Origin of the sequence: Kocuria rhizosphaerae (assembly GCF_044462265.1) — a bacterium.
In the GTDB taxonomy this organism is placed as follows: Bacteria; Actinomycetota; Actinomycetes; order Actinomycetales; family Micrococcaceae; genus Kocuria; species Kocuria rhizosphaerae.
On record NZ_JBISWL010000041.1, the window covers coordinates 1 to 54,684 of the forward strand.

At 74.0% G+C, this 54,684-nt stretch carries 54 protein-coding genes, 1 tRNA gene and 1 pseudogene (1 of these 56 only partly in view); 24 read left to right on the plus strand and 32 right to left on the minus strand.

The window, feature by feature from the left end:
• Window positions 1-22: 22 nt before the first annotated feature.
• The 3 genes from ACH9EU_RS04895 to fdxA all read right to left on the minus strand — a co-directional run bounded on the left by ACH9EU_RS04895 (window position 23) and on the right by fdxA (window position 2,954).
• Entirely contained in the window at window positions 23-1,321 is a 1,299-nt protein-coding gene (locus ACH9EU_RS04895) for a citrate synthase (protein ID WP_396412821.1), read from the minus strand.
• 164 nt (window positions 1,322-1,485) lie between these two features.
• Entirely contained in the window at window positions 1,486-2,625 is a 1,140-nt protein-coding gene (gene dapC / locus ACH9EU_RS04900; protein ID WP_396412822.1) for a succinyldiaminopimelate transaminase, read from the minus strand.
• Entirely contained in the window at window positions 2,622-2,954 is a 333-nt protein-coding gene (gene fdxA / locus ACH9EU_RS04905) for a ferredoxin (protein ID WP_396412881.1), read from the minus strand. Before fdxA ends, dapC begins: the two co-directional genes overlap by 4 nt.
• A 130-nt stretch (window positions 2,955-3,084) precedes the next feature.
• Between fdxA and ACH9EU_RS04910 the strand changes: the two genes are divergently transcribed.
• Window positions 3,085-3,309, plus strand: a complete 225-nt coding sequence (locus ACH9EU_RS04910) for a putative acetyltransferase (RefSeq protein WP_449555791.1) — start codon at window positions 3,085-3,087, stop codon at window positions 3,307-3,309.
• Between the two features lie 2 nt (window positions 3,310-3,311).
• On the opposite strand, the gene ACH9EU_RS04915 is transcribed toward ACH9EU_RS04910, so the two are convergent.
• Entirely contained in the window at window positions 3,312-4,646 is a 1,335-nt protein-coding gene (locus ACH9EU_RS04915) for a PIG-L family deacetylase (protein ID WP_396412824.1), read from the minus strand.
• 31 nt (window positions 4,647-4,677) lie between these two features.
• The gene (gene typA / locus ACH9EU_RS04920; protein WP_396412825.1) at window positions 4,678-6,591 is read right to left on the minus strand and encodes a translational GTPase TypA; all 1,914 of its coding nucleotides are present in this window, start codon (window positions 6,589-6,591) and stop codon (window positions 4,678-4,680) included.
• 249 nt (window positions 6,592-6,840) lie between these two features.
• Here typA and ACH9EU_RS04925 point away from each other — a divergent pair, with 249 nt between their 5' ends.
• The gene (locus tag ACH9EU_RS04925) at window positions 6,841-7,461 is read left to right on the plus strand and encodes a methyltransferase domain-containing protein (RefSeq protein ID WP_396412826.1); all 621 of its coding nucleotides are present in this window, start codon (window positions 6,841-6,843) and stop codon (window positions 7,459-7,461) included.
• Between the two features lie 77 nt (window positions 7,462-7,538).
• On the opposite strand, the gene ACH9EU_RS04930 is transcribed toward ACH9EU_RS04925, so the two are convergent.
• The 3 genes from ACH9EU_RS04930 to ACH9EU_RS04940 form a co-directional block, all read right to left on the minus strand.
• Window positions 7,539-8,237, minus strand: coding sequence for a maleylpyruvate isomerase family mycothiol-dependent enzyme (locus tag ACH9EU_RS04930; RefSeq protein WP_396412827.1), 699 nt, complete (start codon window positions 8,235-8,237; stop codon window positions 7,539-7,541).
• Window positions 8,238-8,338: 101 nt separating this feature from the next.
• Window positions 8,339-9,448 carry a DNA glycosylase AlkZ-like family protein gene (locus ACH9EU_RS04935; protein ID WP_396412828.1) on the minus strand — a complete coding sequence of 370 codons (1,110 nt, stop codon included), beginning with the start codon at window positions 9,446-9,448 and terminating at the stop codon, window positions 8,339-8,341.
• Entirely contained in the window at window positions 9,445-10,845 is a 1,401-nt protein-coding gene (locus ACH9EU_RS04940) for an MFS transporter (protein ID WP_396412829.1), read from the minus strand. Before ACH9EU_RS04940 ends, ACH9EU_RS04935 begins: the two co-directional genes overlap by 4 nt.
• A gap of 229 nt (window positions 10,846-11,074) precedes the next feature.
• Between ACH9EU_RS04940 and ACH9EU_RS04945 the strand changes: the two genes are divergently transcribed.
• Entirely contained in the window at window positions 11,075-12,727 is a 1,653-nt protein-coding gene (locus ACH9EU_RS04945; protein ID WP_396412830.1) for a cation:proton antiporter domain-containing protein, read from the plus strand.
• Between the two features lie 358 nt (window positions 12,728-13,085).
• Here the strand turns inward: ACH9EU_RS04945 and ACH9EU_RS04950 are convergent, their stop codons facing one another.
• Window positions 13,086-13,928 carry an aminoglycoside phosphotransferase family protein gene (locus tag ACH9EU_RS04950; RefSeq protein ID WP_396412831.1) on the minus strand — a complete coding sequence of 281 codons (843 nt, stop codon included), beginning with the start codon at window positions 13,926-13,928 and terminating at the stop codon, window positions 13,086-13,088.
• Between the two features lie 167 nt (window positions 13,929-14,095).
• On the opposite strand from ACH9EU_RS04950, the gene zupT reads away from it, so the two are divergent.
• Window positions 14,096-14,881 (plus strand): zinc transporter ZupT, encoded by a 786-nt coding sequence (gene zupT, locus ACH9EU_RS04955; RefSeq protein WP_396412832.1) that lies wholly within the window; start codon window positions 14,096-14,098, stop codon window positions 14,879-14,881.
• Window positions 14,882-14,935: 54 nt separating this feature from the next.
• Here zupT and ACH9EU_RS04960 read toward each other — a convergent pair whose 3' ends face one another.
• Window positions 14,936-15,556, minus strand: a complete 621-nt coding sequence (locus tag ACH9EU_RS04960) for a uracil-DNA glycosylase family protein (RefSeq protein ID WP_396412833.1) — start codon at window positions 15,554-15,556, stop codon at window positions 14,936-14,938.
• A gap of 78 nt (window positions 15,557-15,634) precedes the next feature.
• Between ACH9EU_RS04960 and ACH9EU_RS04965 the strand changes: the two genes are divergently transcribed.
• From ACH9EU_RS04965 to ACH9EU_RS04980, 4 genes are all read left to right on the plus strand, one after another.
• Window positions 15,635-16,303 (plus strand): alpha/beta hydrolase family protein, encoded by a 669-nt coding sequence (locus ACH9EU_RS04965; RefSeq protein ID WP_396412834.1) that lies wholly within the window; start codon window positions 15,635-15,637, stop codon window positions 16,301-16,303.
• 123 nt (window positions 16,304-16,426) lie between these two features.
• Window positions 16,427-16,900, plus strand: coding sequence for a lipopolysaccharide assembly protein LapA domain-containing protein (locus ACH9EU_RS04970; protein ID WP_396412835.1), 474 nt, complete (start codon window positions 16,427-16,429; stop codon window positions 16,898-16,900).
• A gap of 120 nt (window positions 16,901-17,020) precedes the next feature.
• Window positions 17,021-17,374, plus strand: a complete 354-nt coding sequence (locus tag ACH9EU_RS04975) for a hypothetical protein (RefSeq protein WP_396412836.1) — start codon at window positions 17,021-17,023, stop codon at window positions 17,372-17,374.
• 272 nt (window positions 17,375-17,646) lie between these two features.
• Window positions 17,647-18,000: a hypothetical protein gene (locus tag ACH9EU_RS04980; RefSeq protein WP_396412837.1), complete on the plus strand. Its 354-nt coding sequence runs from the start codon at window positions 17,647-17,649 to the stop codon at window positions 17,998-18,000.
• Between the two features lie 24 nt (window positions 18,001-18,024).
• Here ACH9EU_RS04980 and ACH9EU_RS04985 read toward each other — a convergent pair whose 3' ends face one another.
• Window positions 18,025-18,174: a hypothetical protein gene (locus ACH9EU_RS04985; RefSeq protein ID WP_396412838.1), complete on the minus strand. Its 150-nt coding sequence runs from the start codon at window positions 18,172-18,174 to the stop codon at window positions 18,025-18,027.
• Between the two features lie 219 nt (window positions 18,175-18,393).
• Here ACH9EU_RS04985 and ACH9EU_RS04990 point away from each other — a divergent pair, with 219 nt between their 5' ends.
• Together ACH9EU_RS04990 and arfB are read left to right on the plus strand one after the other, a co-directional pair.
• Window positions 18,394-19,086 carry a hypothetical protein gene (locus tag ACH9EU_RS04990; RefSeq protein ID WP_396412839.1) on the plus strand — a complete coding sequence of 231 codons (693 nt, stop codon included), beginning with the start codon at window positions 18,394-18,396 and terminating at the stop codon, window positions 19,084-19,086.
• A 371-nt stretch (window positions 19,087-19,457) separates the two neighbouring features.
• Complete coding sequence (gene arfB / locus ACH9EU_RS04995) at window positions 19,458-19,898, plus strand: alternative ribosome rescue aminoacyl-tRNA hydrolase ArfB (protein WP_396412840.1); 441 nt, start codon at window positions 19,458-19,460, stop codon at window positions 19,896-19,898.
• Between the two features lie 331 nt (window positions 19,899-20,229).
• On the opposite strand, the pseudogene ACH9EU_RS05000 reads toward arfB, so the two are convergent.
• The 4 genes and pseudogenes from ACH9EU_RS05000 to ychF all read right to left on the minus strand — a co-directional run.
• Window positions 20,230-20,292, minus strand: a pseudogene (locus ACH9EU_RS05000) (FitA-like ribbon-helix-helix domain-containing protein); the annotation flags it as partial.
• A gap of 213 nt (window positions 20,293-20,505) precedes the next feature.
• The gene (locus ACH9EU_RS05005) at window positions 20,506-21,114 is read right to left on the minus strand and encodes an AAA family ATPase (RefSeq protein WP_396412841.1); all 609 of its coding nucleotides are present in this window, start codon (window positions 21,112-21,114) and stop codon (window positions 20,506-20,508) included.
• A complete protein-coding gene (locus tag ACH9EU_RS05010) occupies window positions 21,114-21,473 on the minus strand; it encodes a TA system antitoxin ParD family protein (RefSeq protein ID WP_396412842.1) in 360 nt (119 codons plus the stop codon). The genes ACH9EU_RS05005 and ACH9EU_RS05010 overlap by 1 nt, the downstream gene beginning before the upstream one ends.
• A 383-nt stretch (window positions 21,474-21,856) precedes the next feature.
• Window positions 21,857-22,942, minus strand: a complete 1,086-nt coding sequence (ychF, locus tag ACH9EU_RS05015) for a redox-regulated ATPase YchF (RefSeq protein WP_396412843.1) — start codon at window positions 22,940-22,942, stop codon at window positions 21,857-21,859.
• Window positions 22,943-23,059: 117 nt separating this feature from the next.
• Between ychF and ACH9EU_RS05020 the strand changes: the two genes are divergently transcribed.
• Genes ACH9EU_RS05020 through ACH9EU_RS05045 form a run of 6 tightly spaced genes read left to right on the plus strand, consistent with a single transcriptional unit; the run spans window position 23,060 to window position 27,865 of the window.
• Window positions 23,060-23,989 carry an ATP-binding cassette domain-containing protein gene (locus ACH9EU_RS05020; RefSeq protein WP_396412844.1) on the plus strand — a complete coding sequence of 310 codons (930 nt, stop codon included), beginning with the start codon at window positions 23,060-23,062 and terminating at the stop codon, window positions 23,987-23,989.
• A gap of 22 nt (window positions 23,990-24,011) precedes the next feature.
• Window positions 24,012-24,266, plus strand: a complete 255-nt coding sequence (locus ACH9EU_RS05025) for a hypothetical protein (protein WP_396412845.1) — start codon at window positions 24,012-24,014, stop codon at window positions 24,264-24,266.
• Between the two features lie 33 nt (window positions 24,267-24,299).
• The gene (locus ACH9EU_RS05030; protein WP_396412846.1) at window positions 24,300-24,773 is read left to right on the plus strand and encodes a hypothetical protein; all 474 of its coding nucleotides are present in this window, start codon (window positions 24,300-24,302) and stop codon (window positions 24,771-24,773) included.
• Window positions 24,770-25,876, plus strand: a complete 1,107-nt coding sequence (locus ACH9EU_RS05035; RefSeq protein WP_396412847.1) for a histidine kinase — start codon at window positions 24,770-24,772, stop codon at window positions 25,874-25,876. The genes ACH9EU_RS05030 and ACH9EU_RS05035 overlap by 4 nt, the downstream gene beginning before the upstream one ends.
• Entirely contained in the window at window positions 25,873-26,487 is a 615-nt protein-coding gene (locus ACH9EU_RS05040; RefSeq protein ID WP_396412848.1) for a response regulator, read from the plus strand. Before ACH9EU_RS05035 ends, ACH9EU_RS05040 begins: the two co-directional genes overlap by 4 nt.
• Before the next feature lie 58 nt (window positions 26,488-26,545).
• On the plus strand, window positions 26,546-27,865 hold the full coding sequence (locus ACH9EU_RS05045; RefSeq protein WP_396412849.1) for a DNA recombination protein RmuC: 1,320 nt from the start codon (window positions 26,546-26,548) through the stop codon (window positions 27,863-27,865).
• Window positions 27,866-27,912: 47 nt separating this feature from the next.
• Here the strand turns inward: ACH9EU_RS05045 and ACH9EU_RS05050 are convergent, their stop codons facing one another.
• Together ACH9EU_RS05050 and ACH9EU_RS05055 are read right to left on the minus strand one after the other, a co-directional pair.
• Window positions 27,913-28,995 carry a 4-hydroxy-3-methylbut-2-enyl diphosphate reductase gene (locus ACH9EU_RS05050; protein WP_396412850.1) on the minus strand — a complete coding sequence of 361 codons (1,083 nt, stop codon included), beginning with the start codon at window positions 28,993-28,995 and terminating at the stop codon, window positions 27,913-27,915.
• A gap of 10 nt (window positions 28,996-29,005) precedes the next feature.
• On the minus strand, window positions 29,006-29,950 hold the full coding sequence (locus ACH9EU_RS05055; RefSeq protein ID WP_396412851.1) for a hypothetical protein: 945 nt from the start codon (window positions 29,948-29,950) through the stop codon (window positions 29,006-29,008).
• A gap of 63 nt (window positions 29,951-30,013) precedes the next feature.
• Here ACH9EU_RS05055 and xseA point away from each other — a divergent pair, with 63 nt between their 5' ends.
• Both xseA and ACH9EU_RS05065 read left to right on the plus strand, forming a co-directional pair.
• Entirely contained in the window at window positions 30,014-31,315 is a 1,302-nt protein-coding gene (xseA, locus tag ACH9EU_RS05060; RefSeq protein WP_396412852.1) for an exodeoxyribonuclease VII large subunit, read from the plus strand.
• 75 nt (window positions 31,316-31,390) lie between these two features.
• Window positions 31,391-31,657, plus strand: a complete 267-nt coding sequence (locus ACH9EU_RS05065) for an exodeoxyribonuclease VII small subunit (protein WP_396412853.1) — start codon at window positions 31,391-31,393, stop codon at window positions 31,655-31,657.
• Window positions 31,658-31,686: 29 nt separating this feature from the next.
• Here the strand turns inward: ACH9EU_RS05065 and ACH9EU_RS05070 are convergent, their stop codons facing one another.
• Genes ACH9EU_RS05070 through ACH9EU_RS05085 form a run of 4 tightly spaced genes read right to left on the minus strand, consistent with a single transcriptional unit; the run spans window position 31,687 to window position 35,364 of the window.
• The gene (locus tag ACH9EU_RS05070; RefSeq protein ID WP_396412854.1) at window positions 31,687-32,553 is read right to left on the minus strand and encodes a PPK2 family polyphosphate kinase; all 867 of its coding nucleotides are present in this window, start codon (window positions 32,551-32,553) and stop codon (window positions 31,687-31,689) included.
• Between the two features lie 43 nt (window positions 32,554-32,596).
• Window positions 32,597-33,814, minus strand: coding sequence for an aminotransferase class I/II-fold pyridoxal phosphate-dependent enzyme (locus ACH9EU_RS05075; RefSeq protein WP_396412855.1), 1,218 nt, complete (start codon window positions 33,812-33,814; stop codon window positions 32,597-32,599).
• A 60-nt stretch (window positions 33,815-33,874) separates the two neighbouring features.
• Complete coding sequence (locus ACH9EU_RS05080) at window positions 33,875-34,900, minus strand: glycine betaine ABC transporter substrate-binding protein (protein WP_396412856.1); 1,026 nt, start codon at window positions 34,898-34,900, stop codon at window positions 33,875-33,877.
• Window positions 34,897-35,364, minus strand: a complete 468-nt coding sequence (locus ACH9EU_RS05085) for an NUDIX domain-containing protein (protein WP_396412857.1) — start codon at window positions 35,362-35,364, stop codon at window positions 34,897-34,899. Before ACH9EU_RS05085 ends, ACH9EU_RS05080 begins: the two co-directional genes overlap by 4 nt.
• 45 nt (window positions 35,365-35,409) lie before the next feature.
• Here ACH9EU_RS05085 and ACH9EU_RS05090 point away from each other — a divergent pair, with 45 nt between their 5' ends.
• Window positions 35,410-36,450 carry a magnesium and cobalt transport protein CorA gene (locus ACH9EU_RS05090; protein ID WP_396412858.1) on the plus strand — a complete coding sequence of 347 codons (1,041 nt, stop codon included), beginning with the start codon at window positions 35,410-35,412 and terminating at the stop codon, window positions 36,448-36,450.
• 21 nt (window positions 36,451-36,471) lie between these two features.
• Here the strand turns inward: ACH9EU_RS05090 and ACH9EU_RS05095 are convergent, their stop codons facing one another.
• Complete coding sequence (locus ACH9EU_RS05095) at window positions 36,472-37,188, minus strand: VTT domain-containing protein (RefSeq protein WP_396412859.1); 717 nt, start codon at window positions 37,186-37,188, stop codon at window positions 36,472-36,474.
• 166 nt (window positions 37,189-37,354) lie between these two features.
• Here ACH9EU_RS05095 and ACH9EU_RS05100 point away from each other — a divergent pair, with 166 nt between their 5' ends.
• Window positions 37,355-38,329 carry a mechanosensitive ion channel domain-containing protein gene (locus tag ACH9EU_RS05100; RefSeq protein ID WP_396412860.1) on the plus strand — a complete coding sequence of 325 codons (975 nt, stop codon included), beginning with the start codon at window positions 37,355-37,357 and terminating at the stop codon, window positions 38,327-38,329.
• Window positions 38,330-38,341: 12 nt separating this feature from the next.
• Here the strand turns inward: ACH9EU_RS05100 and ACH9EU_RS05105 are convergent, their stop codons facing one another.
• A complete protein-coding gene (locus ACH9EU_RS05105; RefSeq protein ID WP_396412861.1) occupies window positions 38,342-39,412 on the minus strand; it encodes a LysR substrate-binding domain-containing protein in 1,071 nt (356 codons plus the stop codon).
• 115 nt (window positions 39,413-39,527) lie between these two features.
• Here ACH9EU_RS05105 and ACH9EU_RS05110 point away from each other — a divergent pair.
• A tRNA-Ala gene (locus tag ACH9EU_RS05110) sits at window positions 39,528-39,600 on the plus strand.
• Between the two features lie 130 nt (window positions 39,601-39,730).
• Here the strand turns inward: ACH9EU_RS05110 and ACH9EU_RS05115 are convergent.
• From ACH9EU_RS05115 to galU, 5 genes are all read right to left on the minus strand, one after another.
• On the minus strand, window positions 39,731-40,888 hold the full coding sequence (locus tag ACH9EU_RS05115) for an AI-2E family transporter (protein ID WP_396412862.1): 1,158 nt from the start codon (window positions 40,886-40,888) through the stop codon (window positions 39,731-39,733).
• A 179-nt stretch (window positions 40,889-41,067) separates the two neighbouring features.
• Complete coding sequence (locus tag ACH9EU_RS05120) at window positions 41,068-42,699, minus strand: CYTH and CHAD domain-containing protein (protein WP_396412863.1); 1,632 nt, start codon at window positions 42,697-42,699, stop codon at window positions 41,068-41,070.
• 136 nt (window positions 42,700-42,835) lie between these two features.
• The gene (locus tag ACH9EU_RS05125) at window positions 42,836-43,717 is read right to left on the minus strand and encodes a hypothetical protein (RefSeq protein ID WP_396412864.1); all 882 of its coding nucleotides are present in this window, start codon (window positions 43,715-43,717) and stop codon (window positions 42,836-42,838) included.
• Between the two features lie 154 nt (window positions 43,718-43,871).
• Entirely contained in the window at window positions 43,872-44,504 is a 633-nt protein-coding gene (locus ACH9EU_RS05130) for a GNAT family N-acetyltransferase (RefSeq protein WP_396412865.1), read from the minus strand.
• A gap of 11 nt (window positions 44,505-44,515) precedes the next feature.
• Window positions 44,516-45,430 carry a UTP--glucose-1-phosphate uridylyltransferase GalU gene (gene galU / locus ACH9EU_RS05135; protein WP_396412866.1) on the minus strand — a complete coding sequence of 305 codons (915 nt, stop codon included), beginning with the start codon at window positions 45,428-45,430 and terminating at the stop codon, window positions 44,516-44,518.
• A gap of 129 nt (window positions 45,431-45,559) precedes the next feature.
• On the opposite strand from galU, the gene ACH9EU_RS05140 reads away from it, so the two are divergent.
• The 3 genes from ACH9EU_RS05140 to ACH9EU_RS05150 all read left to right on the plus strand — a co-directional run bounded on the left by ACH9EU_RS05140 (window position 45,560) and on the right by ACH9EU_RS05150 (window position 47,478).
• Window positions 45,560-46,195, plus strand: a complete 636-nt coding sequence (locus tag ACH9EU_RS05140) for a 5-formyltetrahydrofolate cyclo-ligase (protein ID WP_396412867.1) — start codon at window positions 45,560-45,562, stop codon at window positions 46,193-46,195.
• Between the two features lie 62 nt (window positions 46,196-46,257).
• On the plus strand, window positions 46,258-46,614 hold the full coding sequence (locus ACH9EU_RS05145) for an FmdB family zinc ribbon protein (protein ID WP_396412868.1): 357 nt from the start codon (window positions 46,258-46,260) through the stop codon (window positions 46,612-46,614).
• Window positions 46,615-46,764: 150 nt separating this feature from the next.
• Window positions 46,765-47,478, plus strand: a complete 714-nt coding sequence (locus tag ACH9EU_RS05150; protein ID WP_396412869.1) for an SAF domain-containing protein — start codon at window positions 46,765-46,767, stop codon at window positions 47,476-47,478.
• Window positions 47,479-47,636: 158 nt separating this feature from the next.
• Here the strand turns inward: ACH9EU_RS05150 and ACH9EU_RS05155 are convergent, their stop codons facing one another.
• From ACH9EU_RS05155 to ACH9EU_RS05170, 4 genes are all read right to left on the minus strand, one after another.
• Window positions 47,637-51,425: a hypothetical protein gene (locus ACH9EU_RS05155; RefSeq protein WP_396412870.1), complete on the minus strand. Its 3,789-nt coding sequence runs from the start codon at window positions 51,423-51,425 to the stop codon at window positions 47,637-47,639.
• A 120-nt stretch (window positions 51,426-51,545) separates the two neighbouring features.
• Complete coding sequence (gene guaA, locus ACH9EU_RS05160) at window positions 51,546-53,153, minus strand: glutamine-hydrolyzing GMP synthase (protein WP_396412871.1); 1,608 nt, start codon at window positions 53,151-53,153, stop codon at window positions 51,546-51,548.
• A gap of 23 nt (window positions 53,154-53,176) precedes the next feature.
• Complete coding sequence (locus ACH9EU_RS05165; RefSeq protein ID WP_396412872.1) at window positions 53,177-53,788, minus strand: DUF3817 domain-containing protein; 612 nt, start codon at window positions 53,786-53,788, stop codon at window positions 53,177-53,179.
• Window positions 53,781-54,684, minus strand: partial view of an SURF1 family cytochrome oxidase biogenesis protein gene (locus tag ACH9EU_RS05170; protein WP_396412873.1) — the 3' portion only. Its footprint extends 74 nt past the window's final position; 904 of the gene's 978 nt are visible here — the last part of the coding sequence; its start codon lies off the right edge, out of view — the gene reads right to left on this strand; its stop codon occupies window positions 53,781-53,783. Before ACH9EU_RS05170 ends, ACH9EU_RS05165 begins: the two co-directional genes overlap by 8 nt.

Sequence of the window (54,684 nt, forward strand, 5' to 3'; positions counted from 1 at the left end):
CGGCCGTTCCCGGGCCGCCGGCTCAGCGCTGCGGGTAGTGCCGTTCGCCCGGCCCCACGTAGAGCTGGCGCGGGCGGCCGATCTTGGTCTCGGGGTCCTCGATCATCTCACGCCACTGGGCGATCCAGCCCGGCAGTCGGCCGATCGCGAAGAGCACCGTGAACATCTTCTCCGGAAAGCCCATCGCCTTGTAGATCAGGCCGGTGTAGAAGTCGACGTTCGGGTAGAGCTTGCGCTCCACGAAGTAGTCGTCGGCGAGGGCCTTCTCCTCGAGGCGCATGGCGATCTCGAGCTGCTCGTCGTTGCCGCCGAGCTTGTCCAGGATCTCGTGGGCGTAGCCCTTCACGATGCGCGCCCGCGGGTCGTAGTTCTTGTACACCCGGTGGCCGAAGCCCATGAGCCGGGCGCCCGACTCCTTGTTCTTGACCTGCTCCATGAACGCCTCGGGCGCGATGCCCTCCGTCTGGATCCGGTTCAGCATGGTCAGCACCGCCTCGTTCGCCCCGCCGTGCAGCGGGCCGTAGAGGGCGTTGATGCCCGCGGACACGGAGCCGAACATGTTGGCGTGCGAGGAGCCGACGAGCCGCACGGTGGAGGTCGAGCAGTTCTGCTCGTGGTCGGCGTGCAGCATCAGGAGGATGTCCAGCGCCTTGGCCATCGTCGGGTCGATCTCGTAGTCCTCGGCGGGCACGCCGAAGCACATGCGCAGGAAGTTCTCCGAGTAGTTGAGGTCGTTCTTGGGGTAGGGCAGCGGCTCGCCCTTGGACTTCTTGTACGCGTAGGCCGCCAGGGTCGGGACCTTGGCGAGCAGGCGGATCGTGGAGATCTCGACCTGCTCCTTGTCGAAGGGGTCCAGGGAGTCCGCGTAGAACGTCGACAGCGCCGAGACCGCGGAGGAGAGGACCGGCATCGGGTGCGCGTTGCGCGGGAAGCCGTTGAAGAAGCTCTTGAGGTCCTCGTGGACCATGGTGTGCCGCCGGATGCGCGTGTCGAAGTCCTCGAGCTGCTCCGGTGCGGGCAGCTCGCCGTAGATCAGCAGGTAGGCCGTCTCGATGAAGCTCGAGTGCTGGGCCAGCTCCTCGATCGGGTAGCCGCGGTAGCGCAGGATCCCGCTCTCGCCGTCGATGTAGGTGATCGACGAGCGCGCGTTGGCGGTGTTCATGAAGCCGGGGTCGAAGACGACGTTGCCCGTCTCCTTGAGCAGGTTGGAGATCGCGTACCCGCGGTTGCCCTCCGTGGCGTCCTGGACGGGCAGCTCCAGCGGGCTGCCGTCGCCGTAGTCCAGCTGGGCGGTCTCGGTCTTCTGTGCAGAATCGGTCATGTTCGTCCTCCGCGAGTGGATGTCGGTGTCCGGTGCCCGTGGTGGCCGTGCCGGGCGCCGCCGGTGGCGCGGCACGGGCGTGTCTCGGGACACAGCGATCGTCAGGGTCCAACCTACCTGCTCCGTCCGCGCCGGGACCAATCCCGTCCCGGGGACAGGACCGTTCAGGGACGGCTCAGGCGGTCCACGGCGGCGTCGATCCGCTCGTCCGGGGCGGTCAGCGCCAGGCGCACGTGCCCCTCCCCCGCGGTGCCGTAGAACGCCCCCGGGCCCACGACGACGCCGCGCTCCGCGAACCGCCGCACGGTGGTCCACGAGTCCTCCCCGGCCGTGGCCCACAGGTACAGCCCCGCCTCGGAGTGCTCGATCCGCAGCCCGAAGGCCTCCGCCGCGGGCACGAGACGCTCGCGGCGGGCCCGGTAGAGCGCCTTCTGCGCCTGGACGTGGGCGTCGTCGCCCAGGGCCGCCCGCATGGCCTCCTGGACCGGCGCGGGGACGATCATCCCGGCGTGCTTGCGGGAGTTGACCAGGCCGGCCATCAGCCGGGGGTCCCCGGCGAGGAACGCCGCGCGGTAGCCCGCGGCGTTCGACTGCTTGGACAACGAGTAGGCGGACAGCAGCAGGGACGGGTCGCCGCCGCTGACCCGCGGGTCGAGCACCGAGGGCACCGGTTCGCCGCCGTGCTGGACGTCCCACGCGCCCCAGCCGAGCTCGGCGTAGCACTCGTCGGAGGCCACCACCGCGCCCAGGGCCCGGGCCTGGTCCACGACCCGGCGCAGGGACGCGGCGTCGCGGACGATCCCGGTCGGGTTGCCCGGTGAGTTCAGCCACACCAGGCGCACCCTGGCGCGGACGTCCGGGTCGAGCTCGTCGAGGTCGTCGGCGGCCACGGCCTCCGCGCCCGCGAGCCGCGCGCCGATGTCGTAGGTGGGATAGGCGACCGAGGGGCGCACGAGCACGTCGCCCGGGCGCAGCCCCAGCAGCAGCGGCAGCCAGGCCACCAGCTCCTTGGAGCCGACCGTGGGCATGACCGCGGCCGGGTCGAGCCCCGGCACGCCGCGGCGCCGGGCGTACCAGGCCACGACCGCCTCCCGCAGGGCGGGCGTCCCGTGGGTGGTGGGATAGCCGTGCGCGTCGGCCGCGGCCGCCAGCGCGTCCTGGACCACCAGGGGCGTCGGGTCCACCGGCGTGCCGATCGACAGGTCCACGACCCCGTCCGGGTGCTCCGCGGCGACGGCCCGGTACGGGGCCATCGTGTCCCACGGATAGTCCGGCAGGTCGAGCCCGAAGACCCGGTCGGTCACAGGGCGACGTCCTGGTTCTGCGGGGGCAGCCCGGCGATCATGGGGTGGTCCGTGTGCGTGTTGCCGAGCTTCGCGGCGCCGCCGGGCGAGCCCAGGTCGTCGAAGAACTCGACGTTGGCCTTGTAGTAGTCGGCCCACTCCTCGGGGGTGTCGTCCTCGTAGTAGATGGCCTCGACGGGGCAGACGGGCTCGCAGGCGCCGCAGTCGACGCACTCGTCGGGGTGGATGTAGAGCGAACGCTCCCCCTCGTAGATGCAGTCGACGGGGCACTCCTCGACGCAGGCCTTGTCCTTCACGTCGACACAGGGCTGGGCGATGACGTAGGTCACGGCGTTGTTCACCTTTCTGCTGGGATGCTGGCTCCAGTCTATCCACGGCTCCCCCGCTACGATGACAGCCATGACCCCTCCGACATCCGGCTCAACGTCACCGTCCGGGGCGTCATCCGCCGCCCTGCGCTTGCTCCGGGGCCTGCCGTCGGGTACGCGCGTGAGCGTGCGCTACGCGCTGGACGACGACGACGCCTCGGGACTGCCGCTGACCGACGCGCTGGGCGAGCTGACCGCTGTGGACGCCGGGACGCTGACGGTCCGCACCCGCCGCGGGGACGTGGTGGTCGCCGCCCGCGACGTGCGGGCCGCGCGCGTGGTCCCCCCGGCGGCGCCCCGGCGCCGCCGGGGCTGAGCTCAGAGCGTCCGGACCCACCGGGCCGTCACGAGCACCGAGGCCAGCGTCACGGCGAAGACGGCCACGAACCACGCCAGCCCCACGACCCCCAGGAGCGTGCCCGGATCCGTCACCACGATCGTGGATCCGTCCCCGCCGTAGGCGAAGAGCCAGGACAGCAGGTACGTGACGAGCCCGGGCACGGCGGCGGCCCACACCCGCCGGGTCGCGGTGCCCGCCCACAGCGAGACGCTCAGCAGCAGGGCACTGGCGAAGACCAGGCCCCACGGCAGCCACCAGCCCGCGGGCGCGTGCCAGACGGCGCCGTGCAGGACGGCCGCCGTGCTGCCGCCCACGAGCCCGGCCGCCGCGGAGGTCACGAGGGCGGCGGGCACGGAGAACGGCCCTGCCGGGGCCCCCGCGCGCGGCTGCCCGGCCCCGTCCGCGGCGGCCTCCGGGTCCCCGGCCACCAGCCGGTAGGTCTCGAGGGAGCTCAACGGCTGCCACACGCCGTTGGAGAGGGCGAAGTGCGAGGCGTCCGCGGCCAGGACGATCTGGGTGGCGTGGGCGGCCATGGCCCCCCGCTTGCGCTCGGCGGATCCGCGCACCGCGGCCTGCGGACGCGGGTCCCCGGTCCGGGCCTCGCCCTCCACGGCCCACACGAGCGGGGTGTCCCAGGGGTCGGCGTTCCCGTCCGCGGTGCCCGCGGCCAGCCGGGCACCCAGCACCGCCGCCGCGGCGGTCCGGACGTGGTCCGGGTGGCCGTAGCCGCCGTCGTCGTCGTAGGTCACGAGCACGTGGGGGCGGACGGCGCGGATCGCGGCGGCCACGTGCGCGGCCGCCTCCTCCGTGGAGGCCGCCGTGAGGCTGCGGGGCGAGGAGTCCTCCGCCGGGGCCGCCCGGCCGTCCGGGCCCCAGGACATCCCCGAGTCGGCGTAGGAGCCGGTGCCGTTGGCGAACCCCGCGGCAGGGTCCAGGGCCGGGGGCTCGCCGGCGAAGAACCGGTCGGCCACCCCGAGGCGCGCCGCGGCGTCGTCGAGCTCTCCGACCCGGTACAGCCCCAGGGCCGTCCCGTCGTCGGTGCTGCCCGGGCGGCCGGCCTCGAGGTGGCGCAGGGCCTCGGGGATGACCTCCCCCCGCTCCCCGCGCGTCATGGTGAGCAGCACGACCCGGGCGCCGAGCCCGGCGTACCGTCCCATCGTGGCGCCCGTGGCGATGGACTCGTCGTCCGGGTGGGCGTGGACGAACAGCAGCCGGGCGTCCTCCGGGCGCAGACCCGGGGGCAGCAGGCCGGGCAGGGCGTCCTCGCGCACGAGGGCGCCCTGCTCGGGGTAGTGCGGGACGGGCTGGGTCACGGCCGGGCCTGCTGCGCTCGGGTGGGGCGGGTCAGGCGCGGGCCCGGGCCCGGTTCGCCTTGAGCCGCTCGTTGGCGTCGAGGACCACCTTGCGGATGCGGATGGTCTCCGGGGTGACCTCCACGCACTCGTCCTCGCGGGCGAACTCGAGGCACTCCTCGAGCGTGAGCTTGCGCGGGGGCGTGAGGTTCTCGAAGGTGTCGGAGGAGGCCGCTCGCATGTTGGTGAGCTTCTTCTCCTTCGTGATGTTGACGTCCATGTCGTCGGCGCGGGAGTTCTCGCCCACGATCATGCCCTCGTAGACCTCGGAGGTGGGCTCCACGAAGAACGTGCCGCGCTCCTGCAGGTTGATCATCGCGAAGGGCGTGACCACGCCCGCGCGGTCGGCGATCAGCGAGCCGTTGGTGCGGTACTCGATCTCGCCGGCCCAGGGCTCGTAGCCGTCGGCGTAGGAGGAGGCGATGCCCGCGCCGCGGGTGTCGGTGAGGAAACGGGTGCGGAAGCCGATGAGCCCGCGTGCGGGGACCTTGAACTCCATCCGCACCCAGCCGGTGCCGTGGTTGGTCATGGCGGTCATGCGGCCCTTGCGGGAGGCCATCAGCTGGGTCACCGCGCCCAGGTACTCCTCGGGCACGTCGATGATCATGTGCTCGACGGGCTCGTGCACCTTGCCGTCGACGGTCCTCGTGACGACCTGGGGCTTGCCGACGGTGAGCTCGAAGCCCTCGCGGCGCATCTGCTCGACCAGGATCGCCAGGGCGAGCTCGCCGCGGCCCTGGACCTCCCACGCGTCGGGGCGCTGGGTGGGCAGCACCTTGAGGGACACGTTGCCCACCAGCTCCTTGTCCAGCCGGTCCTTGACCTGGCGGGCCGTGACCTTGGCGCCCTTGACGCGGCCGGCCAGCGGGGAGGTGTTGATGCCGATGGTCATGGAGATCGCCGGGTCGTCCACGGTGATCAGGGGCAGGGGCCGCGGGTCCTCCGGGTCGGTGAGGGTCTCGCCGATCGTGATGTCCTCGATGCCGGCCACGGCCACGATCTCGCCCGGCCCGGCCTCCTCGGCGGGGACGCGGTCCAGGCCCTTGGTGGCCAGCAGCTCGGAGATGCGCACGTTCTTGAGCTGGCCGTCCGCCCGCGCCCACGCCACGGTCTGACCCTTCTTGAGGGTGCCGTTGAAGATGCGCAGCAGGGCCAGGCGGCCCAGGAACGGGGAGGCGTCCAGGTTCGTCACGTGCGCCTGGAGCACGCCCTCCGGGTCGTAGGACGGGGCGGGGACGTGCTCGATGATGGTCTTGAACAGCGGCTCGAGGTCCTCGTGGTCCGGGAGGGAGCCGTTGGCCGGCTGCTCGAGGGACGCACGGCCGGCACGTCCGGCGGCGTAGACGACGGGCACGTCGAGGACGGCGTCCAGGTCCATGTCCGGATCCTCCTCGGAGATGTCCGAGGCCAGGCCCAGCAGCAGGTCCATGGACTCGTGCACGACCTCCTCGATCCGGGCGTCGGGGCGGTCGACCTTGTTGACCACGAGGATCACGGGCAGCTTGGCCTCGAGCGCCTTGCGGAGCACGAACCGGGTCTGGGGCAGCGGGCCCTCGGAGGCGTCCACGAGCAGCACAACGCCGTCGACCATGGACAGGCCCCGCTCGACCTCGCCGCCGAAGTCGGCGTGCCCCGGGGTGTCGATGACGTTGATCGTGACGGTCTGCCCGCCGGCGGAGGGCCCGTCGTAGAACACCGTGGTGTTCTTCGCGAGGATCGTGATCCCCTTCTCGCGCTCCAGGTCACCGGAGTCCATGACGCGTTCCTCGACCTCGCCGTGGGCGGAGAACGCGTGCGTCTGCTGGAGCATGGCGTCCACGATGGTCGTCTTGCCGTGGTCGACGTGGGCCACGATGGCCACGTTGCGGAGGTCGGCGCGCTGGGCGGTGGTGGAGGTGACAGGCATACGCGGAGGTCTCTCTTCGGGTGGAGATGCGGGGGGAGGTGCAGCCCTCCCGATGGAAGCGGCCGGGGCGCCGCCGCGCGCCCGGAGGTGTCCGGACGGGGGCGCCCACGCACTGGGCCACCGACCAGTCTACCCCGGACGGGCGCTCGCCCGCTGTGATCCTCCCGACGCCGGCCGATCCCGCCGGCGCACCCCGGGCCGCGAGCCGGTCCCCGCGACCGGCGGACCGCAGGCCTGTAGCCTGGTCCGATGGTCGAGCAGAGCGCGTGGATGGACAAGGTGCGGGCCGATCCCGGGCACTCGTCGTGGTACGTCGAGCGGTTCCGGGCCCTGGCCGCCGCGGGCGAGGACGTCGCCGGGGAGGCGCGTCTGGTCGACGCCATGGTCCCGCGCCGCGCGCGCGTCCTCGACGCCGGCTGCGGGGGCGGGCGCAACGGCGGCCACCTGCACCGGGCCGGGCACACCGTCGTCGGCGTCGACGTCGATCCCACCCTCGTCGCGGCGGCCCGCGAGGACCACCCCGGCCCGGAGTGGATCGTGGGCGACCTGGCCGTGCTGGACCTCCCCGCGCGCGGACGGGCCGAACCGTTCGACGTCGTCCTGTGCGCGGGCAACGTCATGACCTTCCTGGCCCCCAGCACGCGCACCGAGGTCCTGCGGCGGTTCCGCCGGCACCTGGCCCCGGACGGGCGGGCGGTCGTCGGCTTCGGCGCCGGGCGCGGCTACCCCTTTCCCGAGTTCTTGCACGACGCACGGGAGGCCGGGCTCGTGCCCGACCTGCTCCTGTCCACGTGGGACCTGCGGCCGTTCCGGGAGGACAGCGACTTCCTCGTGGCCGTGCTCAGCGGCGCCCCTGCCCCGCGGGGCTGAGGGCCGGGAAGAAGGTCAGGGGGACTGCGCCGGGGCCGGTGCGCCGTCGCGCGGCCGCCGGCCCCACCGGCTCGGGGTCACCAGGAGGGCAGCTGCGGGAGCGGGCCGTCGGCCTCGACGTTCTCGGACTCGCCGCGGGCGAGCCACTCGAGCAGGCCCTCGCGGTCGGACTCCACCCGCAGGGCGCCGTCCCCGATCACCCACTCGTCGCGCTCCTCGGTCACGAGCGTCATCCCGGGGGCGCCCTTGAACCGCATCGTGCGCACCGCGGCCTCGAGGGCGTTGAGCAGCGAGTCCGGGTCCGCCTCCTCGATGGTCCAGGCGGTGTCGAGGTCGTGGTGGTGGACGACGATCTCGGCGATGCGCAGCGCCACGATCGAGGTGGCGGGGATCCGCTTGCCGTGCAGGTGCACCTCCTCGACCGCCAGGTCGCCGCCGAGCCGCTCCGCCTGCTCGGCGAAGTAGGCCGCCGAGTCGCGCAGCTCCCGCAGGAGCTCCTCGCGGGGCAGCGCCGCCAGCTCGGCGATCTCCTGGTTGCGGGCCTCCGCGGAGGCGTAGGGGGCCTGCTCCTCACCGCTGGTCGCCCAGTCGATGAGCTTCACCAGGGCGCGCCCGTTCGAGGCGATGTGCGCGACGACGTCGGCGCGCGTCCAGCCCCCGCACAGCGAGGGCTCGGCCAGCTCGCGCTCCGAGAGGGAGGCGGCGGTGGCCAGGAACATGTCGGTCTCACGGCCGAGGCGGGACAGGTCCGAGTGCAGGCGGGCGGCATTGATCATGCCCTCACCCTAACCACCGCGCCGATATCCCGACCACCGTGCGGGCCGCCGGATCCATACCGGAATCGTCCCAGTGACCGTCCGGGCGGGGCGGGCCGGGCTCAGAGGGCGGGCAGCCTCGCGAAGGCCCGCTCGGCGGCCCGGGTGCGCGCCGGCGAGAACGCCTCGAACGGGTCCAGCACGAGCTGCTGTCCCCCGGCCCGCCGGGCGCGCGCCCACGTGCCGACCACCCGGCCGCCGGCGACCACGGTGGGCTTGAACACCCCGTTGCCCCCGGGGACGATGCGCGCGGAGTGCTCCGCGGCCAGCACGTGGGAACGGTCGCCGTAGCCGAGGACGTACTCGTCGAAGGGCGGCAGCAGATACACCCCCGCCGCCCGGCGGTCCCGGCGCACCCGCTCCCCCAGGACCTCCGGCGCGCACCACAGCTCCCGGCCCGAACGGTCGCGCACCGCCACGACGTCGTCGAGCGCCGCGACCGCGGCGGCCACCACGGAACGCGGCAGGGCGGACCACCTGGCCGCGTCCGCCACGGAGACGGGACCGTGGCTGCGCACGTACCGGCCGATCCAGCGCACCACGACCGGCGGGACGCCGTCGCCGCCGGGACCCGGGCCTGGCTCATCGGCGCCGGGCCCGGCGGGGACCCAGTCCGCGACGGGCACCACGAGCTGGTCCCGGCCGTCGGCGCTCAGCGGCCCGAGGCACAGGGTCGCCTCGAGGTGCAGGGCGAACAGGAGGTGGTAGGCCCTGCCGGGCAGCCCGAGCAGCCCTGCCTCCTCCCACGCGGCGAGGACCGTCCCACGGGGCCGGGGTCCGTGGCGCAGGACGGACAGGGCCGTCTCCCTGGCCGCCGCCAGCCGGTCGTCCACGCCCAGGTCGCGGCGCCGGGCGGCCACCGAGGACACCGTGCGCGGCCCGAGGACCGCCAGCCACGCCCGCAGGTCCTCGGCGGGCACGAGGTGCAGGGTGCCGCGCATGGACCAGGTGCGCACGACGCGTCCCCGGTCGAAGGCGGCCCGGAGTCCGTCCGCGCCGGCGGCCCGCCGCAGTCCCACCGACACGAGGGCCCCCGGCAGGTCCTGTGCCTGCACCGCCCCGAGGGCCCGCACCACGTCCTCCGGCGCCACCGCGGCCGGCCGCACCAGCCCGTGCGCGGTCAGCCGCGCCAGGCCGATCTCGCGGTCCGTGAGGAACTCGGCGCCGCTCACCGCAGCGCCCGGCCCCGCTGCTCGGGGAGCACGAACGTGGCGGCCGCCGCGACGAGGAAGGCCGCGCCGAAGACGGCGAAGACCAGGACCAGGTCGTAGCGCTCGCCGCCGGCCGCCAGCAGGACCGGCACGAACAGGGGCGCCAGGATGGAGGCGATCCGGCCGAAGGCGGCGGCCGCCCCCGTTCCCGTGCCCCGCAGCGCCGTGGGGTAGAGCTCGGGACCGATGGCGTAGAGCGCGCCCCACGCGCCGAGGTTGAAGAAGGACAGGCCCATGCCCGAGGCGACGACCTGCCACGGGGCCACCACGGCGCCCAGGGACACGATGCCGAACAGGGCCGCGCTGAGGGCCGAGCCGCCCAGGAACACGGCCAGGGTGACGCGCCGTCCCCAGACCTCGATGAGCCAGGCGGCCGCCGCGTAGCCGGGCAGCTGGGCCAGCGTGATGACCAGCACGTAGCCGAAGGACGTGGTCAGCGTGAAGCCCTGCTGGAGCAGCAGCGTCGGCAACCACGTGAAGGCCCCGTAGTAGGAGAAGTTGATGCAGAACCAGATCGTCCACAGCCCGCCCGTGCGCCGGCGCAGGTCCGGGCTCCAGATGCTCCGGTCGGCCCGCGGCCCCGAGGGCGTCGCGTCCGGGGCGGCGTCCGCGGCGCGGGCCTCCTCCTCGGACTCCCTCCGCGACCGGCCCAGGGGCCGGGCCCGTTCGAAGGCCCGCACCGCGGACTCCGCCTCCTGCGTCCGCCCGCGGCTCTCGAGGAACCGGACGGACTCGGGCAGCGCACGGCGCACGACCACCGCGTAGACCGCCGGCACCACGCCCACCACGAGCGCCCAGCGCCAGCCCTCCGGCGAGGACGGCACCACGAAGTAGCCGACGAGCGCCGCGAGGATCCAGCCGACGGCCCAGAAGGACTCCAGGATCACGACCAGGCGGCCGCGGATGCGCCGCGGGGCGTACTCCGAGACGAGGGTGGAGGCCACGGGCAGCTCCGCGCCCAGGCCCAGTCCGACCACGAAGCGCAGCGCCACCAGCACGGCCACCGACCCGGCCAGCGACGACGCCCCCGTGGCGAGCCCGTAGACCAGCAGGGTCAGGGCGAAGACCTGGCGCCGGCCGATCCGGTCGGCGAGCAGCCCGCCCAGGCTCGCGCCCACGGCCATGCCCACGAAACCGATCGAGGCCAGCAGGGACAGCTCCCCCGAGCCCAGGCCCCACTCCTGGGCGAGCGCGGCCATCACGAAGGAGATGAGGCCCACGTCCATGGCGTCGAGCGCCCAGCCGACGCCGGAGCCCACCAGGAGCTTGCGGTGCTCCGTGGTGAACGGCAGGCCGTCCAGTCGCTGCGAGCGGGTGGGCGCCGGCCCGCCCTCCCCGGGCCGCGGGTTCTCGGGCATCCTCCGCTCCTTCCCGTGGGCCGCTCGCGCGGGGACCGTCCTCGGGGTCCGGTCGTGCGGGCCGGCCGCACGCTCCCGGCGGCCCGTGCCCGGTCTGCGACCACTGTAGGCGCTCGGCGGGCCGTGACACTCCGAGGGCACATCCAGCATGTCGACCCCGGACGAGCCTCGTCGTGCCCTGCCTCTAGACTGGGAGGGTCCCCACCGCCGGCCGCCGAGGGAGCCGCCTGTGACCACGGTCGCCGTCTACCTGGTCGTCGTCTTCTGCGCAGGCGCCCTCGCCGTTCTCATGCGCCTGCCCCCGCTCATCGGGTTCCTGGCCGCGGGCTTCGTGCTCAACGGCCTCGGCGTGGAGCGCCTGCCGGCGCTGGAGCACCTGGCCGACGTCGGCGTCACGCTCATGCTCTTCGGCATCGGTCTCAAGCTGGACGCCCGGTCGCTGCTGCGCAAGGAGATCTGGGGCACCGCCGGCATCCACATGGTGCTCAGCACCGCACTGGGTGCGGGCTTGCTCGGGCTGCTCATGCTGGTGGGCCTCCACCTGCCGGGCCAGGACGCGCGTGCGGTCGTGCTGGCAGGCTTCGCGCTGTCCTTCTCGAGCACGGTGCTCGTCTTCAAGGTGCTCGAGGAGCGCAGCGAGACGACCTCGCTCTACGGCCGCGTGGCCATCGGCATCCTCATCGTCCAGGACCTGGCGGCGGTGGCATTCATCACCGTGACGAGCGAGCACCCGCCGAGTCCCTGGGCGGCCGCCCTCCTCCTCCTCCTTCCCGCGGCGTGGGTCTTCCGCCGGATCTGGAGTCTGATCGGTCACGGCGAGATGCAGGCGCTCTTCGGCATCGTCATGGCGCTGGTGCCGGGCTACGCGGCGTTCACGGCAGTAGGCCTGAAGGGGGACCTGGGTGCCCTGGTGGTCGGAGCGCTCCTGGCCTCCCACGCGAACGCCGGCGAGCTGTCCCGCGTGCTGTTCACGCTGAAGGACCTCCTGCTCGTCGCCTTCTTCGTCTCCATCGGCTTCTACGGCATGCCGACCCCGGAGATGGTCGTGATGGGCGTGCTGCTGCTCGCACTGCTGCCCACGCAGTCGATGCTGTTCGTGGTGCTGCTGTGGGCCTTCGGCCTGCGCCGCCGGACGTCCCTGCGGACCGGTCTCGCCCTCGCCAACCACTCGGAGTTCGCGCTCATCGTGGGCGCCGTCGGAGTCTCCGCGGGGATCCTGGCGGACGCCTGGCTCGTGCTGCTCTCCGTGGCGGTGGCCGTGAGTTTCGTCGCCTCGTCCCTGATCAACCGGCGCGGGTCGTCCCTCATCAGCCTGCTGGCACGGCGGCTCCCGGAGCATCCGGAGCACCGGCTGCTCCCGGAGGACCAGCCGATCGACATCGGTCACGCCGAGGTCCTGGTGCTGGGCATGGGCCGGGTGGGACAGGCGGCCTACCGGGAGCTCTCGCAGGAGCACGGCTACTCCGTGGTCGGCATCGAGAACGCCACGGACCGCACCGATCGGCTTCGCGAGGAGGGCTACGACGTGCAGAACGCGGACGCGACGGACCAGGAGTTCTGGGAACGCGTGATCGCGACGGGCCACGTGCACATCGCGGTCCTGGCCATGCCCTTCCACGGGTCCAACCTGGTCGCGCTGCGCCAGCTCACGGAGTCCGGGTTCACGGGGTGGGTCGCGGCGGTGGCGCAGTACGACGACGAGGTCCAGGAGCTGCGCGACAACGGCGTGGGAACGGTGTTCAACCTCTACAGCGGGGCGGGCCTGGCGCTGGCCGTCGAGACGGTGGAGGCCCTCGGCGGGCGTGCCGACCGGCCGCCCCCGTGTGACAGTGATGATGTCCGTGGTGACGCCGTGGGCGGGCCTGACCCGCCGACTGACTGACCGCACGACCGACCGACGACAGTGCTCCGACCGCTCCATCGTGGGGTGGCGCCGGCGTGACCCTGCCGACGCCCGTCCCGACGCAGAGGAAGCAGCCGCCTTCGTCCCGGTGGGCAGGGCGTGCTCGGCGGACGAGCTCGGCCGGGGAGGTCCGCCCCGGCACCGCCGAGCCCTCGGGCCCGGCCCCGCCCGGGCGGCCGCGCACCACTGCACGGCCGTGGCCTGCGGGGTCCGCTCCAGCAGCGGCCCACCACGTGCCCCAGGAACCCGCCGCGCTCCCGAACCGATCCCCGGTGACCCACGACCAGGAGGAGGCATCCCCGCCGTCACGAGGACTCGGTGGTCCCGAGGAGGCCCTTCAAGCGCCCCGCTGCACGGCCTTGCAGAGCTGGACCAGCCGTCCCGTCTCCGGGGCGGGACGGTCCCCCGGCCCCCGGGACGCCCGACGGGCGGCGACCGTCCACCGCACGAGCGCCCACGCCCGCAGGCGCTCGGGATCGGCCTGCGCCGCGAGGGCCAGCGCCTCGATCCGGTCGGCGAGCGCCGCGGCCCGGGTCCCACCGTGCGCGGCCTCGGCCGCCGGGTGCCCCAGCGCGGGGACCAGGGCGAACTCCGGCGTTCCGAGCACGGGGACCGCTCCCGTCGCCAGCCACGGCGCACGCCGTGCGGCGTGGACCGCTCCGTGGTGCAGCTCGCGGTGCACGAGAGCGGCGTCGAGCTCGTCGCGCCGCAGCCGCGAGAGGTTCTTCGCCGCCTGGAGCCGGAACCTGCGGGGGAAGCGGGAGTCCAGCCCGGCGTCCGCCTCGAGCTCCTCCTGCCACCGGCCCGCGGCCTCCGACAGCCGGGCGAACGGCGGTCTCGGGGGCCGGGCGAGGGCCCGGACGAGCTCTCCCAGGACACGGCAGGACTCGAGCTCGGGCAGCTCGCGCAGGTCCCGGTCCTCCGTGCGTTCGAGCAGCAGGGCCCGGTCGGCCGGCTCGGCGCGCAGCAGCCGGACGGCCCCGCACCCGCCCCACAGCCGCAGGGCCAGGTGCTCGTGGTCGTTGCCGGACCGGGAGATGCGCAGCACGGCCGGCTCCCCGGAGCGGGTGCGCACCGGCAGCTCCAGGGCGCCGTCGTCGTCCCGCGGCGTGCCGTCGGGGCGCAGCCGCCACGCGGACAGGTACCGGGCGGCGGACCCGCCCGCGTCGTCTCCCGTCATCCCGCACCTCCCGGTCACCACGCTGCCGGACCATCATCGCTGCCGGACCGGCGTCCCGCACAGCCGCTCCCCGCCCGGGTCCGGCGCCGCGGGGCGCGCCCGTGACGGAGGCCGGGACGGCTAGACTTCGTGCGCCCACCCCGGATCCCAAGGGAGGTCCCGCGCCCGTGAACGACCTGCTGTTCGCCTTCGGCCTGACGCTGTTCGCGGGGCTGGCCACGGGTGCGGGCGCGTTCCTGGCGCTGGTGACGAGGCGCACCGACGCCAAGTTCCTGGCCGTGAGCCTCGGGTTCTCCGCCGGCGTGATGATCTACGTGTCCATGATCGAGATCTTCGTCAAGGCGAAGGTCGCCCTCGTGGCCGAGCTGGGCGAGCGCGGAGGGTCCTGGGCCACGGCGGGCGGGTTCTTCGGCGGGCTCGCGCTGATCGCCGTGATCGACCGGCTGGTGCCCTCGCGCGTGAATCCCCACGAGTACCCGCACGACGACGACGGACGGCACCGGCGGCTCATGCGGATGGGGACGATGACGGCGGTGGCCATCGCGATCCACAACTTCCCCGAGGGCTTCGCCACGTTCGTGGCGGCGATGCAGGAGCCCGCCGTGGCGATCCCGGTGGTCGTGGCCATCGCCCTGCACAACGTGCCCGAGGGGATCTCCGTGGCGGTGCCCATCCACCACGCGTCCGGCAGCCGCCGGAAGGCCTTCCGCTGGGCGTTCCTGTCCGGGCTGGCCGAGCCCGTCGGCGGCGTCCTGGGCTATCTGGCGCTGTCCACGGTGCTCGACGAGACCCTCTTCGGCGTCGTCTTCGCCGGCGTGGCGGGCATCATGGTCTTCATCTCCCTGGACAAGCTGCTGCCCACGGCCCAGGAGTACGGGGAGCACCACCTGTCCGTCTACGGGCTCGTGGCGGGGATGGCGGTCATGGCCGTCAGCCTGCTCCTGTTCGTCTGAGGGCGCGGCCCGGCCGCGACCGGGCCGTCTCCTCCTCCGGGGCCACGACCTCGGTCACGTCCCGCCGGCCGGGGACGGCCGGCGGATCGGCACCCCCGCGGCCCGGCCCGCGGCGCCGAAGGCCTCGGCCAGGCCCGCCCGGGAGGCGTGGGCGTTGAGCCCGCTGGGACTGGGCAACGCCCACAGCCGCGCTCCCGCCAGGTCCCGGGGCTGCGGCCCCAGGACGGCACGCGGGTCCTCGAAGGCGTGCCGGTAGGCCGTCACACCGGCCACCGCGACGACCGCGGGGCGCAGCCGTGCCACGAGCTCGGCCAGGCGCTCCCGGCCGGCCACGAACTCGGCGGGGTCCAGCTCGTCCGCCCGGGCCGTGGCACGCCCGACCAGGTTCGTGATGCCGATGCCCCGGTCCAGCACGTGCTCACGGTCCGCCGCCGTCATGCCCGCGGAGCAGTCGACGAGCCGGCCGGTCAGGCCGGCGTCGTGCAGCGCCGGCCAGAAGCGGTTGCCCGGCCGGGCGAAGTGCGCCTGCGTGGCGGCCGCCCACAGGCTCGGGTTGATGCCGCAGATCAGCAGGCGGAGGTCCGGACCGAGCAGGTCCGGGAGCGTGGTGTCCCGGGCCGACTCGAGGTCCGCCCGGCTCGGCCGGGTGCCGTGGGACGCCTGCGGTGGTGCCATGCCGCCATGGTAGGCCGGTCCCCGCCCGGCAGGCAGCACGGGACCGTGGCGCAGGACCGCCCCGGCTACCGTGGTGGCATGCTGCCCTCCTCCGAGCTCACCGTTCCCACCGACGCCGGGCCCTCGCGCCTGCTGGTCACCCCGTCGGCGGACCCGTCGGCGGTGCTGTGGCTGGGGCACGGCGCCGGCGGGGGCGCGGCCGCCCGAGACCTCGTGGCGCTCGCGGAGGAGCTGCCCCGGCACGGGATCACCGTGGTGCGCCACGAACAGCCGTGGGTGCTCGCCGGCAGGAAGATCGCTCCCCGCCCGGCCGTCCTGGACGCCGCATGGCTCGCCGCGGCACCGGCCGTCACCGGAATCGCGGAGGGCCGGCCCGTGGTCGCCGGAGGCCGCAGTGCCGGGGCGCGCGTCGCCTGCCGCACGGCCGCGGCGACGGGGGCGGCAGCCGTCCTGTGCCTGTCCTTCCCGCTGCACCCGCCGGGCCGGCCCGAGCGCTCGCGCGCCGGCGAGCTGGCCCTGCCGGAGGTGCCGGTGCTCGTGGCTCAGGGCACCCGGGACCGGTTCGGTTCGGCGGAGGAGGTCGAGCGCGCCACGGACGGCATGCCGGGCGTGGTCGTGGTGCCTGTCGAGGGCGCCGACCACGGCCTGCGGACGGCCCGGACCGCGCCCCTGGACCAGGACGGGACCCTCGCGGCGGTCGCCGCCGAGGTGCACCGGTTCCTCCGGCGCACCGGGGCGGTCACCTGACGCACGGGCCCGCTGAGCACGGATCCGCCGAACACGGATCTCCCGGGCAGGAACCACGTGCCGACGAGCCCGTACAGGGCTACCGTGAGGAGCGGAGCGACCGACGAGCAGGAGGACACTGCCATGGACACCACACCGGACAGGCCCGGCCCCGAGCCCGGCTCCCCCGGCACCGGGCGGCCGGCCCCGGAGACCCCGTCCGGGGACCGCACGCCCACCGGCAACGGCTCGGCCGACGGCCGGGACGGCGGCCGGGACGGCGGCCGGGACGGCGCCGCGCCACGGCCGACGGGCATCGACCCGCGCCTCGACGAGCGCCGTGCGCGGGGTGTCACGGGGGCGACGTGGACCGCTCTGCTGCTCGGCCTGGTGGTCCTCGTGCTGCTGCTGATCTTCATCCTGCAGAACGACGAACCCACACGGTTCGAGTACATGGGCTGGGACTTCTTCCTCCCCCTCGGTGTGGCGATGCTGCTGGCGGCGGTCGCGGGGGCCCTGGTCATGGGACTCGTCGGCTCCGTCCGCCTCTTCCGGCTCGGCCACCGCATCCGCCGCCTGGAGAAGGAGCGCGAGGACATCCGGCGCGCCCTGGGCTGAGCCCGCCCCGGGAAGCGGGGCCGGGGCCGGCGGACCGGCATGTCATCCGGGCCTGGAGATTGCGTTTCCCGGCTCCCTCAGTAAGCTGACCTCACCTTCGAGCACAGAGGACGGCCCCCCATGACACCGCCCGCAGCCCCGGACGACCGGCCCGACCCCGGCCACGATCCCGAGCCGGTCCCCGAGACCGGCAGCGAGTCCACACCCGGGACCACGGTCGAGGACGGCGACGCGATCGCCCCCGCGACCGTCGTCGACCTGACCTCCGGTCCCGCCCACATCACCCCCGTCGTCGTCGACGGCGAGGCGCGCTACGCCCTGGACCTGCCGGACCAGCCCCTCGACGAGGACGACGTCGCGAGCCTCGCCGTCGCACTCCAGGTCGCGCAGTCGGGTCCCGCGGTCCTGGTCGACCTCGAGGAGTACGGGGCGGCCGAGGATCCGCCCGAGGACGCCTCCGACTACCAGGTGTAGCCCCTCCCGGACGCACCCTCGGCCGGGTGCGGCCCCGGGTCCGTCCGGGCGCGGTGGTCCGTCCCGGGTCGACGGGCCGGATTGCGCAGTTTCCGCGCCCGTCCTGGTGGTCCTCTGCCATGGACCCCGACCATGGTGGAGGGCCCCCCGTCCGCGGCACCGCGCCGGAGGGCTGCTGCGCGATCCGGTCGGCCCCGCGTTCCGGCACAGCCGTCCGGGGACGAGTGCGTCGCCGCGCGGCCCGCCGCACGACGACGACGAGGAATGCGCGCATGAGGCACAAGCTCTCGGTTCTGGTCCGGATCGACCTGGACGGCAAGCACGTGGCCCTGGTCGTGACCGGTCACCTCACGGGCAGCAACCAGCAGGCCGTGGCTCCGCTCGTGCTGCGCACCCGGCGCATGTTCCCGGAGTCGGAGGTCTCCGTGGACCTGCAGCAGGCCCACGCGGAGGACCCCGAGGCGGTCGACCTCCTCCGGTGGAGCCTGGAGGACGCCCGGCCGGACACGGGTCCGGTCCGGATCACCAGTCCCGCACGACACCCCGGGCACCGGCCCTCCGGCCGTGACCGGACCGCGCACGCCGACCGGCGCGGCACCGGTCCGCACGACCGGCGACGGCCATGAGGCGCCTGATGGGCGCCGCGGAGCTCACTCGACCACGGTGACCGGCGCGTCCGTGAGGACGCGCTCCTCCCCGCGGTCGACCAGGTACTGAGCGGTCTCCTGGTCCGTGACCTCCTGCAGGGCGTCGAAGTCGTCGGTCGTGAGGACGTCGGTCTTCTCGACCGTGCCGGTCACCCGGACGTCGTCGCCCGGGCTCAGGCCCTCGGGCAGCTCGCCGGCCGTGACGACCGTGTCCTCCTCGCCGACGGTGATGATCCCGCCCGGCCCGGGGACGGCGCCGGCACGCGCACCGGCGCGCCCCGGCGCCGGGTCCGCTCCTCCCCGGTGCGGGCCCGACGGAAGCCTAGAGTGGAGACCCCCGCCCCCGTGGCCCCCCGAGCCGAGAGGTCCACCATGAAGCACAGCAGAACCCTCACCTGTCTCGCCGTCGCGACCGGCCTGGTCGTGGCCGGCTGCGCCCCCGACGCTCAGGAGGAGACCCCGTCCGCCGCGACGACGGCCACGCCGTCGGCCACGTCGACCCCCACGACCGACTCCGCCAGCGCCTCCGGGGAGCCGACCGGATCGGCTCCCGCGCCCGGGGACGCCGCCGAGGACCAGCCGGCGCCCGCTGCCCCCGCCGACCCCCTCGCCACGTTCCGGAGCACGCCTCAGGGCGCTCCGTACGCCGAGATCGTGACCCGCGTGCAGACCGTTGACGGGCAGGGCTCGGGGACCGTGGTGCACCGGATCACCGCGGACGTCAACGACCGCGCGGTCGCCGTGGAGGTCTGCGACGCCTACCGGACGGCCGTGCAGACCGGTCCGGACCGCGTCGAGGTCGTGGACACGGTCGAGCAGCTGCTGGCCTTCGCGCCGGGCGGATCCGAGCCGTGCCGCATCCAGCCGCCCGCGGACGTCGGCGCCGTGCCCTTCCCGCAGAAGTTCACCTACGACGAGGCCCTCGCGGCCTGGCGCAGCGGGATGCCGTACTACGACGCGTTCTGCATCAACTACGACCCTGTCACGGAGGCCGGCCTCTCACAGTGCCGGGGCATCGAGAACGGCACCGTGGACGCCGTCACGGGCGAGTACATCGGCGGCTGAGGACAGGGGTGTCCGCCCCGTGCACCGGGCGGACACCCCTGCCCGTGGGACGGCCGGGCGGTTCGATCATGTCCTGGTGGTCACTGGTGAGGATGTCGACGACGTCTGCGCCGGCCCCACCGGCACGGGTCTCCGTCACGGGTCCGCCCTCCTGGGGTTGTCAACAGCATGCTTAGTACACATGACTGTGCTGCTCACTCCAGCGCGACGGCCAGCACCTGCCGCGTCATGACGCCGCCCCACTGCCAGGACGTGACGGCGGGTCCGGGCCGGCGGCAGCACAGAGCGCCCGGCGGACGTGGCCGAGTTCCGGCTGCCCCCGACCGGCCCTGACCGCGGCGACCACGTCGCGGCTGCGACACAATCAGCGTGTGGACGATCTGCACGTGCCCCCGGGCCCCGGCGCGCCCCGCGGCCTCAGGGTGCCGGCGGGAGAGCTGGTCGAGCAGTTCTCCCATGCCTCGGGGCCCGGTGGCCAGGGCGTCAACACCGCGGACTCACGCGTGCAGCTCTCTCTGGACCTGGGCACGACGACCGCGCTCAGCGATGCCCAGCGCGAACTCGTCCTCGTCCGGCTCTCCGGGAGACTCACGGGGACCGTGCTCACCGTCAGCGCCGCGGAGCACCGTTCGCAGCGGCGCAACCGGATCGCGGCGAGACAACGCCTGGCCACCCTCCTGCGCGATGCCCTGGTTCCGACCCTCGTCCGCCGGCCCACCCGGCCCACACGCGGCTCGCAACGCAGGCGGCTCGAAGGAAAGCGCCGGCGCTCCGAGACCAAGCAGAACCGCAGGCGGCCCGGACCTGGATGACCTGCGCCTGCCCTCCGGGAGGCGGCGCACGCCTGTCAGCAGCTCGGCGAGCGTGACGGCCGTGATGGCGACGTCGCCGGTGAGGCCTTCCAGCCATGCGATGACGCGGCCCTCCGGCTGCGGCCGGAAGCTCTCGGAGACCACGTCCGTGTCGAGGACGATCACCCGAAGTCCACCGCACGGGCGGCGTCGGTGCGCTCGGGCACGGGGAGATCCTCGATCCCCCCGCCTCCTGCGCCGCACGCAGGAGCGCGAGGCCGATGTGGGGCCTCCGAGTGGCCGTCGTGAGAATGTCGCGGGCTTCGGCCTCCATGGAACGGCCGTGCTCCTTCGCCTGGGCGGCGAGCCGCTTCTTGACCGACTCGTCGAGCCCGCGGACCACGATGGATGCCATCAGGAGCACCCCCTCAGGATGACGTCGATGCTGATACCACTTGGTCGGGTGACGGAATACGGTCCCCGTGGGACCTCGAACAGCCGGATCACACGCCGCTCGCACGGTGAAGCGGAACTCCGTCGAGTGACGGCACAGATCAACCCTGGGCTGTCAGGCGACCCGGGCGCGGTGGTGACCCACTGCGTGCTCGACAACTTCGGGCACAGCAGGTCAGAGCTGCGGCTTCGACGGCCCTGGCTCGCCACCGTTCCCGCTTCCCCGCAGTGCGGGCGGTGTCCATGCCGGCCAGCTCGCGGGGCCGATGAGCGCGCCGTGTGCGTACGTGGCGCACAGACGGAACGGAGCGCGTGCGCTGCTGTTGTCGAACACCTCCGTCACATCGGCGATCCGGATCCCCGCGCCGACATGCTCCCACAGTCGATCGTAGCGGTCGCGGATCTTCTGCTCCGGCACCGCGTGGCCGCCGCGGCGTACACGCTCGAGTACACGCTGCACGGTGAGTTCGACGGGGACGATGATCACGTGAAGATGCACGAGGTAGCGGGCCTGCACGGCATCGGAGAGGAGCTCGATCTTGCTCCGGTGCGAGAACACCGTCTCCGAGATGAACGACGCCCCCTCGGCGATCCGGTCCCGGCGCTGCGCCTCGGCGATCCGCGCCGCCTCGTACGCGTGCTCGGCCTGGGCACCCGGCCATCGTTGAGCGGCGATCTCGTCGGCGTTGATGACAGGCAGGTGCGTGGCCGGCGTCAGGACATCGCGGACGTAGCTGGACTTCCCGGCACCGTTGGGCCCTGCGAGAAGATGCAGCAGCGGCATCAGCTGCGTGCCGGGTGCACGACGAGGTCGCCGTTCTCGTCGGCTTCCGAGTACGACTCGCCTGCGGCGGCGAACTCGGCCGCGTAGTTCAGCGCACTCCGGAGCGCGGCCGATCGGCCTGCCCACTCCTCGCGGACGATGGCCTGCTCGTGCTCGTCGAGTGAATCGTAGGAGCCCGCGCCGGCGAGGACCTGGGCGATCGCGCGGTGATTGACTCGCGGCGACATCTCCAGCTCGCGCCCGATGCGCGCCCAGTGCGCGATCTGCTGCGGGACCGTGCGGGAGGCGACCTGGGCCGCTGCGACGGCGGACTCGTACACATCCGCTGGAAGCCGGGTTGGCGGACTGCTCCTCGTCATGACATGACGGTAGCACGGTGCTACACGCTCGTCCACGGAACCAGTGGCTGGATCAGGCCACCTCACCGGTGGTCACCGGCACGTACGCCGATCCCCGGGCTGGACGGATCACGCTCGCGGCCTCCTGTGGTCGCGGCCTACGTCGGCGAGTCGTCGGGCCGCCCGGTCTGCGCACACAACAGCGTGCTCGCGATGTCGCCGGCAGCCAGATCAGTGCCCTTCACGGACAGGCCCACTGGTAGCACCGGGCCCCGAGGCGGGACTCCGGAACGGCCCGGTCGAGCCCATCCTGCTGTATTTCTTGCGGACCGTGTGCGGACTGACGGGAGTCCCACCCGGCCCACCTGCGACAACGCGCCGTCTCACACGTCGCAGCGGAACTGCTAAACGTTGAACCTGAACTCCACGACGTCGCCGTCGCGCATGACGTAGTCCTTGCCCTCGATGCGCACCTTGCCGGCGGCCTTGGCGTCGGCCATCGAGCCTGCGGCGTCGAGGTCGTCGAAGGAGACGATCTCCGCCTTGATGAACCCGCGCTCGAAGTCGGTGTGGATCACGCCCGCGGCCTGCGGGGCGGTGGCGCCCACGGGGATGGTCCAGGCGCGGGACTCCTTGGGGCCGGCGGTGAGGTAGGTCTGCAGCCCGAGGGTGTGGAAGCCGGTGCGGGCGAGCTTGTCGAGGCCGGCCTCGTCCTGTCCCGACATCTCCAGCATCTCGCGGGCCTCGTCCTCGTCGAGCTCCACGAGCTCGGCCTCGAGCTTGGCGTCCAGGAAGACGGCGTCCGCCGGGGCAACCAGGTCCCGCAGCTCCTGCTGCTTGGCGGGATCGGCCAGCACGCCGTCGTCGGCGTTGAAGACGTAGATGAAGGGCTTGGCCGTGAGCAGGCTCAGGTCCCGCAGCTGCTCGACCTCGAGCTTGTCCTTCTCGGCCGCGCCGAAGATCGTGTCCCCGCGCTCGAGGATCGTCCGGGCGTGCTCCATCGCGGCGAGCTTGGCGGGGTCGGCCTTCTTGATCCTGACCTGCTTCTCCAGCCGCGGGATCGCGTTCTCGAGCGTCTGCAGGTCGGCGAGGATCAGCTCGGTGTTGATGGTCTCCATGTCGGAGGCCGGGTCGATCTTGCCGTCCACGTGAATGACGTCCGGGTCGTCGAACGCGCGCACGACCTGGGCGATGGCCTGCGCCTCACGGATGTTGGCGAGGAACTGGTTGCCGAGCCCCTCCCCCTCGGAGGCACCCTTGACGATGCCGGCGATGTCCACGAAGGCGACGGTCGCGGGCAGGATCCGCTCGGAGCCGAAGATCTCGGCCAGCCGGTCCAGGCGCGGGTCCGGGAGATTGACCACGCCGATGTTCGGCTCGATGGTCGCGAACGGGTAGTTCGCCGCCAGGACGGTGTTGCGGGTCAGCGCGTTGAACAGGGTGGACTTGCCGACGTTGGGCAGTCCGACGATTCCGATAGTAAGAGCCACGGGAGACCATCCTACCGGCCGTTCTGGACGGCCGTGCCGCACCCATGACAGGTGTCATGGTGAAGACGTGACACCGGGAGGATCCGCCGGGGCCCCCGGTGCGGCACAGTGGACCCCATGGGTACCAGGACAACCGCCGCGCGGGCCGCACCCCCGGACGGATCGACGACGCCCGCGATCGAGCTTCTCGACGTCCACAAGGGCTTCGGTCACGGCGGGCGCCGGGTGCGGGCCGTCGACGGCGTGCGCCTGCGCGTCGAGCGCGGCGAGGTCATGGCCCTCCTGGGCCCCAACGGCGCCGGCAAGACCACCCTCCTCGACCTCGTGCTGGGCTTCACGGAGCCCGACGACGGCACCGTGCGCACCCTGGGCGGACCACCGCGTCGCAGCGTCCGGGACGGGCGGATCGGCGCCGTGCTGCAGAGCGGCGGCCTGCTCGACGACCTGTCCGTGCGCGAGACGGTCGCCATGGTGGCGACGCTGCACCGGAAGCACCTGCCCGTGGACGAGGCGATCGCCCGGGCAGGGGCCGCGGACTTCGCCCGGCGGAAGGTCTCGAAGTGCTCCGGCGGCGAGCAGCAGCGCCTGCGCTTCGCCCTGGCCCTGCTCCCGGAGCCGGACCTGCTCGTGCTGGACGAGCCGACCGCGGGGATGGACGTCAACGCCCGCCGGGCGTTCTGGGCCGCGATGCACGCCGAGGCCGAGCACGGGCGCACGGTCGTGTTCGCGACCCACTACCTCGACGAGGCCGAGGAGTTCGCCCGCCGCACGGTCGTGCTCAAGCACGGTCGTGTCGTCGCCGACGGGCCCACGGCGGAGATCGCCGCACTGGCCGGCGCCAGGGTCGTCAGCTTCCGGTGGAACGGCCCCGGCCCGGTCGTGGTCCCCGGGGCCACGCAGCTGCCGCCTGCGGGCGGGCGGCACCGGCTCACCGGCCCCGACACGGACGCCATCGCCCGCCACCTGCTCACGGCCTCCTCCGCGACATCCCTCGAGATCACCCACGCCGGCCTGGAGGAGGCCTTCGTGGGGCTCACCGCGGACTGACGGCACCGGAAGGACCCCTGCCATGAGCATCGCCTACGCCGCCCACGACCTGCGCCGCAACGTGCGCATGGTCTCGAACACCTTCTTCATCGTGGTCCTGCCCGCCGTCCTCTACGTGATGTTCACGGCGCTGCAGGACTACTCCGACCTCCCGGCCGGCAACGGCAACGTCGGTGGCCACAGCATGGTCGCGATGTCCGTCTACGGGGCGGTCACGGCCACCACGTCCATCGCCGGATCCGCGGCGGTCGAGCAGGCGCACGGTTGGGGCCGCTAGATCGGGCTGACCCCCGCTCCGCGGCACGGCTACGTGCTGGTCAAGGTCGCGGTGGCCCTGTGCGTGGCCGTGCTCCCGGTCGCCGTGGTCTTCGCCGTCGGCGCCCTCACCGGCGCCGAGCTCGGCGGGTGGCGCTGGCCGGTGACCGCCGCGCTCGTCGTCGCCGGCTCCTCGATGTTCGCCCTCTACGGGCTCGCGGCCGGGCTGCTGTTCCGCACCGAGTCCGCCGTGGGTGCCGCCTCGGGCCTGCTCGTCGTGCTCAGCTTCTTCGGCAACCTCTTCGTGCCCCTCAGCGGGGCGATGCTCGACATCGCCCGGTTCACACCCCTGTACGGCCTGGCGGCCCTGGCCCGCTACCCCCTGATGGAGGGCCAGATCCTCTCCACCACGGGCCCCGCGACGCAGTCGGATCCGCTGTGGGCGCTCGTGCTCAACGTGGCGGTGTGGACGGCGGTCTTCGCGGCCGTGGTGCTGGGCGCCGCCCGCCGGACGACGGTGCGCCGATGACCTCCGGGGCCGCGTCGCCCGGGGGCCGGAGGGCGGGGCGCCTGCCGGCGGAGGACCCCACGTGGTGGTTCGCCGCGATCTGGCTCGTCTTCCTGATCATGCCGGCGGGTGCGCTGCTGGACTCCCCGGCCGGTCCGGCGGCCCGGTCCGTCGCGGCCCTCGCCCTCCTCGCGTTCATGGGGGTCTACGTCCTGGCCTTCCGCAACCCCGGCCTGGTCCCGCCGCACCGTGCGCCGTGGTTGCCCGTGGTGTGGTGCCTGGCCCTGGCCGCCCTCGCCCTGCTGACGGTCCCGGCCGTCGGTCTCTGGGCGTTCGGCACGGTCCCCTACCTGCTGGCGCTGCTCGCCTTCCAGCTGCCGCTGCGGCCGGCCCTGGCCGTCCTGGCCGTGCTGCTGGTCGTCGTCGCCGCCGCCGTCCTGGCCGGGCTGCTCCCGCCCGGCGGGCAGTGGGTGCTCCCCATGCACCTGACCTCCACGGTGGTCATCGGCGGGATGCGGCTGGCGGCGCACCGCGACGAGCAGCACCTGGCGCTGAGCTCCGAACTGGCTCTGGTCCGCGAGCGCGAGCGCGTGGCCCGGGACGTCCACGACATCCTCGGCCACTCGCTCACGGTCATCACCCTCAAGGCCGAGCTGGCCCAGCGGCTCCTCGACCGGGAGCCGGACCGGGCCCGCGCCGAGCTCGACGACGTGCTCCGGCTCTCCCGGGACTCCCTCGCGGAGGTCCGCGCCACCGTGGGACGGCTGCGCGCTCCCGACTTCGCGGAGCAGCTGGCGGCCTCCCGCACCGCACTCGCGGCGGCGGGCATCGAGGCGGACCTCGACGGCACGGCAGAGGAGGTCACGGGGCCCCGCCGGCCGGTCTTCGCGTGGGCGCTGCGGGAGGCCGTCACGAACGTCGTGCGGCACAGCTGCGCGACCCGGTGCACCGTGCGCTGGAGCCCCACGCGGCTCACGGTCGCCGACGACGGGGACGGGCTGCTCGGGCCCGAGGGCAACGGGCTGCGGGGCCTGCGGGAGCGCGTCGCCCGGGCCGGCGGCACGGTGGCGGTGCGCCCCGGTCCGGAGGGCACGGGCACGGTCGTGGAGGTGGTCCTCCCGTGACCCGGCCCGTGCGCCTGCTGCTGGCCGACGACCAGCACCTGGTCCGCGGCGCGCTCGCCGCGCTGCTGGAGCTCGAGGACGATCTCGTGGTCGTCGCTCAGGTGGCCTCGGGGGACGAGGTGCTGCCGGCCGTGCGCGAGCACCGCCCGGACGTGGCCCTGCTCGACATCGAGATGCCCGGCCTGGACGGCATCGAGGCCGTGCGGCAGGTCGTGGCCGAGACCCCCGAGTGCCGGTGCCTGATCGTCACCACGTTCGGGCGCCCGGGCTACCTGCGCCGGGCCATGGAGGCGGGCGCGGCGGGATTCGTGGTCAAGGACACCCCGGCCGCGCATCTGGCCGAGGCGGTCCGGCGGGTGCACGCGGGGCTGCGCGTCGTGGACCCGGCCCTGGCGGAGGAGTCCCTGGTCAACGGGCCCAATCCGCTCACCGCGCGCGAGCAGGAGGTGCTGCGGGCCGCGGAGGACGGAGCGTCGGTCAAGCAAGTGGCGGCCGCCCTGCACCTGTCCCCCGGCACGGTGCGCAACCACCTCTCGGCCGCGATCGGCAAGACCCGCACCAGCAACCGCTCCGAGGCGTGCCGGGCCGCCCGCGGGAACGGATGGCTCTGAACGGCACGGCGGCACGGGCGTCCGTGCGGTGTCCGGGCGGCGTGCCACACTGCTGGGCATGACCGTGAGCCTCGTCGTCGTCCTCGTCCTCCTCGCCCTCCTCCTGGGAGCCCTCGCCGGCGTCCTCCTCGCCCGCGCCGGTCACGCCCGGGCGGCCCGGGCCTGGGGGGACGAGCGCCGGGGGCTGCAGGGCGAGCTCGCCGCCGTCCAGGACCGGCTCGTGGACCTCTCCGCCGAGCGGGCCGCGGCCGGGGAGGCGCGCGCCCAGCTCGAGGACCGGCTGCGCGACGCCGACGCCCGCTCGGTGCAGGACAACAACGTGCTGCGGGCGCTGGCCCCGGTGGCGCACCAGCTGCGCGCGGTCCAGGAGCACGTCGCGACCCTCGAGCGGGACCGGGCCGAGCAGTACGGGGGCATCGCCCAGGCGCTAGCGCACACCCGGGAGATGGGCGACCACCTGCGCACGGCCACCACGTCGCTGTCCTCCGCGCTGCGCTCGGGATCTGCGCGCGGCACGTGGGGCGAGGTGCAGCTGCGCCGGGTGGTCGAGGCGGCCGGGATGACCGCGCACGTCGACTTCCGGGAGCAGGTCGCCTCCGCCGGCACCACGGCCGACGGCGAGCGCAGCGCCGTGCGCCCCGACATGGTCGTGCACCTGCCCGGCGGCCGTGACATCGTGCTCGACGCGAAGGCACCCATGACGTCGTACCTGCGCGCCCAGGACGCCGGCGACGACGACGACGCCCGCCGCGCGCAGCTGGCCGCCCACGCCAAGGCCGTGCGCGGACACGTGGAGGCCCTGGCCTCGAAGAAGTACTGGGAGGCCCGCGGCGCCTCCCCCGAGCTCGTGCTGTGCTTCCTGCCGGCCGAGTCCGCGCTCTCGGCCGCCCTCGAGGCCGACCCCGCCCTGCTCGACCACGCGGCCGGGCGCAACGTGGCCCTCGTGGCCCCCGTCTCCCTGCTGGCCTCGCTCAAGGCCGTCGCGTTCACCTGGCGCCAGCACGGTCTCGCGGAGAACGCCAAGGAGCTCTTCGACCTCTCCCGCCAGCTCTACGAGCGGCTGGGCACCGTGGGCAAGCACCTGGACGACATGGGGCGCTCGCTGCAGCGGTCGGTCGAGTCCTACAACCGGCTCGCGGGCTCGGTGGAGACGCGGGTGTTCCCCACGGCCCGGCGGATCAACGACCTCGACCCCACCCTCGGGGAGGACGAGCGGATCGGCACCCGGCCGCTCGTGGTGGCCCCACGACCGCTCACCGCACCGGAGTTCACGGCCGCGGAGGGTGGCGCGGGGACGGCGGCGCCGTCGGAGGCCCTGCCGGAAGCCGCCGGGGACGGGGTCCCGCCGGCGCTCCGCGAGGAACGCGCGGCAGGCTGACGGGGCGGCCGGCCCGGCGAGCTAGCGGCTCGCCGGGTCGGACGGGCTCAGCGGGTCGGACGCGCTCCGCGACCGCCGAGGCGGTGGGTGGTGTCGCCGGCGGCGGTGAGCCGGGCCCGCAGCTCCTTGGGCAGGGAGAACAGGACGTCCTCCTCGGCGGTGACGACCTCCTCCACGTCGCCGTAGCCGTAGTCTGCCAGCAGTCGCAGCACGTCCCGGACGAGGACCTCGGGGACGGAGGCACCGCTCGTCACGCCGACGGTGGCCACGCCCTCGAACCAGGCCTCGTCGACCTGGTCGGCCATGTCCACGCGTTCGGCACGACGGGCGCCGTACTCGAGGGCGACCTCCTTGAGCCGCACGGAGTTGGAGGAGTTGGCGGAGCCCACGACGATCACGAGGTCGGCGTCGGGGGCGATCTTCTTGATCGCGGTCTGCCGGTTGGAGGTCGCGTAGCAGATGTCGTCGCTGGGCGGGTCCTGCAGGGACGGGAAGCGCTCCCGCAGCCGCTGCACGGTCTCGAGGGTCTCGTCCACGCTGAGGGTGGTCTGGGACAGCCACACCACCTTCGCCGGGTCGCGGACCACCACCCGGTCCACCTCGTCGGGGCTGTTCACCACCTGGATGTGCTCGGGGGCCTCGCCCGCGGTGCCCTCGACCTCCTCGTGGCCGTCGTGGCCGATGAGCAGGATGTCGTAGTCGTTCTTCGCGAACCGCACGGCCTCCCGGTGCACCTTCGTGACCAGCGGGCAGGTCGCGTCGATGGTCTGCAGCCCGCGGTCCTCGGCGGAGCGCACCACGGCCGGGGACACCCCGTGCGCGGAGAAGATCAGCAGGGAGCCCTCGGGCACCTCGTCGGTCTCCTCGACGAACACGGCGCCCTGCTGCTCGAGGGTGCCCACCACGTACTTGTTGTGCACGATCTCCTTGCGCACGTACACCGGGGGCCCGTAGTGCTCCAGGGCCTTCTCCACGGCGATGACGGCCCGGTCCACCCCGGCGCAGTAGCCGCGCGGGGAGGCGAGCAGCACCTTCCGGGGTCCCTCGACGGGAGCGGCGGCGGCCACGTCCTCGGGCGAGCGCCGCTGACGGGGGACGGTGGGCATGGAGAGCGCAACGGTGGTCGGCATGGCCTCCATGCTACGCGGTGGGACGGTGCCTGCGCCGTGAGCCGGCCGACACCACGGCGGCCACGACCGCGCCGAGGACCCCCACGACGCCGGTGGCCCCGGCCACCCAGGCGGCGGTGAGCATCTGCTCCCCCAGCGAGCCCAGCAGCAGGTCCGTCACCCGGTCGACGACCAGCCGCACCACCGGGTCCGGGCCGAGCAGACCGGTCACGCGGCGCACACCGCGCTCCACGAGCTCTCCCACGACCCCCAGGCCGACGAGGCTGCCCAGGCCCAGCACGGCGAGCGTGGCGAAGCGGTGCCGGGTGACGACCAGCGCGAGCCCGGCCAGGGCCGCGGCCGCCCACGTGAGCGGTACGGCGAGGTCCGTCAGCCGGATCCAGGTCTCGATCAGTCGGCCCGTGCCGGTGCCGGGGACGGTCACCACACCCTGGCGCTCCGACAGCCCGATGTCGAAGCCCACGGCACGCTCCACCGCCCCGTCGAGCTCGTCGAGCAGGGGCCGCAGGTCGACCACCAGGTTCGCAGGAGGCGTCTCGCCGGGGGCGGGGACGTTCGCCTCGTGCGTGCGCACCAGCGTCTGCGTCCAGGCGCGCTGGTAGGCCGGGTCTGCGGTGAGCCCCGCCGCGAGGTCCCCGGCACGGCGTGCGGCGTCCTCCAGGATCCGGTCCAGGAAGGGCAGGCCCGTCCGTTCCCCCAGGACGACGTCGGCCGCGCGGTCCACAGCGGTGCGGGCCAGCTCCTCCTGGAACGGGCGGTCGTCCGCGAGGGTGCCCACCACGCGGGTGAAGCCCTCCCGGGAGAGCACCGTGTCGTCCACCCAGTGCAGCGGCACGAGCACCGACACGAGCGAGGCCGCGGCCAGGGCCAGGACGGTGCCGAGACCGGTGCGCAGGACCGTGCCGGCTCGCCGCCGGGAGCGGTTCCCGACGCGCACGGGGGTGGAGGTCTTCACGGCACCACTGTAGGCCGGTGCCCGGCGCGCACCGCTGTCCGCGCCGGGTGGTAAGCATGGAGCATGACGTATCTCGAGCCCCGGCAGGACGTGCCGCCCGGAGGAGAGCGCGAGCTGCCGTCCCGCGCGGACCGCACCACCCCCGAGAACCCGTGGCCGCTGCGGATGCTGTCCGAGAACCTGCACGCCTACATCGCCCGCTGTGCGCCCACGTGGGTGGAGGGGCAGATCATCGAGCTCAACCGGCGCGCCCGGGTCACCTATGTGACCCTGCGCGACGTCGACGCCGAGGTGTCGGTCCCCGTGACCCTGTTCGCGAACGAGACCGCCCACCTGGACCGCCCGCTGGAGACGGGCATGCGCGTGGTCGCCCAGCTCAAGCCCGACTTCTGGGCGAAGACCGGACGGCTGTCCATGCTGGGCCGCGGGATCCGCCCCGTGGGGCTGGGCGACCTCCTCGAGCGGATCGAGCGGCTCCGCCGGGCCCTCGCCGAGGAAGGGCTCTTCGACGCCGGCCGGAAGCTGCCGCTGCCGCTGCTGCCGCACCGGGTCGGCCTGGTCACGGGTCGCGGCTCGGACGCCGAGAAGGACGTCGTCCGCAACGCGTCGCTGCGCTGGCCCGCCGTGCGGTTCGAGGTGCGCGAGGTCCCGGTGCAGGGCGCCGGGGCGGTGCGCGCGGTGACCCGGGCGCTGCAGGAGCTCGACGCGATGCCGGAGGTGGACGTCATCGTGATCGCCCGCGGGGGCGGGTCCTTCGAGGACCTCCTGGCCTTCAGCGACGAGTCCCTGCTCCGCGCCGTCGCGGCCGCCACGACGCCGGTGGTCAGCGCGATCGGCCACGAGAACGACCAGCCCCTCCTCGACTGGGTCGCGGACCTCCGGGCCTCGACCCCGACCGACGCCGGCAAGCGGATCGTCCCCGACGTCGCCGAGGAGCGCGCCGGTGTGGCCCGGGCCAGGGCCTCCCTGGATCGGGCGGTGCAGCTGTTCCTGGAGCGCGAGGAGGCCGGGCTGGCGGCCGTGCGCTCCCGCCCCGCGCTCGCCCAGCCCGAGGACATGATCCTGCTCCGGGAGGAGGACGTCGACCGCTGGCGCACCCGCGCCCTGGCCGCCGTCGACTCCCGCACCCTCCGGGAGCTCGACGCCGTGCGTCACCTCCGTGCCCGCGTCCGGGCCCTCTCCCCGCAGGAGACCCTGCAGCGCGGCTACGCCGTGGTGCAGGACGCCTCCGGCGCCGTGGTCACCGACGCCGCCACGGTGCGGGCCGGCGACCCGCTGGGGGTTCGCCTGGCCACCGGCGAGCTCGGTGTCCGGGCCGAGTCCGTCTCCGCCCGCCGGCCCGGCGAGCGCGCCGGACCCGGCTGAGCGCCGCCCCGGCCCTCGCCGGCCCCCGCCGTCCGTCCCACCGAATCCCTATCTCCCGACCGAGAGGCCGCACCCATGGCGAGCACCGACCACCCCGCAGCACCCGACGTGTCCGACATCGAGAGCATGGGCTACGAGCAGGCCCGCGAGGAGCTCGTGCAGGTCGTCTCCCGACTCGAGGCCGGAGGCACCTCCCTCGAGGAGTCCCTCGCCCTGTGGGAGCGGGGTGAGGCCCTGGCCTCCCGGTGCGAGACGTGGCTGGACGGAGCCCGCGAGCGGCTCGAGGCCGCGCGGGCCCGGCGGGAGAACTCCGAGGACGGACCGGGCGACGACGGCGGCTGACCCGCACCCGTCGCCGGCGGCCGGGCCGTTCAGTCCCGGGACAGCAGCCGCCGCTGCTCCTCGACGTCGAAGGCGGGCTCCGGCCAGTCGAGGGGCAGCTCGGCGAGGGCCGAGATGAGCAGGTCCTGCACCACCGCCCGTGCGTACCACTTCCGGTCGGTGGGCACGACGTACCAGGGCGCGTGGTCGGCGTCGGTCGCCCGGAGGGCGCCCTCGTAGGCCGCCGTGTAGTCGTGCCACCGCCGGCGCGCGTCGATGTCGGACGGGTCGTACTTCCACCGTTTCGTGGGGTCCTCGAGCCGGGCGAGCAGGTTCCTGCGCTGCGCGTCCCGGCCCAGGTGCAGGAAGACCTTCACGACCACCGTCCCCTCCAGCGCGAGCTCCCGCTCGAAGTCGCGGATCTCCGCGTAGCGGTGCTCGAGCCGGTCGCCGTGCAGCATGCCGTGGACCACCGGCACGAGCACGTCCTCGTAGTGGGAGCGGTCGAAGCCGCCGATCACACCGGGGCGCGGCAGCTGCCGGCGCACCCGGTGGAGGAAGTGCCGGGCGGCCTCCTCCTCGGTCGGCCGGCCGAACCCGTGGGTGTGCACGCCGTGCGGGTTGAGCCCGCCCAGGACGTGCGTGAGGATGCCGCCCTTGCCGGAGGTGTCCATGCCCTGGAGCACCAGGAGCAGCCGGTACGGCGCGTCGGCCGCCACGGCGTTGGCGTAGAGCAGCCGCTGCAGGTCGGCCAGCTCGCCGTTGCGTGCGGCCCGCAACGCCAGGCCGTCCTCCTTGTCCCCGGTGAAGCCGGGGGTCGCTCCGGTGTCGATCGCGTCCAGGCGGAGCCCGGGGCGCGCCCGCAGCAGGAGACGCACGTCCTCGTCGAACCCGGGACGCGCGGTGGTCGTGCCCATCGTGGACCTCCTGGGGTCGCGCACCGGACCGCGGGCCGGGACGTCACTGGCGGTAGTTGCTCAGGAACTCCTCGATCCGGTCCAGCGCGGTGCCGAGGATCTCCACGGACGGCAGCGTGACGAGCCGGAAGTGGTCGGGCTCGGGCCAGTTGAACGCCCGGCCGTGGCTGACGAGGATCTTCTGCTCCTTGAGCAGGTCCAGGGCGAACTTCTCGTCGTCGACGATGTTGAACTTCCTGACGTCGAGCTTGGGGAAGAGGTACAGCGCCCCGTCGGCCTGCGCGCAGGACACGCCGTCGATCTCGTTGAGCCGCCGGTGGGCGAGATCGCGCTGGGCCTTGAGCCGCCCGCCGGGCAGGATCAGGTCGTTGATCGACTGGTAGCCGCCCAGGGCGGTCTGGATCGCGTGCTGGGCCGGGACGTTGGCGCACATGCGCATGTTGGCCAGCAGCTTGATGCCCTCGATGAAGCTCTCGGCCTTCCAGTTGGGACCCGTGATCGCCACCCACCCGGAGCGGTACCCGGCCACCCGGTAGGCCTTGGACAGTCCCGAGAACGTCAGGCACAGCACGTCCTCCCCGGTGAGGCCCGCGGCGTTGACCATCTCCGCGGCGTCGTAGGTGATCTTCTCGTAGATCTCGTCCGCGAACAGGATGAGCTCGTGCTCGTGGGCCAGGTCCACGATCTTCTGGAGCACCTCTCGCGAGTACACCGCGCCCGTGGGGTTGTTCGGGTTGATGACCACGATGCCCCTCGTGTTCGGGGTGATTTTCGCGGCGAGGTCCTCGAGGTCGGGGTTCCAGTCGTTGTCCTCGTCGCACCGGTAGTGCACGGGGGTGCCCCCGGACAGCGCCACCGAGGCCGTCCACAGTGGGTAGTCGGGGGACGGGATGAGGATCTCGTCCCCCGGATTGCACAGTGCCTGCAGCGTCATGGTGATCAGCTCGGAGACGCCGTTGCCCAGGTACACGTCGTCGGTGTCGAGGTTCATGATCCCGCGCGTCTGGTAGTACTGCACCACGGCCGTGCGGGCCGAGTAGATGCCGCGGGAGTCCGAGTAGCCCTGCGCATTGGGCAGGTTCTTGATCATGTCCACCAGGATCGCGTCCGGGGCCTCGAAACCGAACGGGGCGGGGTTTCCGATGTTGAGCTTCAGGATCCGGTGCCCCTCCGCCTCCATCCGCTCCGCCTGCTGCAGGACGGGGCCGCGGATGTCGTAGAGCACGTTCTTGAGCTTCTCGGACTGCTTGACCACTGACATGCGGTACACCTTACCCGCGGGTGACGCGCGCCCCCGGCCTCCCGCTCCCGGCCGGAACCCTCAGGTGTCGTCCTCGATCTCGAGCCAGTACCTGGCCGCCCGCTCCGGCGGGTACGGCTCCCGGGCCGTGGTCATGCGGGTCATCAGCACGAGGTCCTCCGTGCCGATCTGTGCCGACACCTCCTCGACCACGGCCGCGGCCGTGCCCGGCAGGTCCTCCGCCGCGACCGGCACGACCCGCTGGGGCACGAAGTTGTGCAGCGGGTCGTCCAGGACCACGAGTGCGTTGTCCCCGATCGCGGGCGACGCCGTGAACAGGGCAGCGGCCTGCACCCGGTCCTCGAGGAGCGCGGTGACGAGCTCGTCCTGGCTCCGGAAGGGCACGATCTCGCGCGGTACGCACTCGTAGGCGTCGGCGAGGCCCTCCGGGCCGTAGGAGCGGCCCGCGAAGTCGAGGTCCGTGCCGAGGGCCAGCTCCTCGCACACGGTGCCCAGGTCCTCCAGGCCGGACAGGGAGTGCTCGACGGCGGTGGGCCGGGTGACGACGACCGCCACCGTGTTCTCGGCCGGGGCCGGCTGCAGGATCTGCAGCTGCTCGGGCAGCACGTCCCGCACACCGGCGAGCACGTCGTCGTCGTCGGCGCGCTCCTCCCCCAGGCCGAGGAGCTCGGAGATGTCCTCGGCCAGACCGCCGTCCGTGGGCGAGGGCGAGGGCGAGGGCGCGGTCGGGCCGGGCTCCGCGGGGACGTCGCTGGCAGGCCCCACGGGGGCGCGGCCCCGCAGGTGGAGGTAGAGGTTGCCGGTGTAGTCCGCGACGAGCTCGACCTCTCCGCGCTCGAGGGCACCGAGGTAGTCGGCCCGCTCGGTCCCCGCGTCGACGACCGTGGCGTCGACGCCCGCCTCCTGCAGCCGCCCGGCGTACACGTGGGCCAGCACGGCCGTCTGCCCGGTGGGCCCCGTGGCGATCCGCACGGTGTCCGGGGCCGCCGAGGTCACGGTGGGGGACGGCACCGTCCCGGAACCGTCGCCGCACCCGGCGAGCGGGACGAGCACGACCAGGGCGGCCGCCGCGGCGCGCCGGCTCACCGGCGCTCCACCGGCAGGTCCGCGGGAGCGAGGCCGGCCAGGTCCAGGGCCACGGGGACCAGGCTCACCAGCGGCACCTCCGTCAGCCCCGACAGGGGGAACCAGCGGGCCTCGTCCGAGGATCCGCCCACCTCCGGGGTCAGCGTGCCGCCCGTGACGTGCGCACGGTAGATGACGCGCAGGGCGTGGAAGGGCCGGCCGCGCCCGTCCAGGCGCTCACCGGGCTCCATGTGGCGGCTGTGCACGCCGAGCAGGGCGTCGAGCTCCACGCTGAACCCCGTCTCCTCGAAGACCTCCCGGAGCACGGTCTGCGCGGGCTGCTCCCCGACCTCCATGCCGCCGCCGGGCAGGGTCCACGCCCCCCGCAGCGTGGGGTGGCGGGGGTTCCAGTGGCTCAGCAGCACCGCCCCGTCGTCGACGATGACCGCGTAGGCACCCACCCGGGTGTCCATGGGAAAGCTCATGGGCCCATTCTAGGAACCCCGTGACCGACCCGGATAATGGTGCGGGTGAGCATCGTCGAGAACGCCGTCTATCGGGGAGGCCGGCGCCTCGCCTCCCCGGCCTCGCTCGAGGAGACCTCCCGCCTGCTCGACCGGCTCCGGGCGGACGACGCACGCTGCGGCGAGCCCGGCGAGCGCTGCGTCCTGGCGTGGATCGGGCTCTCGGACCCCTCCGAGGACGAGCTGCGCTCCCTGGGCGAGCACTTCGGGCTGCACGAGCTCGCCGTGGAGGACATCCGGCAGGCCGGTCAGCGCCCCAAGATGGACCGCTACGGGTCCACCGTCCTCACCGTGCTCCGACCCGCCGTCTACCGGGACGCCACGGAGCAGGTGGACCTCGGGGAGATCCACGTCTGCACGGGCCCGCACTTCGTGATCACCGTGCGGCAGTCCGCGCACGACCGGTCCGCCCTGGTGCGGGAACGGGTGGAGGCGGAGCCTGGCCTGCTGCGGACCGGAGCCGAGGCGGTGCTGTACGCCCTGCTCGACCAGACCGTGGACGACTACTACCTGGTGGTCGAGGGGCTGGAGAACGACATCGACGAGATCTCGGACGAGCTGTTCTCCGGCGCCGGCGACGGGGCGGTGTCCCAGCGGATCTACCAGCTGACCCGCGAGGTCAGCGCCTTCCACCGGGCGGTGGCCCCGCTCGAGGTGGAACTGCGCCGGTTCCACCAGGAGCTCGCCGAGGACGCCGCGCCCGTGGACCTCCGGCACAGCCTGCGGGACGTGCTGGACCACCTGATCTTCGTGACCACCAAGGTCGAGGCCTTCCAGTCCTCCCTCGCGAGCGCCCTCATGCTGGACGCCACCCTGATCGCGGCCCGGCAGAACGATGCTGCAATGGCGCAGAACGAGCAGGTCAAGCGGATCTCCTCGTGGGCGGCGATCCTGTTCGCCCCCTCGATCATCGGCTCGGTGTACGGGATGAACTTCCGCTTCATGCCGGAGCTGTCCTGGGTGTGGGGCTACCCCATGGCCCTGACCCTGATGCTGCTGACGGGCACCGTGCTCTACGCCGTGTTCCGGCGCAAGCGGTGGCTGTGACCGCCGGGCCGGCCGCGGGGATCAGGTGTCCCCGGCCCTCCGCCGCGCCGAGTCGGACAGGCCTCGGCGGTTGCGCAGCACCCTCTTGACCACCCACCAGGCGACCAGTACGGCCACCGTGACGATGACGATCCTCGAGAACACCCCGGCGTAGCGTTCGGCGACGTGCCAGTTCTCCCCCAGGTAGAACCCCGCGAGCACGAAGATGGTGTTCCAGACCAGGGACCCCGCGGCGGTGAGCAGCACGAACAAGCCGAAGGACATGCGCTCGATGCCGGCGGGAATCGAGATCAGGGACCGGAAGATCGGCACCATCCGCCCGAAGAAGACGGTGGCCTTGCCGTGGCGCTGGAACCACGCCTCGGTGCGGTCGAGGTCGTGCAGGTCCACGAGGGGCATCCGGTCCACGACCGCCCGCAGCCGCCGTCGGCCCAGGGCGGCGCCGACCCAGTAGAGGACGATCGCGCCGACCACCGCTCCGAGGGTGGTCCAGAAGATCGCCCCGCCCACGCTGAAGTCCCCCTGGCTCGCCGTGAACCCGGCCAGCGGGAGGATCACCTCGGACGGCAGCGGCGGGAACAGGTTCTCGAGGGCCACCAGCAGACCCGCGCCCGGGGCGCCGATGGCCTCCATCACGTCGACGGCCCAGTCGGCGACGCCGCCCAGCCCCTGGGCCGCGGGGTCCGAGGCCGTGGGGGGCACGGCGGTGACGGTCTGGGTGGAGCTGGGTGCGGTCATGGATCCTCTGAGGCGGAGCGGGCCGGGCCGTGCGTCGGGACCGGTGGGTCAGCTCCCCATTGTGCCCGATGCGCCTCGGGGGGTGCCGTGGAACCGGTGACCGGCAGCGGCGTTCGCTACGCTTCCCCGTATGCCGTTCTCCCTGCCCGCCCCACTGTCTCCTGACGTGACCGCCCTCGACCTGGGCTGGCAGTTCTGGCTGGACAAGCCCCTCCGGATCCTGATCGTCCTGCTCGGGGCCACGCTCCTGGCAGCGGTGGCCCGCCTGCTCATCCGCCGCGTGTCCGGCGGGATCGCGAGGGGCTCCCGGTCCCGGATCGTGCGGAAGTTCGACCGCGGCCGGCCCCGCTGGGTCGAGGACGCGGGCCTGGCCGGAGCCCGTCAGTCGCAGCGGGCCACCACCATCGGCTCTGTCCTCTCCTCGGTGACGACCGTGCTCATCTGGGCGGTCGCGCTGGTGATGATCATCTCGGAGCTCGACTACAACATCGGTCCCGTCCTCGCCAGCGCCGGGATCGCCGGCGTGGCCCTGAGCTTCGGCGCCCAGTCCCTGGTCAAGGACTACCTCTCGGGCATCTTCATGGTCGCCGAGGACCAGCTCGGGATCGGCGACGTCGTGGACCTGGGTGAGGCCAGCGGAACGGTGGAGGCCGTGGGTCTGCGGGTGACCCAGGTGCGAGACATCAACGGCACGCTGTGGCACGTGCGCAACGGCGAGATCCTGCGCGTGGGCAACCAGTCCCAGGGCTGGGCCCGCTGCGTCCTCGACCTGCCCGTGCCCTACGACGCGAACCTCGAGCTGCTGACCGAACTCATCCTGCACGAGACCACCCTGCTCCGGGAGGACCCGGAGATCGGCGAGTTCATCACCGAGGACCCGGAGGTGTGGGGCGTGGAGGCCGTCACGGGCGAGTCCGTGACCCTGCGCCTGGCCGTGCGGACGGTCCCCCTGAAGCAGTGGGACGTCGCACGGGCGCTGCGGCTGCGGATCAAGAAGATGTTCGACCGCGAGGGTCTGCACGTGCCCCTGGTCAACCAGACGCTCATCCGGCAGGCCGAGCCGGGCACGGCCGTGCCCGGCCTCCCCGATACGGGCCAGGTCCGCGCCGTCCGCAGGGACGCCCCCCGGTCGGAGGGCTGAGTCCGCCCGGGTTCAGCGGCGGCCGCGGCCCCCGGCGCGGCGTCCGCCCTTGACCCCGCCGCTCCTGGCCCCGCCTCTGCCGGTGCCACCGCTCCTGCTGCCACCGCTCCTGCTGCCACCGCTCTTGCTGCCACCACTCCGCGTGCCGCCCTGAGGACCGCGGCCGCCGCCGTGCCGCGGTGCCTGCGGCGTCCCGCCGGCCTGACGGGACGACGACGGCGTGCGCGCCGGCGCGGCCGCCGGGGCGCGGCCGCCGCGGGAGCTGTTGAGCCCGCGCCCCCGGGCCACGCCCACGAAGTCCTGCACGAGCTCCTCCCGGTCCTCGGGCAGGTCCTGCGGCCACACGAGCGCCACGGGGACCGTGGCGGCGTCCGGCACCACCCGGTGCACCAGGTCCTTGCGGCGGTGCAGGCGGGCGAGCGACATCGGCACGACCACGAGGCCGAGTCCGGCGGCGACCAGCTCGATCGTGTCCCGGACGTGCCGTACGCCGGGCAGCGGCGGGTCCCCGGCCACGTCCTCCGGCGAGCGCAGCCGGTGCCGCTCGGGCAGGGTGCGGGACTCCTGCAGCAGCACCTCGTCCACGAGCTCGGCCACCGGCACCTCGTCGAGCAGGGTCAGTTCGTGATCGCGGGGCAGCACCACGACCTGCTGCTCGGCGTAGAGCTCGACGGCCCGGAACTCCCGGCGCAGGGCCGTCAGGTCGTCGACCTCCGGCCGGGGGTGGGCCGGCAGCCGGACGAGGCAGGCGTGCGCCCGTCCTTCCTCCAGCTCCTCCCGCCACCGCTCGGCCTCGAGCGGCCGCTCGGCGAGGACGCGGCCCGGGTGGCGGTCACGCCACCGGAAGAACCACTTGCCGGGCATCACGCCCGGCACGAACGCCACGACCAGATCGGCCGATGCCGCGGGCGCACCGGCCGCCTCCTCCGGGGCGCCCGCGGCGTCCTCCTCCGACGCTCCCGGACGTTCCCCGGTGGGTTCCGCGACGGCGTCCGGAGCGGGTTCCGCCACAGCATCCGGAGCGGGCTCCTCGGCGGACTCCCCCGCGGGGTGCTGGTTGTCGGGGCGGCGGGCTTCGTTCATGGCCGCCAATCTACCCGCGGCCGGGGTCCCGCGGCGGCCGGAGGCACGGGGCGCGGCACGTGGTGGGCCGAGATGCGAAACCGTCCCGGGCCGTATAGGATGGAACGGTTGCTCCGGGGCTATAGCTCAGTTGGTAGAGCGTTTCGTTCGCAATGAAAAGGTCAGGGGTTCGATTCCCCTTAGCTCCACCCCGAGACAAGGCCCCCGCCGGGCAGGACCCCCGGCGGGGGCCTTTCGCACGTCCTCGAGCGGGAGCCGACACCCGGCAGGGACGTCCGGGAGCGAGGGCCCGGTCGGGGCGGGGCCGGTGCGACGTCGTCAGGTCCGGGTCGGCCGACCCGCGGGCCTGGGGGCGGGCGGAGGCGGGACGGCCGGCGGTGGAGCCGATCCGGCGGCGGGGCCGGCTCCGCCGGGGGCAGGCAGCCAGATCTGGACCAGGGCCCAGCCCACGGCCGTGAGCGGCACGGCCAGCACGGCCCCGACGATGCCGGAGAGGATGCCTCCTCCGGCCAGGGCGAGGAGGACCACCAGCGGGTGGAGGCTCAGCGCCCGGCCCAGCACCATGGGCTGGAGCACCCGCCCGTCGAGCTGGTTGATGGCGACCACCACCGCCACGACGACCAGCGCCACCACGGGGCCGTTGGCCACGAGCGCCACCAGAGCCGCCACCGCCCCGATCAGCGCGGCCCCCACGATCGGGACGAATCCGCCGAGGAAGATCAGCACCGCCAGGGGCAGCGCCAGCGGCACCCGCAGCACCACGAGGGTCACCCCGATGACCACCGCCTCCAGCAGTGCCACCACGGCGGTGCCGCGCACGTAACCGCCCAGCACGTGCAGGGTCGTGACGCCCGAGGCCAGCAGCTTCGTCAAGGTCTCACCGTGGAAGCGGTGCAGGAAGAACGCCCAGATCCGGGCCCCGTCCTGGAGGAAGAAGTAGAGGATGACGGCCACCAGGACGGTCCCGGTGATCACCTGGGTGGCCGCGGAGATGCCCAGCAGGGCCCCCGCGCCGAAGCCGGGGCTGGTGGCGTAGTCCCGGACGGCGGTGACGGCGTCGTCCAGGCCCTGCTGGCCGACCGGGATGGGGCCCGCGACGACGAACTCCCGCAGCCGGTCCAGCCCACCCACCGCGGAGACCACCAGCTCGTCCCATTCGTTGCGCACGGCGAAGACGACGCCGGTCACCACCCCGCCCAGGACCACGATGGCGGCGAGGAACGTGATCCATGTGGCCAGCGCCCCGGGAACGCCTCGCCGCCGCAGGAAGGCCACGACGGGGTTGAGGGCCGCGGCCAGGATGAGGGAGATCATCAGCGGGATCACCACGAGCTTCAGCTGGATCAGGCCGTAGACGACCACGACGGTCGCGGCCAGCAGCACGAGCCCCTGAAGCGCCCGGGTGGCCGCCCGCCCCAGGACGTCGCTCCACAGATCGCGGGTGTGCGAGACGCTTCGGTGCCGAGGGCGCGTCATGGGAATCCGCCTCCCAGAAAGGTGCCGTGGGACTGCCTTCAGCATGCGCCCAGCGGGAGTGCTTGCCAAGGACCGGACACCGGCGTACGGCCCGGGACGGGACCGTGACGCGGCCCGGCCGTCGAGTCCCCCGCCGCCACGGCGGGACGGGCCCGGCCGGCAGCGCGCCCGTCGGACCGTCAGGCGAGGTCGTCCCGCACCTGGGAGAGCAGCACGGCCACGACGTCGGTGCCGTGGTCCACCTCGGCTCGGAGCCGGACGACCTCGGCCCCGTGCAACGCGCCCACGGCGTAGCGGTCCTGACCCGAGCGCCGCATGGCCTCGGCCGTGCCGGCGAGCCAGCGCTCCGCCACGGCGGCGTCCATGATCCGCCCCAGCACGTCCTGGTACTCCTCCGCGTCCGCGGCGGCCCGCCGCATCGCCTTGCCCGGCCGGTAGCCGGTCCGGTGCAGGACCGCCTCCACGTAGCGCACGCGCTTGACGGCCTTCCGGACGTCGTGCAGGTGGTGCAGCCGATCCTCCCAGCCGGTCCCGCCCGCGTCCTCCGCCTCGGCGCCGCGCTGCGCGGTGCGGACCACCTTGCGCAGCGTGCGGCGAACGAGCCTGTCCGCGACCTCGCGCGCCGTGTGCTTCCGGCACTTCTCGGTCACGGGCGGGTCCGCGGCGAGGGCCTGGACGTCGGCCAGCAGCCGCAGGTGTTCCCTGCCGCCGACGCGCCGCCGCACCCGCGCCCTGGCCGTGCGCGAGTCCTGCTCCGCCGCGCGCCGCAGGGCCTCGGACCCCGCCGGGTCCACCCGGCCGTCGAGGTGCTCCACCCGCCCGGGGAGCAGCTCGGCCACGACCTCGGTGTCGCGGGCCGTGGACATCGCGCGGGCGAGCTCCCGCAGCCTCGCGTCGAGGTCCTCGGCCGCCTCGGTCTCCAGGAAGGGCGACGCGGCCTTGAGGAGGCTGCGCAGGGAGCGGGACGTGACCCGCAGCTGGTGCACCGCGTCGGGCGCGTCGAGGCGGACCTTGAAGTCCCACAGCACGAGCTGCTCCGCCAGCTCGCCGAGCGCCGCCCGCAGCAGCTCGGGTCCCGGCCTCCCGCCGCGCTTCTTCCCGCTCGGCCCACCCCTCTTTCCGGGCTTCCGCTTCCCGGCCGTCGTGCCGGGCTCCACGGTGGGGGCTCGGCCGCCGGCCGCGTCGGCGGTGTCCTCCTCACCGAGGGCCCGGGCGATCTTCGCCCTCGAGCTGGACGGCCGGCCCCCGGCCGCGGCGATGGCCTCCTCGACCGCACCGAAGATCTCCGACTGGTGCTCGGGAGGCAGCGAGCCGTCGACGAGCTCGACCTCCCACTCCGCCCAGGCTCGCGGGGTGCCCGTGCGCTCGTCGACCGCGCGGACGTCGTCGACGGCGAGCTCGGCGACCTCCGTCCCCGCGGCGTCGCTGACCATGAGGACCCGCCGGACCGTCCGCAGGGTCGCGATCGGGCGCAGCGGCCGCCCTCCGGTGAGGCCGGCCACGAGGTTGCGCACCGAGGCGGGTATCCGGTCGGGTGTGCGCAGCAGGGGGACCTGGAGCTCGTGCCGCCCCGAGGGCTCGGAGTGCTTCACGTGCCATCCGTCGTCGGCGCCGCCACGGCGGCGCCGCAGGGCCACCATCCGCCGGGCCAGGGCCATGTCCTCGGTGTCGTAGTAGACGGCCTCCATGCGGTGCTCCACAGGCTCGGTCGAGACGGAGTACCCCTGCAGCGCGCTCCAGTCGATCCGGTTCTCCGCCCCCTCCGGGACCTCGTACTTGCGCTCGACCTCACGGTGTGCGACGGCGTTCATGGACGTCCTCCTCGATCCGCTCCACCGGTGGCCGGGACCGCGGGGAGCTGTTGCGGCGATGATATCCGGGGAGCCCGGACACGGGTCCGCCGCACGGCCCGGTGGGGCGGTGCGGCGGAGCCGTGCGGGAAGGTCCTCAGGCGCGGCGCCGCCGGAGGACGTCGTCCAGGTTCAGGGCTGCGCGCCCCTGCTCCTCGCCGGCGCGCACCGCGTCCTTGAGGTTCGTGGAACGGGCCGCGGGCTGCTCGGGCACCGTCAGCGGCTCGGGCTCGGGCCGGTGGACCACTGGGGCTTCCGCGTAGGTGGGACGGGGCACGGGCACCGGCTCCCACGTGCGGGCCGCCGCGGAGGACTCCTGGGCCACCCGCAGCGCCTCGGCGCGCAGCTCCTCGACGGTGAAGGAGGGCGGGGCCGCCGGGACGTCCTCGCCCGCGGGAAGGTCGAGGTGCGCGTCGTCGGGGCCCTCCGCCGGCACCGGGGCGAGGCCGTGCTCGTTGTCGAACAGTGCGACGTCCGCCCGGGGCGCGTGCGGGTCCTCGGCGGGGGCCGGGCGGGCGGCACGGCGTGCGGCGTGCTCGTGGACCGCCAGATAGCGCAGGGCCAGGACGGAGCCGGCCCCGAGCAGGAGGAGGAACACGGGCCACGGCCAGGTCACCGCGGCGGTGAGCGGTGCGAGGACGGCGGTGACCAGCGCGGCGAGGACCGCGGCGCACCCGGCGAGGAACACCCCGGCGCGGTCCCACCGGATGCGCAGGGATCCGGAGCGGTGGCCGGTGCCGCTGTCCGCGGACCGGGAGGTGGTGTCGGTGGTCGCCATGGTGATCCTTCGTGGGCGGGGCACGGGCGGGGGCAGCTCGTCCGGGGGAACGGGGCCGTCCTGCGTGGAGTGCGCGTCGGTGGCCGCGTCCTCGGCGTCCTGCGCGGGGTCCTCGCGGTCCCTCTGCAGTCGCGGCACGACCCAGAACAGGGAGAGCGCGCACACCACGACCAGCACGGCCGAGCTGCTCACCCAGATCATCGTCGCGGTCCTGCCTCCCCGGTCGCTCGAACGAGCGGACGTGATCCGCCGGCGCCGGGCGCCCACGGACCCGGGCCGCACTCGGGCCCGTGGGGCACAGCCTACTACCGCGGCCGTCCGCCTGTGGGTATCCCTGTGGACACGGCAGGTCCGGTCAGGACCACACCGCGGGACGGTCCGACCCCGTGAAGCGACGGACGAGCCCCTCGGGGACCTCCGGGGCGGTCAGCGCGAAGCTGCGGTGGTCCGTCCAGCGGCCGTCGATGTGCAGGAAGTCCTTCCGCAGCCCCTCGTCCCGGAAGCCGAGCTTCTCCACGACCCGCAGGGACTTGACGTTCTCCGGACGGACGTTGATCTCCATCCGGTGCAGTCCGAGGCCCTGGAAGCAGTAGTCGGTGGCCATGGCCACCGCCATGGGCGCCACCCCGCGCCCGGCCTGCTCCTGGTCGACCCAGTAGCCGAGCGTCGCGGACAGGAACGACCCCCAGGAGATCCCCGACACCGTGAGCTGGCCGATGATCTCGTACCGGTCGCCGCCGGGCGTGCGCTCCGTGATGACGAACGGCAGGGCCGTCCCCTGCCGTGCCTGCTGATCCAGGGTCCTCACGAACTGGCCGAACGTGGGGGCTCGCCCGCCGGGATCGGGGTTCGTGGCCTCCCACGGGTCGAGCCACTCGCGGTTGCGGGCCCGCACGACGTCCCACTCCCTGCGGTCCGCCCGCGCCAGCGGGCGCAGCCGGAGGTCGCCCCACGAGACGGTGACGGGCCACCGGAACTGACCGGCCACGGACGGGGACCTCAGCCGGCCGGCAGGGACTGCGAGTACTCCCTGAGCCAGTCGCGCAGCTCGGGGCCGAGGTCGTCGCGCTCGGCGGCGAGGACGATGTTCGCCTTCAGGTAGCTGAGCTTGTCGCCGGTGTCGTAGCGGCGGCCCTTGAAGATCACGCCGTACACCCCGCCGCCCTCGCCCTCGCGCTGGGCGAGGGTCTGCAGCGCGTCGGTGAGCTGGATCTCGCCGCCGCGACCCGGGGCCGTGTTCTCGAGCACCTCGAAGACGTCCGGGTGCAGGACGTAGCGGCCGATGATGGCCAGGTTGGACGGTGCCTCCTCCGGGGCAGGCTTCTCGACGAGCCCGTGGACCCTCACGTAGTCCTCGCCGTCCACGGCGGTGATGTCCGCGCAGCCGTAGGCCTTGATCTGCTCCCGCGGGACCTCCATGAGGGCGACGACGGAGCCGCCGGTGCGCTGCTGGACGGCGATCATCTCGGTGAGCAGCTCGTCCCGGGCGTCGATGAGGTCGTCGCCGAGGAGGACCGCGAACGGCTCGTCCCCCACGTGGATCTTGGCCCGCAGGACCGCGTGCCCGAGACCCTTGGGGTCGGCCTGCCGGAGGTAGTGGATCTCGCCGAGCTCGGAGGCGTGCTCGACCTCCCGGAGCAGATCCGCCTTGCCGGACTCCTCCAGCTGGTGCTCGAGGGCCGGCACGCGGTCGAAGTGGTCCTCGAGGGCGCGCTTCGAGCGGCCCGTGATCATCAGGACGTCCTGGAGGCCGGCGTCGACGGCCTCCTGCACCACGTACTGGATGGCCGGGCGGTCCACGACCGGCAGCATCTCCTTGGGCATGGCCTTCGTGGCCGGGAGGAAGCGGGTGCCGAGGCCCGCAGCGGGGATGACGGCCTTCCGGACCGCGCGACGATTGCAGTTTCCACTCATGGGCACAGGCTAACGGATCCTGGAGGATCCCCGGTTGATCGGCCCGGGGGCCCGAGGCTAGCCTTCCAGCACCGGCCCGGGCGGGCCGGGCGGTCAGGAGCCGCGCACGGAACGGGAGCGGACACGACCATGAGTTCTGCGGAGGGCACGGCCGGGGCCAAGGAGCGGCTGCGCCGCGAGCTGCGGGCTGCCCGCCTCCGCCGCCCGCGGGCCGCCCGCGAGCACGCCGCGGTGGGATTCGACCGGCACGTCGGCGAGCTGCTGGCGGACCGGCCGCACCTCGACGTCGCGGCGTTCCTCCCGATGCCCACGGAGCCGCCCCTCGACGCCGCGCTCGTCACGGCGCACCGGCTCGGGCACCGCATCTGGGTGCCGGTGTGCGAGCCCGGCCGCCGGCTCTCGTGGGCCCGCTGGTCCCCCGGCACCGCCGAGCGCACGGGCGGGGCGGCGGCCGTGCGGGAACCCGTGGGTGCCCGCCACGGCAACGAGGTGATGCGGTCGGTCGGTGTGCTGCTCATGCCGGCACTCGCGGTTTCCCGCGACGGTGCCCGGCTGGGTTTCGGGGGCGGCTACTACGACCGCTTCCTCGCGGCCCTGCCGCCCACGGCGCACCCCGAGCTGCGCCCCGCGGTGTGCGTGTTCGCCGACGAGGTGCTGCCCGCGGGGGCCGTGCCGGTGGACGAGCTCGACGCCCCCGTCCGCCTCGCGCTCACGGAGAACGGGCTCGTGACGCTGGGGGACGCCACGGGTCCGTCGGCGCGGTAGAATCAGCACTCGAAACCCTCGAGTGCCAGCCGGCGCACCCGTCGACCGTTCCAGGAGGATCCATGCCCGTCTACGCCTACGCCTGCAAGGACTGCGGCCACGCGTTCGACATCCGCCAGTCGTTCAGCGAGAACGCGCTCACCGAGTGCCCGGAGTGCAACGGGGGTCTGCGCAAGAAGTTCAACACGGTCGGCGTCGTGTTCAAGGGCTCGGGCTTCTACCGCAACGACTCCCGGGGCTCCGGCGAGGGCGGCTCCGCCGCTCCGGCCGGCGGCTCCACGGAGAGCTCGTCGGAGAGGTCGTCCGAGAAGTCCACGGAGAAGTCCACACCGAAGTCGTCGGAGAAGTCCGCGGACCGGTCCTCGTCCGGCGCGACCCCGGCCCGGGCCACCGTGGGCGCCTCGTCCTCCGGCGACTGACCCTCGGCCGGAACCACCGCGTGGACCGGCGCACGGCCACGCCGGTGTCGTGACTGCACAGGAGCCGCGCGGGATCCGCGGCACGCCGGGCGTCCCCTGCCCGGCACCGGTCCCGGCCGAAGGCCGCGGCCGCGGTCTACCGTCCGCCCCATGAGCCGACGACCCCGGGTGCCCCGCCGCCGCTATCCCGTGTCCCTGCGCCTGCGCTCCGCGCTCTCCCGCCGGCGTCGCCTGGCGGCGGCGCTGCTCGCCGGCCTCGCGGCGGCCCTCGTCGTCCTGCGACTCTCGCCGCCCGGGACCGGCACGGCGCCGGTGGTCACGGCCGCCGAGCCCCTGAGCGCCGGCACCGTGGTCACGGCCGAGCAGCTGCTCGTCACGGACTACCCGCACGCACTGGTGCCGGAGGGCGCCGTCGCCGATCCCGCGGAGCTCGTGGGCCGCACGCTCGCCGCCGCCTCGGGGAGGGGCGAACCGCTGACCGCCGCGGCGGTCGTGGGCCCCGGGCTGCTGACCGGCCGGCCGGCCGGGGTCACGGCGGTCACCCTGCGCATCCACGACCCGGGCGTGCTGCGGCACGTGCGCACCGGAGACCACGTGGACGTCGTCCACCTGCCCGACGGCGCCGCCGGGACGGGCGAGGTCCTGGGCCGGGCCCTGCCGGTCCTGTGGGTGACCACGGGAAGCGGCGGGCCGGGCGCCGGCCTGCTCGCCGCGCCGGCGGGCACCGAGGAGGAGGGGCTGCTGGTCGTCGCCGCCCCGCACGCCGACGGGACCCGGCTCGCCGGGGCGGCCGGGACCGGGCGCACGACCGTGGTCCTGGTCCCGGCGCCGGTCACCCCCAGTGCGGCGGCCTCTGGTCCCTGAGCCACTCCTCGTGCGCGTGGTCGCCGGCCGGCCGCAGGGACTCCTCGTCCGCCCGCGGGCCGTCCAGCCCGGGCAGCCGGGGCTCCGCACCGGTGGCGGTGCCCCCGACCGCCCGCCGGGGGCCGCGCCGCCGGGGCTCCGTGGCCCGGTCCCCGTCCTCAGCCGGCACGGGAGGTCCCGCCCGGCCCGGCCGGCAGCCCGAGATAGCGGCGGATCAGGTCCGCGACCGTGTCCGGATCCGTGAACACCTCGATGGTCCACAGGGTCAGGTAGTTCCAGCCCGTGCGCTCGAGACGCTGCGGCCGCAACCGCGAGCGCTCGCGCACGGACAGCGCGGCCGCCGCGGCCGAGCCGTCCGACTGTCCGGCCACCGGGATCCGCAGCGGTCCGTCCCCTCTGCGGTCCCGTCCGTCCAGCACGGCGCCGGCGGACACCGACTCGGTCTCGGCCCAGGCGACGAGGTCGATGCCGCCGGGACCGCCCAGGCGCACCGAGGCACCCCGGTCCGCGAGCCGTCGTGCGAGGTCTCCCAGGAGCGGGTCCTCCCGGGTGGCCCGCGCGTCCTCGTCCGGGACCGCGTCCTGCCCGAGGTGCACGGCGAGCACCCGGAAGAAGTCCCTCGCGCCGTGCTGGAGGCCCTTGCGCTCCACTTCGTCCGGCAGCAGGGACGTCACGATCCGGGTGGTGTGCCGGGCGCGGGTCATCCCGAGCACGAAGAACTCCTGCCCGTGCCGTTCGGAGAGCGCCCCGAGGTAGGGCACGGTGCGGCCGTTGGCGGTCTTGCCGAAGCCCAGGGAGAAGATCACGGTGTCCCGCACGATCCCCGCGGCCCGGTGCAGGTCCACCACGCGGAAGGACTCCGGGCCCGGGGCGAAGAACGCCGCGGCGGCCGGCTCGTCCCGCATTCGCCTCCGCACGGCCTCGGCGATCCGGGCGGCGTGCACGGCACTGGCCGTCACCACGGCCAGTGAGTGCCGGGGGTGGCGCAGCGCGTGCTCGAAGACGAGCTCCACCACGCGCCGGACCTCCGCGGCGGGCGCCTGGATGCCCTCGATCCCGGCCGTCAGCGCTCCCACACCGTCGGGGACGTGCTCGACCTCGAGAGCGGGCGTGCTGCCGGTGACGGACTCCCCGTGCGGCAGGCGGTTGAGCCGGCCTCCGTAGAACCGCTCGTCGAGGTAGCGGAAGAGCCGGTCGTCCATCGACCGGTACACCGTGCGCAACGACCTCTCCGGCACGACCCGGGCCAGCGCGTCGAAGGCGCTGTCGACCTCGACGACGGGGTGCGCGCCGGGGACGGGCGGCGCCGTGGGGGCCACCGTGAACGGCTGGGGCCGCCCCAGCCGGGGGTCGCCGAAGGCGATGACCTGGCGGGTGCGGGTGATGGCCGGCAGCACGGCGGCGAGCGGTGAGCTCTCTGCGTCGAGCACGACCACGGCGTCGAAGACGTGGTCCTCCGGAAGCGCCGCGGAGAGCACGAGCGGGCTGGCCGTCCAGACCGGCACGAGCGAGCCGACCAGTTCGCCGGCGGAGTCGCCGAGCTTCTCGAGGGGCGCCGAGCCCGCGCGCAGCATCTCGCGCAGGCCCGCCCCCGCGCGCGGGGACCGGCGGACGCCGCGCCGCCACCGCTCGGCGAGCTCCCACAGCAGCCGCGGCGCGCCGGAGGCCACGTGGGCGGCGTCCGCGCGGCGGAACGTGGACTCGGCCCGGCGCAGGGCGTGCCCGTCGGGCATGGGCAGGAAGTCGTCGCCGCTGACCATCGCCTCGAGCGTGGACTGCCACCAGGCCAGTTCGAACTCGTCCCGCACCTGCGCCCCCGGCACGGTCCGCCGGACGAGGTCGTCCACGAGCTCCCCGAGGCCCCGCCCGCGCAGCTCGTCCAGCAGGACGGTGCGCTCGGGCAGCCGCGCGAGGTTCGCCTCGTCGTTGATCAGCCGGTCCAGGGTCTCGCGGAGCCGGTCGATCGGCAGCGCGAGCAGGCCCGCTCCCGTGGGCGATCCCTCGAGGGCGATGGCCAGGCCCTCGAGGTCCTCCACGAAGCGCGCGTGCACGGCGGCGAGCTCCTCGACCCGGTCGGAGACCACCGGGTGCGCCGGCGTGCCGGACCACTCCAGCCACCGCTCCCGCTCGGACTGCACGCGCAGCAGGGCGCTGTGCAGGTCGGACAGGTGCACCCCGTGCCGGATGTACTCCTTCGCCGCCTTGCGCAGCCGGGCCCGCTGCAGCCCGGTCATCTCGATCCCGTGCTCGCGCCGCCAGCCGGATCCCGCGGTGGCCGCCACGAGGTCCGTCACGGAGCGGTCGTAGATGTCCGGGGTGAAGCGGGTGAGGGTGTCCTGGACCTCCTGCAGCAGGCGCAGCTGCCGGCCCCACTCGGGGACGCTCCGCCCCGCGCGCAGCCCGCTGGTGGCCAGGACGTGGCGCATGCCCGTCTCGAGCGTGGTCAGCTCCAGCAGCAGCGACTGCGCCAGCCGGTGCGCCTGCCGGGACTCGTCCTCGTTGACCAGCCGGGCCCCGGTCCAGGGCCCGGCGAGGGTCTCGGCGTCGAAGGCCCCGAGGTCGGCGGCGCGCTCGAGCCGGTCCACGACGTCGTCCCGGTCGGTCAGGGAGTCGAGCACCGAGCGCGGGAAGCGCACCGCGGTGGCCGGCGCCGGTCGACGGGAGGTCAGTTCGGCGAGCGCCTGGACCGCCCGGTACGGGGAGACCGACCAGCGGGCCCGGACGGTGTGCAGGGACCGCACGTGCTCGGCGAGCAGGTCCCGGGACGAGCGCAGCGTCTCGTGCAGCTCCCGCAGGTCGGGGCGCTCGGCGCGCTCGTTGCGGGCCACGGCCCGGATCAGCTGCTGCGCCACGTCCGCGTCGGAGAGCTGCGAGGTCAGGGGCAGGACGGCGGTGCCGAGCCCGAGCCCGTCCATCCGGCGGGAGAACGCGGCCAGCGTGGTGCGCCGCTCCCCCAGGACCAGCACGGTCCGGCCGGCGGACACGAGGGTGCCCACGGTGTTCACGGCGGTGTCCAGCTGGCCCGTGGCCGGCGGGGTCGTCACGACGAAGGAGTGCCCTCGCGCGGCGAGGTCGAGGACCTCCTGCTGGGAGCCGTCTGCGTCCAGGAGCAGGAGCTCGTCCGAGGGGTCCCGCTCGTCCAGGGGCGGCGCCTCGTCGGTGATCTCCCGGACCTGCGGGAGCCGTCCGACCGCGGGGTCCTTCAGGCGGGCGAGGTCGCGGACGACGGCGGTGCGCGCCACGACCGAGAGGTCCGCGGGACGGTCGTGCAGGTCCGCGAAGGTGGAGACCAGCAACCGGTGCTGGACGTGCATCCCGGGGACCGAGCTCGCGACGGTGCGCAGGGTCTCCAGGGCCGGTGCCGGGTCGAGCCGGCGGGTGCCGTAGGCCAGGCGGGCGAGGTCTTCGGCGGCGAGGTCCACCCCGTGGTCGGCGGCCAGCCGGCGCACCATGGCCGGGTTGAGCCGGGCGGGACCCACGAGCTGGAGCTCGAAGTCGTCGAGCTCGGGGCGCGGCTTGAGGGTGAGCGGGGCGAGCAGGACGGGAGCGATCCAGCGCCGCTGGCCGGCGCCCGTGGGGTCGGCGCCCTTGGGCAGGGCCAGCCAGGACGCCGTCCCTGCGGCGAGGTACGCGGCGTCGAGGCCGTGGTGCACGGACAGCTCGTGGATCTTGGTCCGCAGGGAGCGTGCCGCCCGGGTGGCCACCGCGTAGGGCTCGGGCTCGTGGACGATCGTGGACAGGCGCGTGGGCCGGCCCATGAGCAGCTGGGCCTGCCCCGAGGTGTTCGCCACGGTGAGGTCGATGCACACGTTGTCGACCTGGTTGAAGTCGAGCAGCGTGTCGGGACCCGTGTAGGCGTCCATCTGGCGCGTCCAGGGCTGCAGCGACACCCGCTGCTCCTGGGCGGTCTCCGACTCCTGGGGGGTGCGGTCGGATCCGATCGGCATGGCTCTCCTCCTGCGCCGGCCCCGTGGCCGGGTGCCGGTCGGGAACGGGTCGGGCGGCNCCCGTGCGGGCCGCCCGACCTCGGCTGCTCGTGTCTCTCCCGTGCGGGGTGGGCGCGGGGACTACTCCCACTCGATGGTGCCCGGTGGCTTGGACGTGACGTCCAGCACCACCCGGTTGACCTCTTCGACCTCGTTGGTGATCCGGTTGGAGACGCGTGCCAGGAGGTCGTAGGGCAGCCGCGACCAGTCGGCCGTCATGGCGTCCTCGCTCGAGACGGGGCGCAGCACGACGGGGTGGCCGTACGTGCGGCCGTCGCCCTGCACGCCCACCGAGCGCACGTCCGCGAGGAGCACGACCGGCATCTGCCAGACCTCGTCGTCGAGCCCGGCGCGGGTGAGCTCCTCCCGGGCGATCGCGTCCGCGCGCCTCAGGATCCCGAGGTTGTGCTCCGTGACCTCGCCGATGATCCGGATGCCCAGGCCGGGGCCGGGGAAGGGCTGGCGGCCCACGATCTCGTGGGGCAGGCCCAGCTCGCGGCCGACCGCGCGGACCTCGTCCTTGAACAGGGTCCGCAGGGGCTCCACGAGCTCGAACTGCAGGTCCTCGGGCAGCCCGCCCACGTTGTGGTGGCTCTTGATGTTGGCGGCGCCCTCGCCCCCGCCGGACTCCACGACGTCGGGGTAGAGCGTGCCCTGGACGAGGAAGCGCACCGGCTCCCCCTCCTGCGCGGCGGCGCGGGCGACCTCCTCGGCGGCGGCCTCGAAGGAGCGGATGAACTCCCGGCCGATGACCTTGCGCTTCTGCTCGGGGTCGGTCACCCCGGCCAGCGCCCCGAGGAAGCGGTCCTTCTCCTCGGCCACGTACAGGTTGACCCCGGTGACGGCCACGAAGTCCTTCTCGACCTGCTCGGCCTCGCCCTCGCGCAGGAGCCCGTGGTCGACGAACACGCAGGTCAGCTGGTCCCCCACGGCGCGCTGCACGAGGGCCGCGGCCACCGCGGAGTCCACGCCGCCGGAGAGCCCGCAGATCACGGACGCGGACCCGACCTGCTCGCGGATGCGCTGGACGTGCTCCTCGATGATGTTCCCCGTGGACCAGGTGGGCTCGACCCTCGCGCCGTCGAAGAGGAAGTGCTCCAGCACCTGCTGACCGTGCACCGAGTGCTTGACCTCGGGGTGCCACTGCACGCCGTAGAGCGCGCGCCGCTCGTCGGCGAACGCCGCCACGGGCGTGGTCTCGGTGGAGGCCAGGACCTCGAAGCCCGCGGGGGCCTCGACGACGGAGTCCCCGTGGCTCATCCACACGGTCTGGGTGCCGGGCGAGCCCTCCAGGATGGAGGCGGAGGGACCGCCGACGGCGGTCGCGACGGTGGCCCCGTACTCGCGGGCTCCCGTGTGCGCCACGGTCCCGCCGAGGGCCTGGGCCATGGCCTGGAAGCCGTAGCAGATGCCCAGGACCGGCACGCCGGCCTCGAAGAGGGCCGGGTCCTGCTGCGGCGCGTCCGGCGCGTACACGGAGGACGGTCCGCCCGAGAGGATGATCGCCGCGGGGTTCTTGGCGAGGATCTTCTCGGTGGACCAGGTGTGCGGGACGATCTCGGAGTAGACGTTGGCCTCGCGGACCCGGCGGGCGATCAGCTGCGCGTACTGCGCGCCGTAGTCGACCACCAGGACCGGTCGCTGCTCGAGGTCGGTGCGGGTCTCAGCTGTTTCGGTCACGCCCTCCATCCTAGGCCAGCCGCGGGAGGGGCTCAGTACCGTTTGGCGGCCCTCGGGTTGGCGCGCAGCTCGGCGGTGGTGGAGGCGTGGATCTTGCGCTCCACGACGAAGGACAGGAACGGCACCACGCCGCCCAGGGCCATGACGACGAGCTGGGGGAACGGCCAGCGCATGAGCGTCCAGATGCGGAAGCAGGAGACGAGGTAGACGACGTAGAACCAGCCGTGGACGATGAGGATCCACGTGGAGATGTTGACGCCGCCGGCGAGGTTCTCCAGCTCGAGGTCCTGCCAGCCCAGCGCCACGGTCCGGCCCGTGGCCTTGTCCGTGCCGCCCGCGACGAGGTCGAAGCCGAACCCGTACCGGGTGATCATCTCGGCGACGAGCAGGAGCAGGAACGTCCCGGAGATCCAGGCGCAGACCATGTAGAACGTCAGGGCGCCCCGGATCTGCGCCTCGGTGCCGCCGAAGCGGCGGCGCGGCTGCAGGGCCGCGGCCGGGCCGGTGGGGCGTCCGGGGGCGGCGGCGGCCGAGGGCCGGGCGCCGGGCGGGAGAGGGACCCGCACCCCGTCGGTGCGCTCCCGCGGCGAGGGCGCCGGCGACGGTGCCGGCGAGGAGGGGGTCGGTCGAGTGGGCTCAGTCATGGGCTCCGGTCCTGTCGGGTGTCCTGTCGTGGGCGGGTCCCGGGGCGGCGGGCCCGGGGTTGCGGGGCTGGTCGTCGAACCAGTAGTACTCCTCCGCCCGGGGGTCGTAGTAGTAGAAGCGTCCGCTGGCGTCGTCGTGGTAGTAGTCGCCCTCGAAGTAGAAGTACTCCTCCGGGTCCTGGCCGCGCCGCCACTCGTCGCGCACGAAGCGCCACCAGAGGTAGAGGGCGAACCCGGCGAAGACGACCCACTCGACGGCGTAGAAGACGTTGAGCAGGTCGACCGACTCGTCGGTGGGCTGCTGCTCGATCTGCAGCGGGGACAGCTCCGGGTCCATGAGCGCGGCGTCGGCGGCGAGGCCGCCGACCGCGGCCGGCCGGTCGGGTGCGGCGGCCGGGTTCTCGGCGAAGGCCGCGACGTAGCCGGGCCACAGCGGCGTGTCCCAGAGGTTCGTGAGCTGGGCCGGGGAGACGGTGCGCACCTGGCCCTCGGGAAGGTCCCCGCGGGGCACGGGACCCTCCGCGGGCAGGTACCGCCCGACGACGTCGACCTGTCCCTCCGGCTCCTCGGGCACCGCGGCCGGGTCGGGGACCCAGCCGCGGGCGACCGCCAGGGTGAGCGGCCCCCCGGCGTCGGGCCACTGGCCGGCGCTGCCGGGGACGTCGAGGGCCGCGACGGCCCACCAGCCCTCCGCGCCGTCCTGCAGCCGTCCGGCCACGAGGACCGTGGAGTCCTCCCGGTACTCGCCGGTGACGCTCACGAGCTGGTCGGCCTCGGCCACGGTGACGGGGGCTCCGGCGCCGACGGCCCGCTCGAGGGGGCGGGCGACGTCCTTGGCCGGGTCGGCAACGGTCCGGGCCTGCCGGCCGGACTCGAGCTGCCACTGGCTCAGGAGC

Excerpts from the sequence above, each read along its gene's own strand:
- ACH9EU_RS04895 (WP_396412821.1), bottom strand. The coding sequence starts at position 1,321 with ATGACCGATTCTGCACAGAAGACCGAGACCGCCCAGCTGGACTACGGC.
- typA (WP_396412825.1), bottom strand. The coding sequence starts at position 6,591 with ATGCCTGTCACCTCCACCACCGCCCAGCGCGCCGACCTCCGCAACGTG.
- ACH9EU_RS04925 (WP_396412826.1), top strand. The coding sequence starts at position 6,841 with ATGGTCGAGCAGAGCGCGTGGATGGACAAGGTGCGGGCCGATCCCGGG.
- ACH9EU_RS04930 (WP_396412827.1), bottom strand. The coding sequence starts at position 8,237 with ATGATCAATGCCGCCCGCCTGCACTCGGACCTGTCCCGCCTCGGCCGT.
- ACH9EU_RS04940 (WP_396412829.1), bottom strand. The coding sequence starts at position 10,845 with ATGCCCGAGAACCCGCGGCCCGGGGAGGGCGGGCCGGCGCCCACCCGC.
- ACH9EU_RS04950 (WP_396412831.1), bottom strand. The coding sequence starts at position 13,928 with ATGACGGGAGACGACGCGGGCGGGTCCGCCGCCCGGTACCTGTCCGCG.
- ACH9EU_RS04960 (WP_396412833.1), bottom strand. The coding sequence starts at position 15,556 with ATGGCACCACCGCAGGCGTCCCACGGCACCCGGCCGAGCCGGGCGGAC.
- ACH9EU_RS04965 (WP_396412834.1), top strand. The coding sequence starts at position 15,635 with ATGCTGCCCTCCTCCGAGCTCACCGTTCCCACCGACGCCGGGCCCTCG.
- ACH9EU_RS04970 (WP_396412835.1), top strand. The coding sequence starts at position 16,427 with ATGGACACCACACCGGACAGGCCCGGCCCCGAGCCCGGCTCCCCCGGC.
- ACH9EU_RS04975 (WP_396412836.1), top strand. The coding sequence starts at position 17,021 with ATGACACCGCCCGCAGCCCCGGACGACCGGCCCGACCCCGGCCACGAT.
- ACH9EU_RS04980 (WP_396412837.1), top strand. The coding sequence starts at position 17,647 with ATGAGGCACAAGCTCTCGGTTCTGGTCCGGATCGACCTGGACGGCAAG.
- ACH9EU_RS04990 (WP_396412839.1), top strand. The coding sequence starts at position 18,394 with ATGAAGCACAGCAGAACCCTCACCTGTCTCGCCGTCGCGACCGGCCTG.
- ACH9EU_RS05005 (WP_396412841.1), bottom strand. The coding sequence starts at position 21,114 with ATGCCGCTGCTGCATCTTCTCGCAGGGCCCAACGGTGCCGGGAAGTCC.
- ACH9EU_RS05010 (WP_396412842.1), bottom strand. The coding sequence starts at position 21,473 with ATGACGAGGAGCAGTCCGCCAACCCGGCTTCCAGCGGATGTGTACGAG.
- ACH9EU_RS05020 (WP_396412844.1), top strand. The coding sequence starts at position 23,060 with ATGGGTACCAGGACAACCGCCGCGCGGGCCGCACCCCCGGACGGATCG.
- ACH9EU_RS05025 (WP_396412845.1), top strand. The coding sequence starts at position 24,012 with ATGAGCATCGCCTACGCCGCCCACGACCTGCGCCGCAACGTGCGCATG.
- ACH9EU_RS05035 (WP_396412847.1), top strand. The coding sequence starts at position 24,770 with ATGACCTCCGGGGCCGCGTCGCCCGGGGGCCGGAGGGCGGGGCGCCTG.
- ACH9EU_RS05045 (WP_396412849.1), top strand. The coding sequence starts at position 26,546 with ATGACCGTGAGCCTCGTCGTCGTCCTCGTCCTCCTCGCCCTCCTCCTG.
- ACH9EU_RS05050 (WP_396412850.1), bottom strand. The coding sequence starts at position 28,995 with ATGCCGACCACCGTTGCGCTCTCCATGCCCACCGTCCCCCGTCAGCGG.
- xseA (WP_396412852.1), top strand. The coding sequence starts at position 30,014 with ATGACGTATCTCGAGCCCCGGCAGGACGTGCCGCCCGGAGGAGAGCGC.
- ACH9EU_RS05065 (WP_396412853.1), top strand. The coding sequence starts at position 31,391 with ATGGCGAGCACCGACCACCCCGCAGCACCCGACGTGTCCGACATCGAG.
- ACH9EU_RS05070 (WP_396412854.1), bottom strand. The coding sequence starts at position 32,553 with ATGGGCACGACCACCGCGCGTCCCGGGTTCGACGAGGACGTGCGTCTC.
- ACH9EU_RS05075 (WP_396412855.1), bottom strand. The coding sequence starts at position 33,814 with ATGTCAGTGGTCAAGCAGTCCGAGAAGCTCAAGAACGTGCTCTACGAC.
- ACH9EU_RS05085 (WP_396412857.1), bottom strand. The coding sequence starts at position 35,364 with ATGAGCTTTCCCATGGACACCCGGGTGGGTGCCTACGCGGTCATCGTC.
- ACH9EU_RS05095 (WP_396412859.1), bottom strand. The coding sequence starts at position 37,188 with ATGACCGCACCCAGCTCCACCCAGACCGTCACCGCCGTGCCCCCCACG.
- ACH9EU_RS05105 (WP_396412861.1), bottom strand. The coding sequence starts at position 39,412 with ATGAACGAAGCCCGCCGCCCCGACAACCAGCACCCCGCGGGGGAGTCC.
- ACH9EU_RS05115 (WP_396412862.1), bottom strand. The coding sequence starts at position 40,888 with ATGACGCGCCCTCGGCACCGAAGCGTCTCGCACACCCGCGATCTGTGG.
- ACH9EU_RS05120 (WP_396412863.1), bottom strand. The coding sequence starts at position 42,699 with ATGAACGCCGTCGCACACCGTGAGGTCGAGCGCAAGTACGAGGTCCCG.
- ACH9EU_RS05125 (WP_396412864.1), bottom strand. The coding sequence starts at position 43,717 with ATGATCTGGGTGAGCAGCTCGGCCGTGCTGGTCGTGGTGTGCGCGCTC.
- galU (WP_396412866.1), bottom strand. The coding sequence starts at position 45,430 with ATGAGTGGAAACTGCAATCGTCGCGCGGTCCGGAAGGCCGTCATCCCC.
- ACH9EU_RS05140 (WP_396412867.1), top strand. The coding sequence starts at position 45,560 with ATGAGTTCTGCGGAGGGCACGGCCGGGGCCAAGGAGCGGCTGCGCCGC.
- ACH9EU_RS05145 (WP_396412868.1), top strand. The coding sequence starts at position 46,258 with ATGCCCGTCTACGCCTACGCCTGCAAGGACTGCGGCCACGCGTTCGAC.
- ACH9EU_RS05150 (WP_396412869.1), top strand. The coding sequence starts at position 46,765 with ATGAGCCGACGACCCCGGGTGCCCCGCCGCCGCTATCCCGTGTCCCTG.
- ACH9EU_RS05155 (WP_396412870.1), bottom strand. The coding sequence starts at position 51,425 with ATGCCGATCGGATCCGACCGCACCCCCCAGGAGTCGGAGACCGCCCAG.
- guaA (WP_396412871.1), bottom strand. The coding sequence starts at position 53,153 with ATGGAGGGCGTGACCGAAACAGCTGAGACCCGCACCGACCTCGAGCAG.
- ACH9EU_RS05165 (WP_396412872.1), bottom strand. The coding sequence starts at position 53,788 with ATGACTGAGCCCACTCGACCGACCCCCTCCTCGCCGGCACCGTCGCCG.